This is a genomic window from Microcoleus sp. (genome assembly GCF_049646505.1).
GTDB lineage: Bacteria > Cyanobacteriota > Cyanobacteriia > Cyanobacteriales > Microcoleaceae > Microcoleus.
This window is the reverse complement of the sequence record NZ_JBARVX010000020.1, coordinates 1-57,671: the sequence shown is the minus strand read 5'-3', so window position 1 is coordinate 57,671 and position 57,671 is coordinate 1. Positions and strand designations below refer to the sequence as shown.

The 57,671-nt window shown below is 46.5% G+C and carries 48 protein-coding genes, 1 tRNA gene, 1 pseudogene and 1 CRISPR repeat array (1 of these 51 running past the window's edge); of the genes and pseudogenes, 25 read left to right on the top strand and 25 right to left on the bottom strand.

Features of this window, described 5'->3' with window-relative positions:
* The 3 genes from WBA89_RS01565 to WBA89_RS01555 form a co-directional block, all read left to right on the top strand.
* On the top strand, positions 1-229 hold the 3' end of the coding sequence (locus WBA89_RS01565; RefSeq protein WP_424403427.1) for a branched-chain amino acid ABC transporter permease. Its footprint begins 722 nt before the window's first position; the window shows 229 of its 951 coding nt (coding positions 723-951); the start codon falls outside the window, past its left edge; it ends in the stop codon at positions 227-229.
* Positions 230-411: 182 nt separating this feature from the next.
* Positions 412-1,347, top strand: a complete 936-nt coding sequence (locus WBA89_RS01560; protein WP_424403425.1) for a branched-chain amino acid ABC transporter permease — start codon at positions 412-414, stop codon at positions 1,345-1,347.
* A gap of 272 nt (positions 1,348-1,619) precedes the next feature.
* A complete protein-coding gene (locus WBA89_RS01555; RefSeq protein ID WP_424403423.1) occupies positions 1,620-1,823 on the top strand; it encodes a hypothetical protein in 204 nt (67 codons plus the stop codon).
* A 21-nt stretch (positions 1,824-1,844) separates the two neighbouring features.
* Here the strand turns inward: WBA89_RS01555 and WBA89_RS01550 are convergent, their stop codons facing one another.
* Positions 1,845-3,047 carry an argininosuccinate synthase gene (locus WBA89_RS01550; protein ID WP_424403421.1) on the bottom strand — a complete coding sequence of 401 codons (1,203 nt, stop codon included), beginning with the start codon at positions 3,045-3,047 and terminating at the stop codon, positions 1,845-1,847.
* A gap of 180 nt (positions 3,048-3,227) precedes the next feature.
* On the opposite strand from WBA89_RS01550, the gene WBA89_RS01545 reads away from it, so the two are divergent.
* From WBA89_RS01545 to WBA89_RS01535, 3 genes are all read left to right on the top strand, one after another.
* A complete protein-coding gene (locus WBA89_RS01545; RefSeq protein ID WP_424403419.1) occupies positions 3,228-4,166 on the top strand; it encodes a glycosyltransferase family 2 protein in 939 nt (312 codons plus the stop codon).
* A 780-nt stretch (positions 4,167-4,946) separates the two neighbouring features.
* Positions 4,947-8,159: a PAS domain-containing protein gene (locus WBA89_RS01540; RefSeq protein ID WP_424403417.1), complete on the top strand. Its 3,213-nt coding sequence runs from the start codon at positions 4,947-4,949 to the stop codon at positions 8,157-8,159.
* Positions 8,160-8,439: 280 nt separating this feature from the next.
* Positions 8,440-10,554 carry a TIGR00300 family protein gene (locus WBA89_RS01535; RefSeq protein ID WP_424403415.1) on the top strand — a complete coding sequence of 705 codons (2,115 nt, stop codon included), beginning with the start codon at positions 8,440-8,442 and terminating at the stop codon, positions 10,552-10,554.
* A gap of 517 nt (positions 10,555-11,071) precedes the next feature.
* Here the strand turns inward: WBA89_RS01535 and WBA89_RS01530 are convergent.
* A complete protein-coding gene (locus WBA89_RS01530) occupies positions 11,072-12,244 on the bottom strand; it encodes a citrate synthase (RefSeq protein ID WP_424403413.1) in 1,173 nt (390 codons plus the stop codon).
* Positions 12,245-12,352: 108 nt separating this feature from the next.
* The gene (gene sixA, locus WBA89_RS01525) at positions 12,353-12,847 is read right to left on the bottom strand and encodes a phosphohistidine phosphatase SixA (RefSeq protein WP_424403411.1); all 495 of its coding nucleotides are present in this window, start codon (positions 12,845-12,847) and stop codon (positions 12,353-12,355) included.
* On the opposite strand from sixA, the gene WBA89_RS01520 reads away from it, so the two are divergent.
* The 5 genes and pseudogenes from WBA89_RS01520 (at position 12,842) to WBA89_RS01500 (ending at position 17,763) form a co-directional block, all read left to right on the top strand.
* Complete coding sequence (locus WBA89_RS01520; protein WP_424403409.1) at positions 12,842-12,997, top strand: hypothetical protein; 156 nt, start codon at positions 12,842-12,844, stop codon at positions 12,995-12,997. The genes sixA and WBA89_RS01520 overlap by 6 nt on opposite strands.
* A gap of 767 nt (positions 12,998-13,764) precedes the next feature.
* The gene (locus WBA89_RS01515; RefSeq protein ID WP_424403407.1) at positions 13,765-13,950 is read left to right on the top strand and encodes a hypothetical protein; all 186 of its coding nucleotides are present in this window, start codon (positions 13,765-13,767) and stop codon (positions 13,948-13,950) included.
* Positions 13,913-14,671 (top strand): annotated as a pseudogene (locus WBA89_RS01510) (Uma2 family endonuclease). Before WBA89_RS01515 ends, WBA89_RS01510 begins: the two are co-directional and overlap by 38 nt.
* A gap of 389 nt (positions 14,672-15,060) precedes the next feature.
* Entirely contained in the window at positions 15,061-16,233 is a 1,173-nt protein-coding gene (locus WBA89_RS01505) for an AI-2E family transporter (RefSeq protein WP_424403405.1), read from the top strand.
* A gap of 354 nt (positions 16,234-16,587) precedes the next feature.
* Positions 16,588-17,763: a homocysteine biosynthesis protein gene (locus tag WBA89_RS01500; protein ID WP_424403403.1), complete on the top strand. Its 1,176-nt coding sequence runs from the start codon at positions 16,588-16,590 to the stop codon at positions 17,761-17,763.
* Positions 17,764-17,833: 70 nt separating this feature from the next.
* Here WBA89_RS01500 and WBA89_RS01495 read toward each other — a convergent pair whose 3' ends face one another.
* Together WBA89_RS01495 and WBA89_RS01490 are read right to left on the bottom strand one after the other, a co-directional pair.
* Positions 17,834-19,105 carry a hypothetical protein gene (locus tag WBA89_RS01495; RefSeq protein ID WP_424403401.1) on the bottom strand — a complete coding sequence of 424 codons (1,272 nt, stop codon included), beginning with the start codon at positions 19,103-19,105 and terminating at the stop codon, positions 17,834-17,836.
* A 144-nt stretch (positions 19,106-19,249) separates the two neighbouring features.
* Positions 19,250-19,450, bottom strand: a complete 201-nt coding sequence (locus WBA89_RS01490) for a hypothetical protein (protein ID WP_424403399.1) — start codon at positions 19,448-19,450, stop codon at positions 19,250-19,252.
* 384 nt (positions 19,451-19,834) lie between these two features.
* Here WBA89_RS01490 and WBA89_RS01485 point away from each other — a divergent pair, with 384 nt between their 5' ends.
* Together WBA89_RS01485 and WBA89_RS01480 are read left to right on the top strand one after the other, a co-directional pair.
* The gene (locus WBA89_RS01485) at positions 19,835-20,758 is read left to right on the top strand and encodes a tetratricopeptide repeat protein (RefSeq protein ID WP_424403397.1); all 924 of its coding nucleotides are present in this window, start codon (positions 19,835-19,837) and stop codon (positions 20,756-20,758) included.
* Positions 20,759-21,004: 246 nt separating this feature from the next.
* A complete protein-coding gene (locus WBA89_RS01480; RefSeq protein ID WP_424403395.1) occupies positions 21,005-21,895 on the top strand; it encodes a Uma2 family endonuclease in 891 nt (296 codons plus the stop codon).
* 151 nt (positions 21,896-22,046) lie between these two features.
* Here the strand turns inward: WBA89_RS01480 and WBA89_RS01475 are convergent, their stop codons facing one another.
* The 5 genes from WBA89_RS01475 to WBA89_RS01455 all read right to left on the bottom strand — a co-directional run bounded on the left by WBA89_RS01475 (position 22,047) and on the right by WBA89_RS01455 (position 25,769).
* Positions 22,047-22,214 (bottom strand): type II toxin-antitoxin system YafQ family toxin, encoded by a 168-nt coding sequence (locus tag WBA89_RS01475; protein ID WP_424403393.1) that lies wholly within the window; start codon positions 22,212-22,214, stop codon positions 22,047-22,049.
* Positions 22,214-22,777 carry a helix-turn-helix transcriptional regulator gene (locus tag WBA89_RS01470; protein WP_424403391.1) on the bottom strand — a complete coding sequence of 188 codons (564 nt, stop codon included), beginning with the start codon at positions 22,775-22,777 and terminating at the stop codon, positions 22,214-22,216. The genes WBA89_RS01475 and WBA89_RS01470 overlap by 1 nt, the downstream gene beginning before the upstream one ends.
* Positions 22,778-22,893: 116 nt before the next feature.
* Positions 22,894-23,250 (bottom strand): type II toxin-antitoxin system RelE/ParE family toxin, encoded by a 357-nt coding sequence (locus WBA89_RS01465; protein ID WP_424403389.1) that lies wholly within the window; start codon positions 23,248-23,250, stop codon positions 22,894-22,896.
* Between the two features lie 348 nt (positions 23,251-23,598).
* Entirely contained in the window at positions 23,599-25,326 is a 1,728-nt protein-coding gene (locus WBA89_RS01460) for a succinate dehydrogenase/fumarate reductase flavoprotein subunit (RefSeq protein WP_424403435.1), read from the bottom strand.
* 128 nt (positions 25,327-25,454) lie between these two features.
* Positions 25,455-25,769 (bottom strand): hypothetical protein, encoded by a 315-nt coding sequence (locus tag WBA89_RS01455; RefSeq protein WP_424403387.1) that lies wholly within the window; start codon positions 25,767-25,769, stop codon positions 25,455-25,457.
* A 516-nt stretch (positions 25,770-26,285) separates the two neighbouring features.
* Between WBA89_RS01455 and WBA89_RS01450 the strand changes: the two genes are divergently transcribed.
* Together WBA89_RS01450 and WBA89_RS01445 are read left to right on the top strand one after the other, a co-directional pair.
* Positions 26,286-27,011: a lysophospholipid acyltransferase family protein gene (locus WBA89_RS01450; protein WP_424403385.1), complete on the top strand. Its 726-nt coding sequence runs from the start codon at positions 26,286-26,288 to the stop codon at positions 27,009-27,011.
* 239 nt (positions 27,012-27,250) lie between these two features.
* Complete coding sequence (locus tag WBA89_RS01445; protein ID WP_424403383.1) at positions 27,251-28,084, top strand: alpha/beta fold hydrolase; 834 nt, start codon at positions 27,251-27,253, stop codon at positions 28,082-28,084.
* 465 nt (positions 28,085-28,549) lie between these two features.
* Here WBA89_RS01445 and WBA89_RS01440 read toward each other — a convergent pair whose 3' ends face one another.
* From WBA89_RS01440 to WBA89_RS01415, 6 genes are all read right to left on the bottom strand, one after another.
* A complete protein-coding gene (locus tag WBA89_RS01440; protein WP_424403381.1) occupies positions 28,550-29,209 on the bottom strand; it encodes a DUF2996 domain-containing protein in 660 nt (219 codons plus the stop codon).
* 97 nt (positions 29,210-29,306) lie between these two features.
* Positions 29,307-30,194 carry a hypothetical protein gene (locus WBA89_RS01435; protein ID WP_424403379.1) on the bottom strand — a complete coding sequence of 296 codons (888 nt, stop codon included), beginning with the start codon at positions 30,192-30,194 and terminating at the stop codon, positions 29,307-29,309.
* 138 nt (positions 30,195-30,332) lie between these two features.
* A complete protein-coding gene (locus WBA89_RS01430; protein ID WP_424403377.1) occupies positions 30,333-30,887 on the bottom strand; it encodes a hypothetical protein in 555 nt (184 codons plus the stop codon).
* Positions 30,888-31,227: 340 nt separating this feature from the next.
* The gene (locus WBA89_RS01425; protein ID WP_194012095.1) at positions 31,228-31,344 is read right to left on the bottom strand and encodes a photosystem I reaction center subunit VIII; all 117 of its coding nucleotides are present in this window, start codon (positions 31,342-31,344) and stop codon (positions 31,228-31,230) included.
* A gap of 57 nt (positions 31,345-31,401) precedes the next feature.
* Positions 31,402-31,911 carry a photosystem I reaction center protein subunit XI gene (locus WBA89_RS01420; RefSeq protein WP_424403375.1) on the bottom strand — a complete coding sequence of 170 codons (510 nt, stop codon included), beginning with the start codon at positions 31,909-31,911 and terminating at the stop codon, positions 31,402-31,404.
* Positions 31,912-32,025: 114 nt separating this feature from the next.
* Positions 32,026-32,742, bottom strand: a complete 717-nt coding sequence (locus tag WBA89_RS01415) for a TIGR04283 family arsenosugar biosynthesis glycosyltransferase (RefSeq protein ID WP_424403373.1) — start codon at positions 32,740-32,742, stop codon at positions 32,026-32,028.
* Positions 32,743-33,136: 394 nt separating this feature from the next.
* On the opposite strand from WBA89_RS01415, the gene WBA89_RS01410 reads away from it, so the two are divergent.
* Complete coding sequence (locus WBA89_RS01410; protein ID WP_424403371.1) at positions 33,137-34,333, top strand: RNA-guided endonuclease InsQ/TnpB family protein; 1,197 nt, start codon at positions 33,137-33,139, stop codon at positions 34,331-34,333.
* Between the two features lie 130 nt (positions 34,334-34,463).
* Here the strand turns inward: WBA89_RS01410 and WBA89_RS01405 are convergent, their stop codons facing one another.
* Together WBA89_RS01405 and nadA are read right to left on the bottom strand one after the other, a co-directional pair.
* Positions 34,464-35,081, bottom strand: a complete 618-nt coding sequence (locus WBA89_RS01405; RefSeq protein ID WP_424403369.1) for a TIGR04282 family arsenosugar biosynthesis glycosyltransferase — start codon at positions 35,079-35,081, stop codon at positions 34,464-34,466.
* Between the two features lie 234 nt (positions 35,082-35,315).
* Entirely contained in the window at positions 35,316-36,287 is a 972-nt protein-coding gene (nadA, locus tag WBA89_RS01400) for a quinolinate synthase NadA (RefSeq protein WP_424403433.1), read from the bottom strand.
* 346 nt (positions 36,288-36,633) lie between these two features.
* On the opposite strand from nadA, the gene WBA89_RS01395 reads away from it, so the two are divergent.
* The 9 genes from WBA89_RS01395 (at position 36,634) to WBA89_RS01355 (ending at position 49,961) form a co-directional block, all read left to right on the top strand.
* Positions 36,634-38,142 (top strand): hypothetical protein, encoded by a 1,509-nt coding sequence (locus WBA89_RS01395; RefSeq protein ID WP_424403367.1) that lies wholly within the window; start codon positions 36,634-36,636, stop codon positions 38,140-38,142.
* The gene (locus WBA89_RS01390) at positions 38,132-41,545 is read left to right on the top strand and encodes a hypothetical protein (protein ID WP_424403365.1); all 3,414 of its coding nucleotides are present in this window, start codon (positions 38,132-38,134) and stop codon (positions 41,543-41,545) included. The genes WBA89_RS01395 and WBA89_RS01390 overlap by 11 nt, the downstream gene beginning before the upstream one ends.
* 2 nt (positions 41,546-41,547) lie before the next feature.
* The gene (locus WBA89_RS01385; protein WP_424403363.1) at positions 41,548-44,805 is read left to right on the top strand and encodes an RNaseH domain-containing protein; all 3,258 of its coding nucleotides are present in this window, start codon (positions 41,548-41,550) and stop codon (positions 44,803-44,805) included.
* Between the two features lie 286 nt (positions 44,806-45,091).
* Positions 45,092-46,009 carry a TIGR04168 family protein gene (locus tag WBA89_RS01380; RefSeq protein ID WP_424403361.1) on the top strand — a complete coding sequence of 306 codons (918 nt, stop codon included), beginning with the start codon at positions 45,092-45,094 and terminating at the stop codon, positions 46,007-46,009.
* 34 nt (positions 46,010-46,043) lie between these two features.
* Positions 46,044-46,128 (top strand) — tRNA-Ser (locus WBA89_RS01375).
* Positions 46,087-46,446, top strand: a complete 360-nt coding sequence (locus WBA89_RS01370) for a hypothetical protein (RefSeq protein WP_424403359.1) — start codon at positions 46,087-46,089, stop codon at positions 46,444-46,446. Before WBA89_RS01375 ends, WBA89_RS01370 begins: the two co-directional genes overlap by 42 nt.
* A 133-nt stretch (positions 46,447-46,579) precedes the next feature.
* Positions 46,580-48,106, top strand: coding sequence for a site-2 protease family protein (locus WBA89_RS01365; protein ID WP_424403431.1), 1,527 nt, complete (start codon positions 46,580-46,582; stop codon positions 48,104-48,106).
* Between the two features lie 236 nt (positions 48,107-48,342).
* On the top strand, positions 48,343-49,293 hold the full coding sequence (locus WBA89_RS01360) for a PIN domain-containing protein (RefSeq protein WP_424403357.1): 951 nt from the start codon (positions 48,343-48,345) through the stop codon (positions 49,291-49,293).
* Positions 49,290-49,961 carry a hypothetical protein gene (locus WBA89_RS01355; protein ID WP_424403355.1) on the top strand — a complete coding sequence of 224 codons (672 nt, stop codon included), beginning with the start codon at positions 49,290-49,292 and terminating at the stop codon, positions 49,959-49,961. The genes WBA89_RS01360 and WBA89_RS01355 overlap by 4 nt, the downstream gene beginning before the upstream one ends.
* Before the next feature lie 318 nt (positions 49,962-50,279).
* On the opposite strand, the gene WBA89_RS01350 is transcribed toward WBA89_RS01355, so the two are convergent.
* The 7 genes from WBA89_RS01350 to WBA89_RS01320 form a co-directional block, all read right to left on the bottom strand.
* Entirely contained in the window at positions 50,280-51,260 is a 981-nt protein-coding gene (locus WBA89_RS01350) for a glycosyltransferase family 2 protein (protein WP_424403353.1), read from the bottom strand.
* 479 nt (positions 51,261-51,739) lie between these two features.
* Positions 51,740-52,954, bottom strand: a complete 1,215-nt coding sequence (locus tag WBA89_RS01345) for a response regulator (RefSeq protein ID WP_424403351.1) — start codon at positions 52,952-52,954, stop codon at positions 51,740-51,742.
* Positions 52,955-53,372: 418 nt separating this feature from the next.
* A complete protein-coding gene (gene yidD, locus WBA89_RS01340) occupies positions 53,373-53,603 on the bottom strand; it encodes a membrane protein insertion efficiency factor YidD (RefSeq protein ID WP_424403349.1) in 231 nt (76 codons plus the stop codon).
* Between the two features lie 177 nt (positions 53,604-53,780).
* Positions 53,781-53,918, bottom strand: coding sequence for an NAD(P)-binding domain-containing protein (locus WBA89_RS01335; protein WP_424403347.1), 138 nt, complete (start codon positions 53,916-53,918; stop codon positions 53,781-53,783).
* Positions 53,919-53,935: 17 nt separating this feature from the next.
* Positions 53,936-54,877 carry a tRNA pseudouridine(55) synthase TruB gene (gene truB, locus WBA89_RS01330; protein ID WP_424403345.1) on the bottom strand — a complete coding sequence of 314 codons (942 nt, stop codon included), beginning with the start codon at positions 54,875-54,877 and terminating at the stop codon, positions 53,936-53,938.
* Between the two features lie 219 nt (positions 54,878-55,096).
* Positions 55,097-55,303, bottom strand: a complete 207-nt coding sequence (locus tag WBA89_RS01325) for a hypothetical protein (protein ID WP_424403343.1) — start codon at positions 55,301-55,303, stop codon at positions 55,097-55,099.
* Entirely contained in the window at positions 55,304-56,032 is a 729-nt protein-coding gene (locus tag WBA89_RS01320) for a calcium-binding protein (RefSeq protein ID WP_424403341.1), read from the bottom strand.
* Between the two features lie 1,084 nt (positions 56,033-57,116).
* A CRISPR array of direct repeats spans positions 57,117-57,664; the repeat unit is 37 nt; unit sequence GCCGCAATAAACTCCACTCCCTTCTAGGGATTGAAAC.
* Positions 57,665-57,671: the final 7 nt, after the last annotated feature.

Sequence of the window (57,671 nt, the reverse complement as noted above, 5' to 3'; positions counted from 1 at the left end):
GTATTTTGGAATTGCTTTTGGTTTGAAGGGTTTGGCTGTGATTGTGCTTGGTGGCTTGGGGAGTATTCCTGGGGCTGTTTTTGGTGGGTTTATTATTGGTTTGGTGGAGGCTTTTGTTCCTGGTGATTTTTCTGCTTATAAGGATGCTGTGGCTTTTGCGATATTGTTTATTATGCTATTGGTTAGGCCGCAGGGTTTGTTTGGACGGCGTTTGATTCAGAAAGTGTAGGATGATTGAAATTGGGGCAACCACGGGGGATTGCCCCTACAGAAACTAATTAGATCGGAATGATTTAACCGCAGAGGACGCAGAGGACGCAGAGAAAGAGAAGAGAGAAATGAATGATTGTGATGGGACTGCATTGGAGATAAAGTTGGTATTTAAGTATGTTTATTATTTAAAATAAAATCATGGCTGCATTTTTTACTACTTACGGGTTTCTGATTGTCTCGATGTTGCTGGGTGCAATGTTGGGAATGTCGTTATATTTGCCTTTGATGACTGGGCAATTGTCTCTGGCTAGCCCCGGTTTTTATGCGTTGGGTGGGTATATTGCGGCGATTTTGTCTGCGACGGTGTTTAAGCAGACAGGGGGTTTGTTTCCTCTGCCATTGCTGTTGGTGGAGATGATAATTGCAGGGGTTGTTTCTGGGTTGTTGGGGATTTTGGTGGGAATTCCGGCGCTGCGGTTGAGCGGGATTTATTTGGCGATCGCCACTATTGCTTTTGTGGAAATTCTGCGGGTTTTATCGCTGAATCTCGATATCACTGGCGGGGCTGTGGGTATTTTTGGAATTCCGCAACCGTTTGCGACGCCGATCGAGTATTTGTGGATTGTACTGCCTTTGCTGCTGGTAAGCATGGCGATTGTCTATCGGCTGGAACGGATTCGGGTGGGGCGGGCTTTTGCGGCGATTCGGGCTGATGAGTTGGCTGCCGATGCGATCGGCATTAACCCGACTTTTTATAAGGTTCTGGCTTTCGCGTTAGGTGCTATTTTAGCAGGGGTTGTCGGTGCTGTTAGCGCTCATTTTCTGAATACTTGGAACGCGCGTCAAGGGACTTTTGATGCTAGTATTATTTACTTGACTTCTGTGTTGATTGGTGGTAGCAGAACGTTTCTGGGAGCAGTTTTGGGTGGGATGGTGTTTACAGCTTTACCGGAGGTGTTGAGGGGAATGGCGACTATTCAGGGATTGCCGGTTTGGTTGGCGCAATTTCTGCGGGATGGGCGGTTAATTGTGTTTGGGGTGCTGATTGTTCTGGGGACGATATTTTTTCCGCAAGGTTTGGTAACGCCGGAGTTGTTGAAGAAGTTTAGAAAGGGCGATCGCACTTCTGTTTAGGCGATTATATTATTCGCAGCTAAGTTTATTCACTGCGGCTGAGAAGAAAGTTTAATCGAGAAAAAGTAAGGTGTATCTCCTCCGATTTTTGACAAGAGAACGATATAATCTCGACTGCCTAGATTTCTTTCAATCTTTCCTGGCTTAGAACGAGTAGCAGTTGCTTCAGTTATTGTCAATTAACTGCACAATCCGCCGAGTTTAAACCCCGGCTTATGGCTAAAGCCGTCTCAAGACGACTGAAAAATTCGATCGGGTTAATGAGATGTTTAATGAATTCTATCAACTCGGCTCGCTCGACCATAATCAATAAGGTTCGTAGTGAGGATAGAAGTCCTCACTACGAACTGTTGCTGACTAAAGTCCTCAGTGCGGGGAACCGTTTTGATAACTGGCAATCGAACGAAGACGATATTATTCAGTTTTCTGTGACAGGACTTTCGCCCGATGCCAGGGGTTTAAAACCCTGGCGGTAAGCCAGTACACCCTACTAATTTCTAACCCCGATTCTTTTCCGACCAAATGCGCGTTGGCAGTCCCCAAATGTAGACAAATCCTTCCGCTGCTTTGTGATCGAATTCATCCTCTGCGCCGTAGGTTGCTAAGTCGAAACTGTACAGCGATTTTTCGGATTTGCGGCCGACAATTGTGGCATTTCCTTTGAACAGTTTGATTCGCACGCTTCCAGTTACTCGCTTTTGCGTGTCCTGAATAAATGCGTCTAAAGCGGTTTTCAAAGGGTTGTACCAAAGACCGTTGTAAATCATTTGGCTGTATGTTTCTTCGATGCCTCGCTTGTACCGGGTGACATCTGCTGTCAGGGTTAAGCTTTCTAAGTCTCGGTGCGCGTGCATCAAAACTAAAATCGCCGGCGTTTCGTAAATTTCCCGCGATTTAATTCCGACTAGGCGGTTTTCAATCATGTCGATGCGCCCGACTCCGTGATTTCCAACTATTTCGTTGAGTTGGGTAATTAAGGCGACTGGGGCTAAATCTTTGCCGTTCAAACTAACAGGATTTCCGCCGTCGAAACCGATTTCAATGTATTCGGGCGTGTCGGGAGTTTGTTCGATCGCCTTTGTCATCAAAAATACCTCTTCCGGCGGTTCCGCCCACGGATCTTCGAGGATTCCAGCTTCGATCGCCATTCCTAACAAATTGCGGTCGATACTGTAAGGTGAAGACTTTTTCACCGGCGACGGAATGCCGCATTTTTCACCGTAAGCAATAGTTTCCTCCCGGCTCATTTTCCACTCCCGCGCCGGTGCTAAAATTTTAATTTTCGGATTTAGCGCGCCGATCGACACATCAAACCGCACTTGATCGTTTCCTTTGCCCGTACAACCGTGGGCGATGGCATCTGCACCGTATTTTTCGGCAGCTTCTACTAACAATTTAGCAATCAGCGGGCGAGCCAGCGCCGTAGAAAGCGGATACCGATTTTCGTAAAGCGCGTTAGCTTGAATGGCTGGAAACGCATAATCTTTGACAAATTCCTCGGTAGCATCGATTACCAGCGATTCCGAAGCACCGGATGCTAAAGCTTTTTTGCGGATCGGTTCTAACTCGTCTCCCTGTCCCAAATCCGCCGCCAGAGTAATTACCTCTTCGACACCCCACTCGTTTTTGAGGTAAGGAATGCAGACGGAGGTATCGACTCCGCCGGAATATGCTAGCACAACTTTTGTAGCGCGACTCATTGCTATTTACATCCTGAATTTAACCGACTTTTTATTATGCACCTAATTGAGATCGATTCTTGTCAGAAATAGTACAGATTTAGATATTCTTTTTTTGCTAAACTTTGCTATTTTCCGACCCAACTGCTGCGAAAAATCTGCTACCGTGGGATACGGTAACTGTGGTGATGGGGAAAAGCCGTGTTTTTTAGTGTTGTGATTCCGACGTACAATCGTAAACCCATTTTGGAAAAATGTCTACTGGCTCTGGAAAATCAGCAGTTTGGTAACAGTGTCACAGATTATGAGGTGATTGTAGTCGATGATGGCTCGACGGATTCGACGATCGAGTGGTTGGCGGCAAATGCCGACTTGTTACCGCACGTGCGATCGATCTGTCAATCTCACCAAGGCCCCGCCGCCGCCCGAAATTTGGGCGTTGAACAGGCAAAGGGCGATACGATTATTTTTATTGACAGCGATTTGGTCGTTACGGAGCATTTTTTGCAAGCACACGCAGATGCTTTACTGCAGGGCTACAAGGATACTGATGCGGTTTTCACTTACGGCAGCGTGATTAATACTTGCAATTTTGAAAATCCCACGTCGGAACCTTACAAAATAACGGATTTTTCGGCGGCTTATTTTGCTACCGGAAATGTGGCGATCGCCCGCCATTGGCTGTTGGAAGCTGGACTGTTTGACAATCGCTTTCAACTTTACGGATGGGAAGATTTAGAATTGGGTGTCAGGTTAAAAAAATTAGGTTTAAAATTGATTAAATGTCCGGAGGCTGTCGGCTACCACTGGCACGCAGCTTTTGACTTAGAGCAAATACCCGGCATGATTGACCGAGAAATTCAGCGCGGGAGAATGGGAGTTTTGTTTTATCAAAAACACCCAAGTTGGGACGTGAGGCTGATGATTCAAATGACTGTTCTGCATCAAATACTGTGGGGAGTTTTATCTTTGGGCGGGATGCTGAACGAGCGCACGATGAAACCTTTTTTGCAGTGGCTAATTGACCGAGGTAAACCGCAGTTAGCTTTAGAAATAGCTCGGGTTTTTCTGAATTGGTATAACGTGAAAGCCGTGTATGCTGCTTACGGTGAGTTGCAGGCTGATACCGAGATGCCATAAATTAGTTGAGATCCCCAAACAAAATATAAGATATTGTCAGAGCTTGTCTGAGCTTGTGTAGTTGCTGTTTAGAGTAAGTAAATCTACCGAAAAAACAAGTCCGAACAACCGGATAAATAAAGGCAACACAAAGCTTGAAACGCTAGACATCTCGAATAATTCTCGTTTCGCAGCCCTCCTGCTGTTTACAGACTTTTTAAGATTCGTCTGCGGTAAAAGTTTTACGTTTAATGTAAAGTTGCGTGCTGCGTCAGTGATTTGAGGATTATCGGCTGTGAAAGTCGATCGCCTCAGATAACTTTGTCCGCAAAAGGTTTAAAAATTTAAACATTTTTGATACAATTACTACAAATATAGGGGGTGTGCTACTTTGGCGATCGGACAGTTCCACCGCCTCAACCGCAAAAAAAGGCTGAGAGTCTGATTTGTGCTGATATAAGCTAATAAAAGCATAGTATACAGTCGCTGATTGACCCTGCCCAAAAACGGATGCAAGCTCCCGACGCCTGTCGCCAGCCGCCCAAATTTTTAGACTCCTGTTAAATCTCCCAGATTCATCTGCCACAAGTAAATCTAAAATCTAAAATCCCAAATCGAATAACTGCCAGCGCTCCCAAAACAAGAGGGGGAGCAGATAGAAACTTGCATCGATCAAATCCGCGCCATAGAGCAACATCTACCAGATAGTCTTTCTCCGGGAAGCTAACGGTTTTATTTTTTCAAAATCAGGAAATCTTCCAACTTTTAATCTCGGTTTTTCAAAAATGTGATGGATATGTTATGAAAGAATCTGACAAAAAATACGCAAAAGCACAAACACTGGCATCTGAAACTCCTAGCTTAGAACAAAACATTTTAATCGTTGACGACCATCCAGAAAGCTTGCGCCTTTTATCCCAGTTTTTGTCTAAGCGGGGATACAAAGCGCGACCGACACGGGATGGCAAATTGGCTCTCAAATTCGCTCGTTCGACTCCACCGGATTTGATTTTGCTGGACATCAGAATGCCCGGTATGGATGGCTATGAAGTTTGCGAACAGCTAAAAGCTTGTCCCGAAACCAAAGATATTCCCGTAATTTTTATCAGCTCTTTAAATGAAGTATTTGATAAAGTCAAAGGTTTCGCGCTGGGGGCGGTAGACTACATTACTAAACCGTTTGAAATAGAAGAAGTAGTAGCTCGCGTCGAAAATCAACTGCTGCTGAGCCGACTTTCCCAGCAAATTCTAGCACAAAATGCGCGGCTTCAAACAGAAATAGAAGAACGCCAGCGGCTGGAAACACAACTGCGAGAAAGCCAGCAGTGGCTGTCGGCAATAATTAAAATGAATCCTAATGTTTTGTATGTTTACGATATGCTAGAACAGCGGATTTTATATCTCAATCGCGAACTGTATACCGATCTTGGCTACTCGCTGACAGAAATACAGCAAATGCCAGCAGCATTTCTTCCTAACTTGATCCACCCTGACGATTTGCCGGCATTCTCAGAACACATGAGCCAGATTGAAACATCAAAAGACGGCGAAAGTTTTGAATTGGAGTACCGAATTCAGCACAAAAACGGTGAATATCGCTGGTTTCTCAGCCTGGATACCGTGTTTGTCAGAACAGCGGAGGGCAAACCTTGGAAGTTTCTGGGAACTGCTACTGAAATTAGCGATCGCAAACAAGCAGAACTAGAACTGAAAACAGCTTTAGCTGCTTTGGAACGGCAAATCAAGCAAAGATTTTTGCTAGAAACAATTACTCTGGAAATTCGCTACAGCTTAAAGCAGGATCGAGTGTTTCAAACAGCATCAGCCCAAATATGTCGAGTTTTTAATGCCGATAGTTGCTTGATTCACACCTACACCGAAGATCCAATTCCCCGCCTTCTTTGTGTGGCTCAATACACAAAAATTGAATCACAATCGCTTTCAGATTTAGAAATTCCTGTGGAGGGCAACGACCACGTTCAGCTTGTGTTGTCCCAAGATAAAGTTGTAGTTTCTGACGATGTTTTTGCCGATCCGCTACTAGCAAATGTTAGAGATTTGTGCAGTCAAATAGGTTTGAAGTCGATGATAGCCGTGCGGACTTCCTACCAGGGAAAAGCCAACGGAATGATGTGCTTGCACCAGTACGATCGCCGCAAGTGGACGCAAGACGAGATCGGATTATTGAAAACTGTGGCGGCACAAATGGGAATTGCGATCGCCCAAGCCAATCTTCTCGAACAAGACAAACAGCAGCGGCTGAAATTGCAACAAAGCGAAGCGAGTCTAGCTGCAGCCCAGAAAATTGCCCGTATCGGCAGTTGGGAATTTGATATTATAGCAAATAAGATTACTTGGTCAGAAGAAGTATTCCGCATTTTTGGTTTGGACTCAACCGCATCTGAACCGACATACATCCAACTTTTACGGATGTATCATCCCGACGACAGAGACTCCTTCAAAGAAACTGTCGGCCTCGCTATTTCGCAAGGAATTTCCTACAAAAAAGAATTGCGGATTTTGCATTCTAGCGGTCAAATCAGATACGTGGAAGCAAGGGGAACATCTGTTTTTACCGAAACCGGAGAAGTAATCAAACTGTTGGGAACAGTCATGGATATCACCGATCGCAAACAAGCACAAGCAGCTTTGCAAATTAGCGAAGAACGTTTTTATCTGGCATTTGAAGGCAGTGCGATGGGATTGTGGGACTGGAATATTGCCGCGGGAGAAGTCTATTTTAATCCGCGCTGGAAAACGATGCTGGGATATGAAATTGAGGAGATAGAAAATAGTTTCGCATCCTGGCAGCAACTGGTACATCCAGAGGATTTGCCATCGGCTACAGCAGCGATAAATGCTCACTGGCAAGGCAAAGAAGCGACTTACGAAGTGGAATTTAGGATGTTGGCAAAATCCGGCGAGTGGAAGTGGATTTTGGCTCAAGGGAAGGTGATGGAACGGGATGCTTGGGGAAATTCTTTGCGGATGACGGGCACGCACATTGATATTAGCGATCGCAAACAAGCAGAAGTAGATTTGCAATTTAGCGAACAGCGAGAACGAGAAAAAGCCCAACAGTTAGCACAAACTCTGGAACACTTAAAAAATGCTCAATCCCATCTTATTCAAGCCGAAAAAATGTCAAGTATCGGGCAAATGGTAGCGGGAGTTGCCCACGAAATTAATAACCCGATCAGCTTCATTTACGGCAATATTGTTCCGGCCGCACAGTACGCTGGCGATTTAATAAAATTGCTCCAGATATACCAGCAACACTATCCCGAACCAGTTCCCGAAATGGCCGAAAAATTAGCCGAAGTGGATGTAGATTTTATCGCTGAAGATTTTCCAAAAATTATGGCTTCAATGAAAGGAGGTGCTAACCGAATCAAGCAAATTGTGTTGTCTTTGAGAAACTTTTCGAGACTGGATGAAAAAGATTTAAAATTAACAGATATTCATGAAGGTGTCGAGAGCAGTTTGGTGATTTTACAGCACCGATTGCAGTCACAGCCAAAACGTGGGGAAATTCAAATTATTAAAAATTACGGCGAACTGCCAAAAATCGAGTGTTATCCGGCGCAATTAAACCAGGTATTTATGAATTTGCTGTTAAATGCGATCGATGCTGTGGAAGAGTCATTAGTCATCAGTCATTCGTCATTAGCAAACAATATTTCAACAGTTGCAAATGATGCTGGACAAATGTTTGAGCAAAATCCTCAGATTCGCATTAGCACTGAAATAAATAGGGACAATCAAGTTGTTGTGCGGATTGCTGACAGCGGGCCCGGTATCGCTGCAGAGGTGCAGTCAAGGATGTTTGACCCGTTTTTTACTACAAAGCCGATCGGCAGCGGTACTGGTTTGGGGTTGTCGATCAGTTACCAAATTGTCAAAGACACGCACGGCGGTAAGTTGGAGTGTCATTCAGAGGTTGGGCGGGGAACAGAATTTGCGATCGAACTGCCGATTTCGCAAAAAGTGAAAACTAAAACAGGTTTGCAGTGAGGACTTTAGTCGCATAAATCAGCGGACTAAAGTCCGAACGATCAAACCTTTTGTTAAGGCTAATTGACGGCAAATAACATCAAACCCTGACATTTGATTCGATTTTTCATGGAAACCATCTGTGGTCTAATTTGATCTTATCTTAATCGTGATAGAATTAAAAGCTACTTTTTTCGCTGCTAGACGTTGCACTCTTTCTCTTGGGAATGAATTTAACAGTTGATTTCATACATATTATCTCAACTCGCGTCTGTAGCATCTACTACATTTTAACTGAATTATGACTGACTCAATTCGCTTCCTGATGTGCGCTCCCGACCACTACGATGTCGATTACGTGATTAACCCTTGGATGGAGGGTAACGTCCACAAATCATCGCGCGATCGCGCCGCCGAACAGTGGGAAAAACTTTACCACATCCTCAAAGACAAGGCGGTAGTAGACTTGGTACCACCGGAAAAAGGCTGGCCGGATATGGTTTTCACAGCCAATGCAGGCTTGCTTTTAGGCAAAACTTTTGTCCTCAGCCGTTTCTATCACAAAGAGCGGCAAGGCGAAGAACCCTATTTCAAAGCATGGTTTGAAAGCAAAGGTTTTACCGTGCACGAACTCCCAAAAGACTTGCCGTTTGAGGGTGCTGGCGATGCTTTGCTCGATCGCGAAGGACGCTGGTTGTGGGCAGGGTACGGCTTCCGTTCCGAACTAGACTCGCACCCGCTGCTAGCAAAATGGCTCAACATAGAAGTGCTTTCGCTGCGTTTAGTAGACGAACGTTTCTATCATTTAGATACCTGTTTTTGTCCCCTGACAGGTGGCTATTTGCTCTACTATCCAGCAGCATTTGACTCTTACTCGAACCGCTTAATTGAAATGCGAGTTGCGCCGGAAAAACGCATTGCCATTGAAGAAGCCGATGCCGCCAATTTTGCCTGCAATGCCGTCAATATTGACAAAATTGTGGTAATGAACAAGGTCAGTGAAGCCTTGAAAACGCGCATCACTAAAGCCGGCTTCCAAGTAATTGAAACGCCGCTGAGCGAATTCCTCAAAGCCGGGGGCGCTGCTAAGTGTTTGACGCTCAGGGTAACTGAACCCGTGCAAGAAGATCGATCGGCAAACGTGATGGTCGAAAGCCGCACAATTCACATGGAAGGCCACCTGCTGGATGCTGGTTTGATCAGTCGCGCTTTAGACTTAATTGTCGATCTCGGCGGCAGTTTCCAAGTGCTGAATTTCAATCTGGGAGAGCAGCGGCAAAGCACATCTTCAGCAGACGTTAAAGTTTCGGCTCCTTCCCACGATGTGATGGAAGAAATGATGGGAATGCTGATTGACTTGGGTGCAGTGCCGCCACCGCAAGAGATGTGCGATGCTATTTTAGAACCTGTAGTGCAAGATGGTGTCGGGCCGGATGACTTTTATGTTACTACGATTTATCCCACGGAAGTGCGGGTAAACGGTCAGTGGGTGAAAGCGCAAAATCAGCGGATGGACGGTGCAGTTGCTATTACTGAAACGGCTGATGGTCTAGTGGCTAAATGCAAATTATTGCGCGATCTAAAAGTAGGTGAAAAAGTCGTTGTCGATGTGGTCGGCATCCGCACCATCCGCAAAACAGAATCGCGGGAACAGCGCAATTCTCAAGAATTTAGCTTTATGTCTGGTAGCGTTTCTAGCGAGCGCCGGGTAGAGTTGGTGGTGGAACAAGTAGCGTGGGAATTGCGCCAAATTCGCGATCGCGGCGGTAAAGTTGTAGTGACGGCGGGGCCTGTTGTCATCCACACCGGCGGCGGCGAACATTTAGCGCATTTGATTCGCGAAGGTTACGTGCAAGCATTGTTGGGCGGTAATGCGATCGCAGTTCACGACATGGAACAATCGAACATGGGAACCTCTTTGGGGGTTGACATGAAACGCGGCGTTGCTGTGCGCGGCGGACACCGACACCACTTGAAAATAATTAACTTTGTGCGGCGTTACGGGAGTATTGCGAAAGCTGTTGAAGCAGGGCTGGTTACTAACGGCGTGATGTACGAGTGCGTGAAGAACAATATACCGTTTTCTCTGGCCGGTTCGATCCGCGATGACGGGCCGCTTCCCGACACGCAAATGGATTTAGTTAAGGCTCAAGAAGAATATACTGAGCTGTTACGGGGTGCGGATATGGTGTTAATGCTGTCGTCTATGCTGCACTCGATTGGTGTGGGAAATATGACTCCGGCGGGTGTGAAGATGGTTTGTGTGGACATTAATCCGGCGGTGGTGACGAAATTGAGCGATCGGGGGTCGATCGAATCTACGGGAGTTGTTACCGATGTGGGATTGTTCCTGAGTTTGCTGGTGAATCAATTGGATAAATTGACCAGCCGTCATCATGTAGCTCAATCTGTGTAGATTTAGCTAGTAGGGTGCGTCAGATTTGAGACTTGCTAGCAGGAAAAACATAGTTCTGACGCACCGTTTGGCGAGGTGCGTCAGCTTTGAAATTGTTGATTTGCATCGAAAATAATCTTAGCTGACGCACCCTACTTGACTAGCGAGGTGCGTCAGATTTGAGATTGTTGATTTGTACCGAAAATAATCTTAGCTGACGCACCCTACGTAAATTAGACCGTGGCTGGGGCGGGTTTACTGGCTCTTTGGCGCTTTTTTACAGATTTTGGTGCAACCGCCCCTACATCGGCGGCAACGCCGGATTTTCCAATAAAAAGCCTCAGACCCGCAAGTCTGAGGACCGGAGTTCCTGAAAATCGTCACTGAGCAACATTGTCGCTAACGAACAGCACAAAATACAAGGGGGGTGAAACCCAGCACGGCCGTTATTGGCTGGCCCAAATTGCTTCCTGAGTCGCAATGCGAAATCAATTTTTGATTCAACATTTCACTGTGCAAAACAATTTCTATCGCCATTTTACCGATCGCGGTCGATCGCGATGCTTACGTCGGGCAACCTTTCCCCGATCGCAATATAAGGAGCGCCGTGAGTACCCGTATATATTTGAGTCGGGCGGTAAATGCGGTTTGCTTCTAGCTGTTCCTTCCAGTGGGCCAGCCAACCGGCAACCCGGGCGATCGCAAAAACAGGAGTAAATAAGTCGATCGGAATTCCCATTTTCCGATACACCAGACCCGAATAGAAATCTACATTTGCATAAATTCCTTTATGACCCATTTTTTCCTCAACCACTTCTTCCAACAAGATAGCAATGTCGTAATAATCGTCGTGGCCGAAATTTTCAAACAACTGTTCTGCCAACCCTTGAAGAATAGTTGCTCTCGGATCTTTCACCTTGTAAACTCGGTGGCCGAAGCCCATGATTTTTTCCTTATTTTGAATGCACTTCTCAACATAAGGTCGCACGTTTTCTACCGAACCAATTTGGTGCAACATATCAATCACTTCTTCATTTGCTCCCCCGTGCAGCGGCCCAGCCAAAGTGCCAACAGCAGAAGCAATCACCCCGTAAGGGTCTGTTAGTGTCGAAGCTGTTACCATTGCCGAAAATGTAGAAGCATTGATTGTATGTTCGGCGTGGAGAGTCAGACAAGCATCAAAAATCTTAGCCAACAGCGGATCTGGTTCTCGCTCGTTGAGCATATAAAGAAAATTAGCCGAGTAGTTTAAATCGTCCCTCGGCAACAGCGCGTCATTACCCCGCCGCATTTGCTGGAACGCCGCCACCATTGTCGGAATTTTCGCTAGCAGCCGCACGACAGCTTCTCGAATGTATGCTGGGTTAGCCAGAGCTCTGCGCGAGTAGAATAAGCCCAAGGCCGCTGCTGAAGCTTGCAGCGCGTCCATTGGATGTCCTCTTTCAGGAAAGCATTTCATCATATCCCGGATGCGATATTTGATCCGGCGGTGATAGCGAATTTCGTGCTCGAAAGCTTCTAGTTCTTCCTTTGTCGGAAGTACGCCCCAGATTAATAAATATGCAGTTTCCACAAAGGAACTTTTGAGTGCTAGTTCCTCAATGCTAATCCCGCGATATTCTAGCACCCCTTTTTGTCCATCTACATAACTAATGCTGGACAAGGTGGCGGGAACACCTTCTAAACCTGGTTTGAATTCGCCGACGACCATTGCGATACCGTATTGTGTGAGTTGAATCTAATCAAATTACATTAGCAGAAAGCAAGATAGTGTCGCCGCGTTAACAAACAATAATCAATGAATGTGACTATTTGCTGTCTACCCCAGCAAGAACTTGGGCCCAGTCAGCCAGAACATTTGGCTGCGGCCTACTGGGGAACCCGTTTCGGGGAGGATTAAGCCGATGATACCTGCTTTTTTGAGGATGAGGGCATCTTGCGATCGCCCCCAAACCAAAGTTTCCGCCCAATTGCCCAAATCTGGTTGGTGGCCCACCAGGACTAAGCTGCGGCTGCCTGTTTCCTGCCACTGCTTGTACCACTTCAGCCAGTCCCCGATGTCTCCTGACGGTGCCAGGGCTGCAGATTCTGTGATTTTGGAACTCAAGCCGACAGAAAGCAGGATTTGAGCGGTTTGCTGTGCCCGCAGCAGGGGACTGGCGAGAATCAGATCGAACTGAATTTCGAGATCGTAAAGCCGCTGGGCAATTTTTCGAGTTTTACGATCGCCCTGTTTAGTCAGCGGCCGTTCTGAGTCTGTGTCATATTCTTCGGGTTCGGCTGCGATGCCGTGACGGAACAGATATAGATGCACTTTAGCTGTCCTTTTGATTGGTGTGCGATCGCGCTTAGGGGTGAAGTTTGGCGCGATCGACAATTTCGCCTATTCTACAACTGCATTGACCTCGCCCAAAAACCAGTAATTGCTTTCCGACACCAGCGTCTGGGCCAGCCGAAAACTTGAGACTTATTTTCGAGTTCCGAGATTTAATTTTGCAAGTCATATCAAATCCCGTAGCATCCCAATCGTAAAACCCAGTCAACCGTCAACAACCGCGTACACTGCAACCATAATCGCTCTAATTAATCTGCGTTAATCTGCGTTAATCTGCCCTCATCTGCGGTAAAAGAAAGATCGTGTATCACCGCAGATGACAATTGATTGACGCAAATTCACGCAGATGCAGAGAAATCATTAGTCATATCAAATCCCGTAGCATCCCAATCGTAAAACCCAGTCAACCGTCAAAAATCGCGGGCGCGGCCACCTATATCAGGGTAAAACGCATCTAAATTAAATTAAAAAGTGTAAATTTCTGTATTATCAAATAACTCAAAAACCCTTTTTAACATTCTCAATCCTTACCCCGATTGAGCTGCTTGAATCAAAACCTTAAAGTTTGATGAAATTCTAAAAGCTAGATAACTTTTATTTTTAAAGTTGTGTTATATTTCGAGCATTAACTGGCAGACTTTAAACTTTCAACTAAATAACTATTGTCAATTGCCGCTCGATACCGTTTCATTTTTAGACTTTGTTGAGAAGTTTTTTCCGTAGAAGTGCACGAGTAATGTTTTTTTCCTGGTTAATCCTTATGTAGAAAGGGTTCCATCGAATTATATTATTGTTTTTGCAGGATTACCTTGTTACCTTCCAACCTCACGCCCACTTACAGCACAGATTTGTCAAAATAATCTCAATCCCTAATTATACAACCAAAGACCACCTCCATGAACACCAACATCAGCCCGATCCTCAAAGTATTCACCCTCTCCGCCGCCCTTTCCCTAGCCATCAAGTACGCAGGGCCTAGCTTATCCATACCTTCAACCGACTTCAACGCCCTCATCGCCGTCTTTAGCCCCAGTATCATTGTAGCTGCAATCCTCGGCTGGCGATCGCGCCAACAGCAGTAGAAGTGCGATCTTCACAAGGTTTAAAAATTATGTTTTTGCCAAGTTCTTAATTTACCGTACAGCTATCGCAACCAAACTAAAGGCACTCAACACGATTCAAAGAATCACAGAATTAGTAACATTTGATGAATTCATTGACTGGTATCCTGAAAATTCAGCACACCACAACGAGTTACAGAATGGAGAAATTGTTGAGATGCCAAAAGCAACAGGCAAACATTCTAAATTAACAGGTTTTATACTAGCATACATCTACTTTGAAATCCGAAGGCAACAACGGCCCTATTTTATCCCCAAAGAATGCGCGACCAAACCCAGGCGCGCGGCATCGGGAGATGAACCAGATATTATTGTACTTAACGAACAAACCATTGGCAACGAGCCGCGATGGGAGAAATCATTAATTATCGCAATCGGTTCATCAGTCCCCCCTAATCGTCGAGGTAACTAGCACTGATTGGGGGGATGATTATGCCATGATTATGCCCTAAAACTTGAGGCTTATGAGTCAATGGACATCCAAGAATATTGGGTTGTAGACTATCTAGGATTGGGCGGCAGACGGTTCATCGGCAACTCCAAACAACCTACTTTTTCGATTTACCAACTAATTGATAGCGAATATCAAGTCAAACAATTTAGAAGGGAAGAACGGATTGAGTCCCCAACTTTCCCAGAATTGAACCTGACAGCCCAGCAGGTGTTCGCAAAAGGGAATTGAGGAAACAGCTTCTTGTGGTGTCCGAGTAGAGTATCTTAGTTAAGATAGGAGTCAAGTATCTGACGATTATGCCAAGATCCAGTTACTCCCCCTTCTGAAGAGGGAAAACAAAAAATTGCTCGAAGCCCCCCTTCTTAAGCAGGGCTGTTTTATTCTATTGTAGGGGCTGCCCCCAATCCCTGAAACACCTACAAAATCGTGGATGAGGAGGGTATGCACGGGGCACTACCCCTACAAAATCATTGTTTTCTTGAGAATGAAACAGTCCTCCTTCTTAAGGGAGATTTAAGGGGAGCGAAACTTAGCTAGAAACGAGAGATACAAAGAGTTATAGTCTTATAATTCCCAATACTCTACTCCTCAATCTAAAATCTAAAATCTAAAATCGAATGAAGCTAGGACAGTGGATGGGCTTATTAGCCCTCATCGCATCTTGTTACATCCTGTGGCAAATCCGGCAGGCCTTACTGCTGCTGTTTGCCGCCGTCGTCTTAGCCACAGCCTTAAACAGACTAGCACGCTATTTGCAAAAATTCCGACTCCAAAGGTCGATCGCCGTACTTTTATCAATTAGCTTTCTAGTCCTGGTTTTGGTAAGCTTGTTCCTGATAATTGTACCTCCCTTTGCCCAGCAATTTCAACAACTCAACCAAAAAGCACCTGAAGGAATCGCCAAACTCAACGATTGGGTAGATCAAATCGAAGCTCGCTTTTCGGGACAATTCGATCAAAGGCTGCCGAATCTCGATGTCAACGATATTATGCGACAACTGCAACCCTTGTTCAACCAACTTGTGGGAGGTGCAGGAGCCTTTGTCGGCAATACATTAGGCGTTATCCTCAGCTTTTTGTTAGTGTTAGTTTTGACATTGATGACCTTAGCAGATCCCATCTCTTACCGCCAAGCATTTCTACAACTATTTCCCTCTTTTTACCGCAGGCGAATCGATGGTATTTTAGATGAATGCGAAATAGCTCTCGGTAGGTGGGTCATCGGCGCTCTGATTAGCATGAGTGTGATTGCTTTGTTGAGCTTAATTGGTTTGTCAGTTTTGCAAGTTCCCCTACCGCTAGCTCACGCGGTAGTAGCAGGATTTCTTAACTTAATTCCAAATATAGGCCCGACAATCAGCGTCATCCCGCCGATGACGATCGCACTTTTAGACTCTCCCTTACAATCCGGTTTAGTCCTGATTCTTTACTTCCTAATTCAACAGTTTGAAAGCAACATTCTCACTCCCTACGTCATGGCACAGCAAGTATCATTGCTGCCAGCAGTAACATTAATAGCTCAAGTATTTTTCGCCACATTTTTTGGATTTTTAGGACTATTACTTGCCCTGCCTCTCACCGTTGTAGCTCAAGTTTGGATTAGGGAAGTATTAATTAAAGACATCCTCAACCAGTGGGACGCCCATCCTAAAACCTTGGCAGCAATCGATTCTGCGATCGACGAAGAGTACGAATCTTTGGGAGTAAAAAATCACAAGTCAGAAAGCCTTCCAGAACCAAAAACAGACATCCCAGGTTCCGCAGAAAATGACGATACTGTCAATCAATAATTCAGGTTCGATCGTTCGGACTTCAGTCCTTCTTAATTCTCCGAGTGAGAACTGAAGTCCTAGGAGCATCTCCTGCATCGCAAAAAGTTTTTTACAGTGCGAGCATCCCCGCTCGCGTGCTGTGTAAAACACGCGAGCTCGCGACAGCTCGCACTACAAATGCAAAACCCAGATACACCATAATTCCTGATTATCAACCAATAGGGTTTACTTAAGTTATAAGTTGTAGGGTGCGTCGCTCGTTTAATCTGGCGTTTCAGGGCGAGAGTTGTTCTTGGCGACGCACCCTAGGTTCACTAAAAATTTAAGAAATCGCCATCAAAAAAACTAAAAATTAAAACTAAAACTAAAATTATGAGATCGATCGAGGAAATCAACGATAAAATCAGCCAAGGCAAAGCCACAGTCTGGACGATCGAAGAACTCAAAAACCGAGTCAAAGAAACCAGCATTACCCAAGCCGCCAAAGAAGTCGATGTCATCACCACAGGCACCTTCGAGCCAATGGAATCCTCCGGCGCGATCGTCAACCTCGGCCATACCGACCCCCCGATCAAAATCCGCCAGTGCTGGCTGGACGGCGTTTTAGCCTACTCCGGCTTTGGGGCAGTAGACCTGTACTTGGGAGCCACCCAAGTAGCCGAAGACGGCGAAGAATCCCGCGAACGGGGCGGCGGACACGTGATCGAAGACTTAATAGCCGGCAAACCCGTGCAGTTGCGAGCTTTGGGGCAAGTCACAGACTGCTACCCCCGCGCCTCCTTTGAAACCACGATTACCCGCGATACTATCAACCAGTTTTATTTATTCAATCCCCGGAACGCCTATCAAAACTTTATTGTGGGAGTCAACGGGGGCGATCGCCCGCTGTTCACCTACCTCGGCCCCCTGCAACCAAACCTCGGCAACGCCGTGTATTCGAGCCTGGGAGCCATGTCTCCCCTGCTCAACGACCCCCACCTCCAACTCATCGGCATCGGCACCCGCATCTGGCTGGGAGGCGCTCAGGGCTACATCACCTGGGAAGGAACCCAGCACTTCCCGCTGCAAAAACGCCAGCCCAACGGCACCCCCATCGGCCCGGCCGCCACCCTCGCACTCATCGGCGACGCCAAACAAATGAACTCCAAATGGGTGCGCGGCTGCTACTTCAAAAACTACGGCCCGTCGCTGATGCTGGGAGTCGGCATCCCCTTTCCAGTCTTAAACGAAACAGTCGTCGCCAACTGTGCAGTCTCCGACAAAAAAATAGTAGCGCCGGTGGTAGATTTCTCTATCCCCCGGCGCGTTCGTCCCACATTTGGTTTAGTCAGCTACGCTCAATTAAAGACTGGCCGCATCCTCATAGAGGGCAAACCGGTGCGGGCCGCCCCCCTGGCGAGTATGTTTCTCTCGCGGCAAGTAGCATTGGAATTGAAGCAGCAAATTGAAGCAGGTCAATTTACCCTCACGGCCCCAGTTGCTCCCCTACCCACCGACAGAGTATTTCTCCCGCAAGATTTGTGGGGCGCCCAAGTCAGGCTGGAATAAACGATTTTAGATGGGCGATTTTAGATTAACCAGACGTACTAACCGAAAATCTCAAATCTCAAATCTTGCCCTATTCCTCGGGCTTAGGCTTCTTAACCGGCTTAGGAAGAGGTTCCTTGGGTACAGCAGGTGCTGCTGCTGCGGACTTGATGGTAGGACGCCCTACAGGAGCACCGTCACCGCTGGGCCTAGGAGTAAACGGACGCTTGTTTCCTCCTCCTTTGTAGCCACCGGGCGGCTTGCTGCCGGGGGGGAATTTCCGCTTTTTAATCGGCAGGGCGCCAATATTGTTCGCCTGCTCGATAGTCAGACTGTCAGCTTTCAATTTGACGTGGAAATCCCAAAAAAATCCGATCGCCTTTGTTCCTACATCCCCCTTGAGTTTCAGCTTAAAAAACTTCATCTTGTCGTCATTCTTGCGGGGAGCTTGCTTGATTTTGACGATGACATACTTTTCTTCCTCTTGCGATTGTTGATAAATCACCTCGCCTCGAATCGAAAAATAGCCATCTTCAACATCAGGTTCCGAGGGCGACACAGATGCCGTCGATGCTTCGCTGCTAGCCTCAATCTCGCCTGCTTCCAGATTTTCCTCATCCGAAGACGGTTCGGGAGATTTCTTGAGGGTTTCCGGCTCCCAAACTCCCATAATCTGGGCGTGCAAGTTGCCGTCTTCTTGTCTGGTGCGGGGATAGACCACCCACAGGTGTTCTTGTTCCAGATCCAGGTGATTTTTGACTAAACTCATGACTCTACCAAGCAAAACTGCGTCGATGGCAGTTCCGTCGGCAGCAATCAGCATACCTCTGGTGAATTGCTCTTCAGATTGGGTGTAGCGGCCCCGCACCAAACCAACAGCTCGGTACTGTCTGGGTTCGCTGGGGGGGGGAATCGGATGTTGGCGCATGACGGACGGTAGGTCATCGTCGGCCTGACTTTCGTTAGCTGCTGGCTCGCCTGTTGCGGGCACGGAGACTGCGATTGATGGAGTATTGCTGGCAGATTCCGACGGCGCTGCTGGCGCGGAGGGTGCAGGAGCATTGCTCGGCGGGTCTTTTGGCTTTGTTTTGTCCTTGTCGGGGGCAGAACTGTAGCGGGGGCGCTGCAGCGTATCCTTTGACGCTGGTGCGTCTGTTGTCGCTGGTGCGTCTGTTGTCGCTGGCGATCGATTTTCGTCAACAGGTGCAGCCGGCGATGGCGGGGGAGACACGGGACTTTCGTCTGGTGTCTCGGCCGCGGAGGCTGTAACTGCGGGCTGATTCACGGCGGGCTCGCTTGGCTGAGCCTTGCGAGCAGAAGTAGATTTGGACGATTTGGAAGACGGGTTGGGAGAGGGGTTCATAAAAAACTCCTTGCAGCGGAGACACATCCCTTAAGGGAAATTAGGAATAAACTGAAGAAACTGATTTCACAACTACTAGCACCAAACTTAGGGCTTGCGCCGGAAAGTTTGGTTTTGACTCATCAACGCCAGTTTTAAACTTCGCTACGATCGATCGCTCGCTCCGGGATGGGCGGGCTGCTCTAATCCTTGTTGGCAAAGAGTTTGAGAGTTGCTAACTCCAAGAGCGGGTCGATCGGGCGAAAACTGGCACTGGTGGCTAATAGCATTTAGGATATTCAGATACTTCGAGCCCGGACAATCTAGGATATATCCCGATCGAGCGCGTGCTGAATACCTGAGCATCAAACCAGGCAATATTTCGCAATGCTTTGAGGAAAAGCCTCAAGGCGCCGTTCCAATCTCTTTGGAGCAGCTTGCTTATTTTACTTACTCCAATTACCTAGCGGGTCGATCCGCCATCTTTTCGGTAATTTTTAGCTCGACCAAACTAAATTGGACGAAAGTCGCAGTTTTTGGGGCTGCGGGTCTTTGTGTCCCAAATTGTTTGACGAGCGTGGAGTTGCGGGTCTGTTACCATATTAGCTGCAACCAAAAGACTGGTTTGTGAATTGGCACTTTGAAGTTAAGAACTTTTATGGTTACACGGATTGGGTTAAATCGCATACGCCCCTAAGCGATGAGTTAATTCTTAGAAAATAGTAGATTTTAAGTTGGGATAGTTGAATTATGGAAAAAGCAAACAAGCGTCGCGGGTTGATTAGTGTGGTGGTGGTGCTTTCGCTCATCGCTTTTTTGGGATTTTCTCTGGTTCCAATTTTGGACAGTATTCTCAAGGCCAATCAAACAACCGCTACATCGACTCCAACGCCTACTCAGACGGCGCCCTCTGGTGAGAAGCAAGCGCAGTTGCTGCAAGATCAGGTGAGGGGGTACGAATTGGTTTTGCAGCGCGAACCTGACAATGTAACGGCGCTGCGGGGGTTGTTGCAGGTGCGGCTGGAGTTGATCGGACAGGGAGTGGGGGAAATTAAGGATGCGATCCCGCCTTTGGAAAAGTTGGCTAAACTGAATCCCGAGACTACTGAATACGGGATTTTGCTGGCTCAGGCGAAGGAACGCACGGGCGATCGCGAAGGGGCCGCTCAGGCTTACAGGTCAATTTTAGCGTCTGAGCCCGGGGAAATTAAGGCTTTGCAGGGGTTGGTGAATTTGCTGTTGGTGCAGCAAAGGCCCGAAGCTGCGATCGGACTGCTGCAAGATACGCTCAAGGCCGCTCCGGCGCAAAATCAGGCTAAACCGGGAAGTATTGATGTAACTTCGGTGCAGTTGATTTTGGGACAGGTTTATGCTGTGCAGAAGCGCTACGATGAGGCGATCGCGATTTATGACGAATCGGCTAAGGCGAATCCGAAAGATTTTCGCCCGACTTTAGCCAAGGCGATCGTGTTTAAGGAACAGGGCAAAACTGACGAAGCAAAAACGCTGTTCGATCAAGCTAGTGAGTTAGCTCCTCCTAACTACAAAGACCAAATTAATCAGTTAGCTAGCGGCACTCCTTCGCCTTCTCCGGCGGCAGATGCGAGTCCCGAAGCGGCATCTCCAGAACCAGCGGCTTCCCCAAGTCCTGAAGGTGCGCTACCTCAGCCTTAAGGAGAGTTTTGCATGAAAGAATTTTGAGTTTTAAGTGAAAAAATCAATACTTAAAACTCAAAATGTATTGTTTTATTCCAGTCTTAAATTAGATCGTATTCGGTCAAACAATGGTTGTAAAGTTTGTAAAAAAAACTAAAGTCCTCAGATTTTTGTAAGGACTTCATTCTTTACTACAAACCTATTTAATTGCCATCGTGACCGCAGACATGATATTATGAATTAAGCAAGACTTCGGAGGGAATTATGACCCAAAGCGTTGACCGCGTTGTTCTACCTCCTGCTTTTCCAGATCACACTCAATTACCAGAGTCGGATGGTACTTTTGTGAAAAATTTTCAGGAGCATCCGCAAAGTTTAATTTTAACTGATTCGATCGGGCAAATTTTGCAGGAGCGGCATCCTGACGGACAATATGCGATCGGTCAAGACTGCGGCATTTACTGGCGAGAAACCGAGCCGCCGGAAAAAGGTGCAGAAGCTCCTGATTGGTTTTATGTTCCAAATGTACCTCCGAATTTAGACGGTCAAATTCGCCGTTCCTACGTGCTGTGGCGGGAACACATAGCACCGTTAATTGCGTTGGAATTTGCGAGCGGAAATGGCGATGAAGAGCGCAACCGTACTCCTTTATCGCGTACTGATGAAGGGGTGTTAACGAAACCGGGAAAGTTTTGGGTTTACGAACAGGTGATGCGAATTCCCTATTATGGCATCTACGAAATTAACAGCGGCAGATTAGAAGTTTATCGGTTGATTGACGGGTATTATCGGCTGTTAGAACTTAACGAGCGGGGTCATTTTCCTGTTGCACCTTTAGGCGTAGAATTGGGACTTTGGCAAGGCAATTATCAAAATCAAACGATGCTGTGGCTGCGCTGGTGGGATGAGGAAGGTAATTTGCTGTTAATTGGCGATGAAAGAGCCGAATTGGAGAGATTGTGGGGGGAACAACAGCGGGAAATAGCCGAGAGTGCAGAACAAGCAAGACAGCAAGCAGAACAGGCGCGACAAGCTGAATTTCAAGCAAGAAGGGCTGCAATTCCCCGGTTGTTGGGAATGGGTTTGAGTGCCGAACAAGTGGCGGATGCGTTAAGTTTATCTGTGGAGGAAGTCAGGGAGGATGGTGGAGAGTGAGATAGGGGCAGAGAATTGGGGAAAAGGGCGATCGGGCTTAATAGACTTCATCATGAGAACCCATTTTGAGTAATAAAATAGCTTCCTCCTCATCTTCTGGATCGATCGCAAACTCAACTAAAATCCGATAATCATAATCTATTGAACACGATCAGATACCCGATAAATCTCCTGTCAGTTTGTGAGTTCGCAAGCTGGGGTTAAAGCAGTCTTCAGACAAAAGTTCAAGCGTAGCTTCAATTAAAAGGCGAAGCTGAGGATTTTTACGAACTAACTTTTTGAAAGTACGAATAGATTTGGGAGTCCAACCAATTTTCATCAATCATCCAACTCCGCCATAAAATCGGCTACCGACCCAAATTTAACATTGCCCTCAGCATATTCTTGACGAACTTCTGCCACTTCCTTGAGTAATTCATTTCGTCGCTGTTGTCGCAGACGATTCTGAAGAATATCTAGAAGCATGGCTCGATCTTCTAATGATAAAACTTCTACAGCTTCAAGAGCTTGCTGGAATTGAGATGTCTGTGTCGTTTTACTCATGTTTTTTTTGCTACTTATAATCACGTTGGAAGAAGTAATAGCCAGTGCCACATCCTCGCGAGTTGCTCCCAGCGCTAGCATTGTCCTTACCATCAAATCAAGAGAAACCGACGGATCGCCTGCTTCAATTTTAGCTACCCGTGACTGACTAGACTTGATTTTCTTAGCTAAACTTTCTTGAGAAAGGTTTTGAGTGATGCGAAGCTGCTTCAAGCGTTTAATTAGAGACAGCTTCATCTCAATAAAAGCAATTTCTTCGGCTGAAAGTTCTAGAAAGTCTGCGGCATCTCCCACCCGCCAACCTGCTGATTCTAAACGTTGACGTTTAATGGCATCCATTGTAAATATTACCTCTTTTAATTATAGGAATTGCACAGACCAACGATTGTGAATGATGAATTGTCTCTCAAGTTGTAAGGTGGGCAATGCCCACCCTAATGAAAATCCCGAAATAACTAGGTTTCTCCTGAGCTTTGATCGTACAATCTCAGTCGTCTTTGACAGTTTTCAATCACGCGCTTAGGCGTTTTCTGGGTATTTTTTTGAAACACATCTGCAATGACAATAGCATCTGAGTCAATCCGGTAAATAATTCGCCACTGTTTATCCGCTTCACTATCATCGATCCGCAATTCGTGGCAGTGAGGGCTAATGGTTGGCATAGGTCGAGAGACAGGCATCCCTAAAATTTCTCCATTTTGTAAAATCCTTAATAACATCCCTGCCTCGATTCGCGCTGAGGCGGAAAAAGGAGGAGTTTTTACTTCACCTCTGAGCCAAACAACATCCTTGTTCTCGCCTTGGGATTCCATAAATTAAGTACAGTCCAGTCATAAAGTTTACAATAATATGTCGGATCTGACATAATTGTAGCCCAAGATGACTGAAAGTGGTACAAGAGACTAAAGATTGTCTAATTTCGTGTCAGGCAGAGCGATCGACCGATTGGTTTTTTTGTGTACGAACGTACACAATTCCTCACTCGAATAAAATCTTTTTAGGTCTTGTCACTGACCTAGGAAGGTTGCGAATAGGTCTAGGAACTATATCAGAGAAGGGTTGCAGCCCGTATACTCTGTTGATAAAATGGTACGGTCGCAATTCCGAAGGTTTTCCTGGTTCCCAAATTCAGCAGGGGAACAAGGATTTCACACTAGCTTCTAGTATTTACGTTCCTGCGGCTCAAACATCGTAATCGCCACCGGCATATAAGCCAAATCAATCCCCGCAGGCGAATAATAGGCCAGCGTATGCTTCAAAAACTTCTCATCATCCCGCTGAGTAAAATCTTCCCGCGAATGAGCTCCCCGACTTTCCTGCCGGTTCAAAGCAGAAGTTAAAATCATTTTGCCGACAACGATTAAACTCCGCAATTCCAAAGCTTCCACAATTTCCGTATTCCACAACTTGCCTTTATCGTCTAAGTAAACCTCCTCATATTGTCGCTCTAAATCCTCCAATTTTTCTAAACCTTCCTGCATCAATTCGGCGCTGCGAAATACTCCACAATACTCACTCATAGTATCTTGATACTGCTGCCGGATTTGATTGATTCGATATTTTCCGGGACGGTCTAAAAGTGCTTGAATTTGTTCTTGAGCTTCGTTAATATAACGCTGTTCGTCTACTGTCGGCAACTTGCGATTTTGGACAAATTGTGCTATGGTTGCGCCAGTAACTTTGCCGTAAACGACGCATTCCAACAGCGAATTGCTGCCCAAACGGTTAGCGCCGTGAACAGAGACACAAGCTGCTTCACCGGCTGCAAAGAAACCATCTACCAAACTGTCAGCACTGCTGCGAACTTGCCCGTCAATATTAGTTGGAATTCCGCCCATTGAATAGTGAGCTGTCGGGCGGACGGGCATCGGTTGGTTGACAGAATCAATTCCTAATAAGCGGTGGGCTTCTTCCCAAGCAAAAGGAATTTTGCTCATGATTTTTTCGCGTCCCATGTGCCGCAAATCGAGGTAAATAAAGGGGCCGCCTGCACTTCCATCGAGATTAATTCCTCGGCCGGCGCGAATTTCTAGGGAAATCGATCGCGATGTAATGTCCCTGGGCGCTAATTCCATCCGCGACGGGGCGTAATTGGCCATAAATCGATCGCCCTCGGAATTAATCAGATAAGCACCTTCGCCCCGCACGGCCTCGGAAATCAACACTCCCACCGGATACAAACCCGTCGGGTGAAACTGCACAAATTCCATATCTTCCAGCGGCAATCCAGCCATCGCAGCCATCGCCAAACCGTCACCAGTCGAGGCGTAATCGTTCGAGGTGGTGTTGTAAACCCGACCGTAACCCCCCGTAGCAAACATCACCGCCTTAGCGCGCACGACGGCAATTTCGCCGTCTATCAGGTTGAACATAACCACGCCCTTGGCTTGGCCTGCTTCCAAAATCAGGCGCGTGACGTACCACTCTTGATAGATGTGAACTCCGCAGCGGCGCAGATTGTTGACCAATTCGTGGAGGATGGCGTGACCGGTTTTGTCGGCGGCGTAGCAGGTGCGGCGGTGGGAATGTCCGCCGAAAGCGCGCTGGGCAATTCTGCCGTCTTCTAGGCGGGAAAAGAGGACTCCCATGTGTTCTAAATCGATGACTACACCGGGGGCTTCGCGGGTGAGGATTTCTACTGCGTCTTGGTCGGCTAAATAGTCGGAACCTTTTACTGTGTCGAAGGCGTGGGCTTTCCAACTGTCTTCGGGATCGACATTTTGCAGGCTGGATGCCATGCCGCCTTGGGCTGCGACGGAGTGCGATCGAATCGGGTGAGTTTTGGCAACAACTGCTACCTTGAGACTGGGCTGAGTCCGGGCAATTTCTACAGCGGCGCGGCAACCTGCTAAACCGCCGCCTACAATGATTACGTCGTGTTCCAGCATTGTTTGAGTAATTTTGAGTGTTCTCCTCAACTTATGGTGACGCAAAAAAAAACTTCCTATCAAAAGATCGGGAAGTTTTTTAACTTTTGATTTGAGTTGAACATCAAAAGTTAAAATTTCCAATTCGACTAGCCGATGGTTTCGACAGGCTGCTGATTGGATTGATTTCCCGTTGCAGAAGGTTGATCTTCGGTGGCGGGGTCTACCGAAAGCACTTGAATGTTATTTAGCAGAGTTGTAACGAAAGCAAACAGCAAGAAGGGCAGAGACAGCACTAAAATCAAGCCTACTGTAGCCAAGGCGTAGATTTGACGGGCGCTGCTCCAGAGGGCGAGTGCGGACGCTAGACTCAGGAAGATGACTATCAGCCAAACAATGATTTGACCGTAAATGTCGCCAAAGGTGAGGGTACATTTAAGGCGATAGTTTTGGATGTTACTCATTTGATGCCTCGGAAGATTGCTATTACGACTTGTCTAAAAATACTTTGACAGTCTGTCAATACTGACTGTAAATTTCTAATTTTAGAGCGCACAAGTCGGTTTTGCGGGAGTTTTAAACATTTTTATAGAAGTTTGCAACAAGACTTTATGAATTTTTGTTTCTGAGTGTGAAATTTTACCGAAACAAGACTTAGGCATTTCTCAGAAAGATGGGGCATGGGGCATGGGGCATGGGGCATGGGGCATGGGGCATGGGGCATGGGGCGGAGCGAAGCGGAGGGATGGGGCATGGGGCATTGGGCATGGGGCATGGGCCAAACAGGGCATACCTCACAACGCGATCGAACCGCTATCTGTAGATCCGCAGATCCGCGCTGGGCCTGAAATGCGGGTAGATTGGCACAGGTTTTGTCCAGGGGAAGTATACTTTTTGGCTGAGTCCCGATTTCGTAAAGTAATGTTAAGCTGCATGGGGATGCAATCAAACTTTATAGCGTCGTACTTGTCTTTTCGCCCATGTCTTCCGATCGCACATTGCTGATTTCGCGCTGTTTCCTGGCCGGTTTGGGAACGCAGATGTTTTTGCACCACGAGCACCGGATGCCCCGAGATAGTCCGGTGTTGGTGGTGAGCAATCACCGCAGTTTCTTAGATCCGGTACTGCTGACGGCGGCTTTGGGTCGATCGATCCGCTTTGCTTGTCATCACTACATGGGTAAAGTTCCGGTGATTCGGGAAGTTGTCACGACTTTCGGCGCTTTCCCCTTGGAAGCACCGGAGCAACGACAGCAGCATTTTTTCTCTCAAGCGACGGCGCTGCTGCAAAGTGGGGAAATGGTGGGGGTATTTCCAGAGGGTGCAGAACCGATGGTGAAGTGTACTCAACCGAATTCTGTGGGGAAGTTTCAGCGGGGATTTGCTCATTTGGCTTTGCGGGCTCCGCTGCGCGATTTGGCGGTGTTACCGGTGGCGATTGGTTCAATGGAGGAAGAGTCGGTGCGCTCTGGTGTACCGCTCAAGTTGTTGAGTTTGTTCGATCCTTCCGAACCGCTGTTCGATCGCGCTGGGTGGCATCCTGTGATAGTTTATCAGCGAGTTAATGTTTTAATCGGTCGCCCTTACTGGATTACTGTCGAAAGACAGCAGCAATATCGAGGCAAAAAAGCCAAAGCAGCGGTTGCTGAACTCACAGAGCACTGTCAGGGGGAAATCGTACAACTACTCGAACGAGGGTGTTTTTAACGAAGAAGTCATTAGTCATTAGTCATTAGTCATCAGTCATTAGGAATAAATTTGTGATTTTTGCTCGCATTTTCCTTGTGTCGCCGTCCTCGGCTGATTCTTAGTCGCTTCCTGGTTTAAGATTCTTGATTCGTCTGATGTCTTAATTGATGATTGTTCTTGCTCTCTGATTATCCCCGTATTTTTGACAGCAATCCCCGACTGATAGAGTTCATATAATTTAATTTCTGATTTTAATCATGCCAAATGCTAGTAACAAGGTTCGTTTTCTAAGCCCCAAACCGCCGGTCGCCGTGAAGCGTAGCTATCCCGTAGGGAATCGCCCTTTATTTATATTTCTACCCGGTATGGATGGTAGCGGTTTGCTGCTGCGGCCGCAAATTTCTAAATTAGCCAATAATTTCGACATTCGCTGTTTAACTTTACCTGCTGACGATATGCCTAGCTGGGAGGTACTTGTCAGCGAAACTACTGCCTTAATTGAAGCAGAAAAGCAAGCTGGAAAGCAGCAGCGGCAGGTTTATCTGTGCGGGGAGTCATTTGGGGGCTGTTTAGCGATGAAAATTGTTTTAGAAGCTCCCCAATTGTGCGATCGACTAATTTTAGTGAATCCTGCTTCTTCATTCCGACAGCAGCCTTGGGTGCAGTGGGGTTCGCATCTAACTCAGTGGTTGCCGGCGAATCTTTATCCGCTGTCGGTAATCGGTTTGTTGCCGATGTTAGCATCATTAGGAAAGATTGGGCGCGACGACAGGCGCGCTTTGCTAGAAGCGATGCAAGCGGTACCGCAACACACGTCTGTGTGGAGATTGGCGTTAGTGCGATCGTTTGATGTGGATCAAAATCAGTTGCGCGGCATCAAACAGCAGACGTTAGTAATTGCTAGCGGTGCCGATCGGCTGCTACCTTCTTTAGCAGAAGGGAAGCTTTTAGTTAAGGTAATTCCCAAGGCTGAAATGGTGCTGCTGGCTAACAGCGGTCATGCTTGTTTGTTAGAAACAGATGTTGACCTTTTCGCGATTATGCAAGAGCGCAATTTTTTGACAGATAAGTCATTAGTCAGCAGTCATTAGTCAATAGTCATTAGTCAGTAGTCATTAGTCAGTAGTCATTTGTCAATAGTCAATAGTCAGTAGGGGCGGTGCCAAGAGTGCCCGCCCTCTTAGTTGTCAGCAGTCATTAGTCAATAGTCCTCAGTCATTAGTTGCTTGTCTCCAGGCACTTTTTAGTGACGGTCTCGTTAATTTGGATACGAACTTTATCGATCGCTCAATCTGTAATTTTGCTTCTAGTGACCCATAAATGACAAGTCATAGCTAATGACTAATGACTGTTGACTGTTGACTGTTGACTGTTAGCTGTTAGTTGTTATTTGTTAGTTGTTATTGGGAATTGAGAATGGGAAATTGTAGCAAGTAACCAATAACCAATAACAACTAACCAATCCCCAACAACTACTGACTAATGACTAATGACTAATGACTACTGACTAATGACTAATGACTACTGACTAATGACTACTGACTACTAACAACTGACTAATTAAGATCCAGCCATTTTTGAGCGTTAAGCCGCTGGACGACGCCAAACACCATGAGGTCGAGAGTAATCTTGCGCTCGTCAATCAAAAAAGGCTCTAAAGTGCTGGTGTTAGTATTATTGTCAGCACAGGAAAACGCCCTTTGACTTTTAATATCTTCTTGAGGAAAATACAGGTTAAATTGGCGCTGACCTTCTTGGAATTTACCAATTACCTGCCAGCAATCTCCAGCGGTACTCATGCCGGCAATGGGGAGTTTTTGCTTGGCAAAACGCACCTCTAAGTCCTTAACGCCCTGCTTAGTCAAAGCAGTTTGCAAGGCGGGCAAATAATCTTGTTGAATAAATTCCGCAAAGGGCTTGTCTTCAACAGCAGGTGCTTTTTCTTTTTTAGCTTTGGCTGGGGGCTTGTCGCCGTCAGCTTTGGCTGCGGGCTTGTCGCCGTCAGCTTTGGCTGCGGGCTTTTTTGTTTTAGCAGGGGGCTTGTCGCTTGTTTCGGGTGCGTCGGAACTCGGGGCGTTCTCGATCGCAGCACTGGGAATTTCTGATTCGCCAGCGGCAGGGTTTTGGGATTCTTCTGGCATTAACGGTTCCTCGTAAAAGCGATCGGTAGGAGTTGTAAGTTGAGTTTCGGGCGATCGATCGAGTCGATCGCACACACATTTTATCGAAAACCAACCTTAAAGAATTGCGAGTCAAAAAATTTTCAACTCAAAACACTTGCAGGTGCGCCAAATCACAACTCCCGTGCTGATTCTAAATCTCAGCGACAGCTCGTTCAATCAAGCGGCGGGCGAGAGTTTGAACGCCGGTGTGTTCGTAGTAGTTGGTAGTGATGTCGAGGAATGCGCCCACGTAGTCCACCTTGTCAGCAGAAATTTCCACAAAATTCTGCAAGTGGCCGAGTACGTTTTGAGGTGTCAAACCCCGATCGCTCACAAAAGAGCTCATCCAGCCGGAAACCGAGTTAAAGCTTTCGCCGATAAAGCCGAGCTGGCCTGCGGGAGAGCCGCCGGGAATCATGCCGCCGATCGACTTAAACGCCACATTATCTTGCAAATCTTGCGGGGAGAGGCGTTGAATCCAAGACTGAGTGGCGATGATAAAGTCTGGGCCCAGAGGAATCAAACCGTCGAAACAAACCAAAGCAGCCATCCGCATCAGGGATTCGCCGCCGTAGTCGCCCAGAGCTCCGGCAAAATCGCCGATGCTGTCGCCTGGAATCCCGTTAATTTGGCAAAAAGCGAGCAACTCAACGACTAATTTCAAAGAAAGGTCGATCGTCTGAGCTTTTTCTGGCTTCGGGGTGAGCTTGCCGAGGAAGCCCAAAAACGGGACATTTTGGGATACTTTGTTCGCCATTGCAGCGGTGCCTAGGGCACCGGAGGCACTGTCGATGGTTTGGTAAAGCCAAAGAGCGCGCTGGTAGCCCTCAGACTTATCGTTGTAGAGGTAGATGGCGCGATCGCCAATTTGCTGGATCAAATCTTCATCAGTTTCGCCAGTAACAGTGCGAATGGTATTTTCAAAGCCCACTAAATTGTTCCACTCGCCGGGAACCACAAAGTCAAGCGCTCGCAGGGCTTTGACAGTCATGTTGTCTTTTGGCAGTTGATCGACTAATTCAAAGACTGTTTTGCTCACAAAAAACTCCTTATAGTTGAACAGGAATCAAAGGTATTACTTTTGGCAGATGGCAAAAACTTGACAATTACATCGCGACAGAATTAATTCTGATAGCGCCAGACAGGGGTCGGGTGCGGAGTTTAACCGGAGAGATTGCTATTTGACACTAGCGAGGCCGGCGAGGTTAAATTTTGACAGCCAAGCTTCGCGATCGCTAGCAGTAAAAGATGGATCGCGGGATTGAACTTTCACCTGATAGCGATTTGCCACCAAAACAGCAGTGATATTAGCGCCCTGATTGACAGCAGGATAGCCGCCAATTTTCTTGGTACTTTGCTGGAATTTTGTACCAGCCGAGGTGTTGCCGGCGATGTCGTTAATTGAGAGCATCGCGACATTTTTACCGCCTTTGTTGAGCTTAGCTTCAGCAAAACCGGATTTTTCTTGAGCGAAGACGCGATCGAATCCGCCACCTGAAGAGGGGAAGTATTTATTTAACTTGCCGCCTGCGACTGCCTTCTCGGGAAGGTTTTGACTTTGAGCTATGGATTTGTCAGTAGCCTGCTTGGCATTAGCCGGAGGTGCTTGGGTACTTTCGTTCTGGGCTTTGTCCCAGCGGGAAGGGGCTTGGGTTTGACCGCAGGCGGTCACTAACAGGAGTACCGAGATCAGGAATGGAGCTAAGATTTTGCGCGCGGAGGGAAATGGCATCGCTGTCTCCTTATGAGATACTTTCCGATTACAATTGTGACTCACGACTTCGCAATTTGTCTTCTGCGATCGGGTGATTTGTGCTTGCGGGAAAAAAATATTTGTAAAAAAATCCTCTGCCCGCATGACAGAGGATTTTTGGCAATGGCGAATTCAAATGGAAGAAGACAGAAAGATTGCTCCACACAGTCGAGTCTGGGGGTTGGGGTAAAGAAAGCAAATTTCCTAATTACCAGCAATCTCAAAACAATTTTTTCGGATTTTCCCTAGATTTATGAGAGAGGTTTCAGAGCAGTTGTCTGTCAGTCTTCCAACTGAGGTGTTGCTTTGTGGGAAAAGCTCAGGCGTCGCTTTCAATGTAGATAAACAACAAACCCATTACCACAACTGGCATCAGCCAGGTAATTACCGGAATCAAAATCCAAGGTAAGAAAGAGGCAGCGTAGGTACCTGTCATGTCAAATTCTCCAAACTAAAGTTAGCGTGTTCCAACAGGGATATTGAGGAGTAGAGTCTAATTGTTGACTAAACCCCGGAAAATGGCATCAACGCCGTTAAAGTTTTCCAGCAAGAAGTATGCAGCAAAGACGCCGCTCATGCCGCCAATAAAGAAACCAGCGGTCAACTGACTCCATCCTTCAGCAGTTTTGAGGGAATCGGGAGTCATGGGATTAGCACTGGGGTAGCTGGTGTTGTCTTGCTTGAAAGAGACCAAACCGTAAGCAGACATACCTAGTGTGCCGAGTAGAACTATGACTAGGGCTGTAATTAGTCCGCCAAGATTAGCTGCTTCAGGATAATCCCGCAGAGGCCCGAAGACGATTTCTGGGCCGACGAGGAAATAGCCGTGTGCCAAACCGATTTCTAGACCTCGAACTAGGGGCGATAGTCCTTTGCGGTAGGCTGGCAAGTTTCCGATGAATGCTTTGGTGAAATCAGAAGCACTGATGGGAGTTGCTAGATGACCCGTGAAGGGGTCGCCGTTAAAGGGTTTAATAAGCTCTGCATCTCTGGGATCGGCCATATTCTCTTTTTCCTCGCTGTGCGTAAATTTTGAGGCGTTCCAGTCATATTTTACGCAGGGACGGGCTTCCTATTTGCATAATTGGCACGGAGCTTTAGAAAAGTTCACTATTCTTTAGTTTTCGGAAGAATTTTTCTTTTGTCCTCTATACCAGAAAGCGAGTCGATTTGGCGACACTCCTAAAGAATAAGCAATAATTACTATTTGATTGATGGCAGTGGTTTTGAATACTCCAAGCTGCTGCCAGCGGCGGTCGGAGGTCAGCACTGGCTGGGGCAATATGGCGATGCGGCCTTGTTTTTTCAATCGGCGCACGAATTCAAAGTCTTCCATCAGGGGTAAGTCGGGAAAACCGCCGATTTTGTCAAAAGTAGCTGAATAGAGGAAAATGGCTTGATCGCCGTAGGGCATTTGCAGAAAGTTCGATCGACAGTTTACCCCTGTTTCTAGCAGCCGCAGACAGAGACTGCGGGCGTCAATCTTGAGTTCAAAGGCCCCCGCTACTGTTTGGGGTTTAGCTAGTGCTCGGCGCGCGCCAGAGTCGTAGCCGCGAGGCAAAAGAGTGTCGGCGTGGAGAAACAGCAGGATATCTCCAGTAGCCGAGGCCGCACCTGCATTCATTTGGGTAGCGCGGCCAGGGGCAGTAGAGATAACTCGCACGCCCAAAGATTGCGCTAGAGATGCGGTGCCATCGCTGCTGCCGCCGTCGGCGACAATGATTTCCACATTTTTAGCATTTCGGGCGGTGGAGATGACTGGGGCGATCGTAGGTGCTTCGTTTAAGGCTGGAATAATAATGGAAATTTTGAGATTCGGATTTTCTGATAGCATACAGAATCAAGCAGCCCGCGAGAGAGATGGCGGGTTTTGTACAAAACTTATCTGTTATTCCACAGATTACGACAGTTTGAGGTTTTACGCATGGGGCCCAGAAACCGGGTTTCTACGAGTTTTGGGTTGAGCTGCAATAAATATAGCAAGAAACCCGGTTTCTACTCAGGGCGACGAATTGCGATCGATGCTAAACTTTGGCTTTTTGTCGCGCTTGCGACAATAGTCGCAAGCGCTGTCTAACCGCTGCATTCGGTCAGACAAATACACTTACCAAAAAATTGGGTATAAAGCCCCGTCCTTATAGGACGGCTTTAATTACAAGAAGTGTGAAGACTTGTTAAATATACAGACTTATAACTAAAAATTTTAGCAAAAGTGATAAACTCTTCCAATGAAAGTTTTAGAGTTTAAATTGAAGGGCAAAGCAGAGCAATATCGAATCATCGACGACATGATTCGGACGGCTCAATTTGTCAGAAACAAAACTCTTAGACATTGGGTAGACAACCAAGGAATTAAGTTAGTAGACCTGTACAAAGAATGCGCCGTTATGGCGAAAGAATTTGAATGGGCGGGCAAGCTTAACTCAACGGCACGACAAGCTTCTGCGGAACGTGCTATTTTTGCTATCCAACGTTTTTTTGCTAATTGCAAAGCTAAGAAACCCGGAAAAAAGGGCTACCCGCAATTTAAGAAGTACACTCGTTCCGTCGAATACAAACAATCCGGCTGGGCGCTTTCTAGCGACAAAAGATGCCTAACATTTAAGGATGGTTTTGCTGCTGGAAAATTCAAGTTAATTGGTAGTCGGGACTTGCATTTCTATGCGCCCGATGAGATTAAGCGAATTAGGATAGTGCGTCGTGCCGACGGCTATTATGCCCAATTCTGCATCAACATCGAACGAAAAGAGGAACCCGTTTCTACTGGTAAAATGATTGGCATAGATGTTGGATTAAACCACTTCTATACTGACAGCGACGGTGAAACAGTTCCCAATCCTCGGTATCTCCGCAAAAGCGAAAAAGCTTTGAAGAGATTGCAAAAGCGAGTTTCTCGGAAAAAGAAAGGCTCCAAAAGCCGGAAAAAGGCGATCGACAAGTTAGGAAGAAAGCACCTAAAGGTTAGTCGGCAGCGTAAAGACTTCGCCATTAAGACGGCGTTGTACGTAGTGAAATCTAACGATTTTGTAGCCTGCGAAGACCTTCAAGTGCGTAATATGGTTAAAAACCATAAACTCGCTAAATCGATTAGTGATGCTGCGTGGTCACAGTTCGCTCAATGGTTGGAGTATTTTGGAAAAGTGTACAGCAAAACAGTTATTGCTGTTCCACCACAATACACATCTCAGAAATGTTCAAACTGTGGCGACATTGTTAAGAAAACTTTATCAACCCGAACGCATATTTGCGGGTGCGGAACGATATTAGATCGCGATCATAATGCCGCGTTAAACATTCTAGCTAAAGGCTTAAAAGCTCATACAGGAGTCGATTTAAATACGGTGGGGCACACCGGAATTCACGCTAGGGGACAGACCGATCTCTACTCGCTGGTGGCGACATCAATGAGCAAATCGACTGGTTGATCCAAGAATCCCCTCGCCTGATAGCTGGGGAGTGTCAATATATTATGACCTTATGGTTTCACAATCAAGTGTTTTTAATTAATTAAATATGACAATTACTAATGTTTTACATCGCCTCAATACAGTTTAGTTATTTCAAAATATTCATATCTAAATCGAGCAAATCCTCCGGTCGATCGATATCTGCAAGAGTGGGAAGATAAGCAATTTTCAGATCGAGGTTTTGGGCGATCGCCCGCGTAGCAGCAAATACCTCATTGGTTCCCCAGTTAATGCCGCCAAACAATTCCGGTACCGATCGCCCCAGCCCGATCAGATAATAACCTCCGTCTTTTGCCGGCCCCAAAACTAAATCGTGCTGGCTCAGTTCGTCAAAAGCTTTTGCCATGATTTCTGGTTTCAGTGCGGGACAATCAGTGCCGATAATTACAGTTTTGTCAACCCCTGAATCAAAAGAGTTTTGAAACGCTGCAGCCATTCTGGTGCCTAAATCGCCGTCTGTTTGATTTTGATAAATAACATCTGTTCCCAACCAGTCTTGCATCTGTTGTGGGCTGCCGCCTGTGTAATGAATTTCTACTGATAATCGGCGGGAGTTTTGGAGAGTGAGCGCGCGGGCGATCGCCTTTTGGGCCATCAAGCGGTGAAGATTGGCAGCACCTTCTTTTCCCAACACCGGAATCAGTCGAGTTTTAGTTTTTCCGGGTTCGGGATAGCGGGTGAAAATAATCAATTTTTCTGAAATCATACCATTTTAATTTTAGATTATAGTCTTGCATAAATCTTCGATATAGCCTGTTAACCGCAGATGTTAAGCAGATAAACGCAGATAAACGCAGATAATTTATAGATTGTCTGCGAGTGAGTGCAATGCAAGTCTAATATTGGTGGGTTGGGCGCAGTTTAATATTTGTTTGTTGGTGACTTAACTTAATTGCAGCGCCCAATCCACCCTACAATACATTAACTAAAAAATAGCCTGCTAGCTCATTTCTAACATTCGCTGGATGGGTTGCAGTGCGGCTAGCTGCTGCTCTTGAGACATGGTAATTTCTGGGGTTTTATTTTTCATAGCTAGGTACAATTTTTCCAAGGTGTTTAATCTCATGTGCGGGCATTCGTTGCAAGCACAAGTATTATTATTGTTACCAGGAGCGGGGATAAATTGTTTGTGTGGTGTTTGCTTTTGCATTTGGTGAATGATTCCCGGTTCAGTCGCCACAATAAATGCTTGGCTGGAACTCGATTGAGTATATTTGAGCAAAGCGGCGGTGGAACCGATATAATTGGCGTGGCGAAGTACGGGAGGTTCGCATTCTGGGTGGGCGATGATTTCGGCTTCGGGATTTTCGATTTTGAGTTGAACTATCTTTTTTTCTGAGAAGTTTTCGTGGACGATGCAGGCTCCTTGCCAGAGTTCCATCTGTCTACCGCTTTGTTCGATGACGTAGCGGCCGAGATTGCGATCGGGCCCAAAGATTATTGGCTGATTTGCGGGAATTTGGTTGACTATTTTGACGGCGTTGGAGCTGGTGCAAATTATGTCGCTCATTGCCTTGATTTGGGCGGTACAGTTAATGTAGGAAATAACTAAGTGTTTTGGTCGATCGGCTTTGAAAGCTGCAAAGGCTTCGGGCGGGCAACTGTCGGCGAGGGAACAACCTGCATTTAAGTCTGGCAGCAATACTAATTTGTCGGGATTTAGAATTTTTGCGGTTTCTGCCATGAAATGAACTCCGGCAAAAACTATGACATCGGCGCTGGTGTTGGCGGCTTTGCGGGCAAGTTCTAGGGAGTCGCCAATGAAGTCTGCGATGTCTTGAATGTCGGAGTCTTGGTAGTAGTGGGCGAGAATGACGGCGTTTAACTCTTGTTTGAGGGCGTTGATTGCGGCAAACAAGTCGTCGGGCAGTCTGGTTTGGGTAAAGTTGGGAGCAGGTGCGGTGGTAAACACAGTTAGAATCTTGGGTGAATGGTGGCGGCTGGACTCAAGTGTATTTTGAATTATAGTTGAATTCACCAAAAACGGTTGCAAGTGGCTGGTTGGGCCAAAGGTAGAAAATTGGCTGTAAGTTAACCGACTGACTGGCAGCGGCAGCGAGATTTTTCCATCCACGAGTTGACTTAGCTAAATTTTTACCCGATCGGTCAATTAGACTGAAAGCTCTGTCCAGCAAGACATTCACAGGGCAATAACTACCTTGAGCGACAAGTATTTTGAGTGGCCTCTATTGACAGTGCTAGGTTACATTATCTAATGTAAACAGAGAACGATGTAAATCAGTTGGTTTGATACATCTATGTACTTTGAGGACGATCGCCAGTGGCAGGGAACTGCTGAGTTTCTGACAAAAGAACTAAAACGACGGATTGAGCAGCTCGGGCTATCTGTGGAACCCCCAGCGGTGCGAACGGTGCGATCGTGGAGAGCCAAGCAACTGCTTTCGCAGCCGAAAGGGCAAGAATTTCGGTTTCGACAAATTTTAGAAGGACTGGCAACAGCACTTTTGCTCAAGAAAGGCTGGACGCTGGCGGCGATCGTCCAAGTTTTACCCTCATTCCCCGACGCAACTTTGGAACAACAAATCATTGCCGAGGCAAATTGTCAAGACCCCTCGTGGTTGCCGCCAATGCAAACAGGGACATTGCCATTACCCACAGGACACGCCAGCAACCTCGATCTGGCAGAAGATGCTGTTGTCTTGCTAGCGCAGGGAATTCTGCGGCAATACATCAGAACTCTCAATCGAGAAATTGTCCGCCAAGAGGACAGTATGCCATCAGAACTTTATCGGGCAATGTGCAAATTGGGCCGGCTGTACATCGAAGCCGGAAAAAGCGATCGCGCGGCTTGCGTGCATACCGTTTTGGAACGTGCTAGATACTCCCTCGATCGGTGGGACTTAAATATTTTTAGTCAACCAGATTTTCGCTTTCGTCAAGCAATTCTCATCGATCCAGACTTGCGAGTACCGACCCCAGATTGTGCGGAAATTGCTAACTCCAGAGGTACTTTTGGCGAAGATAATGCGATCGAACGCCGACTGTACGAACGGTTGATCGAGGCAACTGAACGATTGGGAAGTCGCCAAAAGCACAAAGCTTATACGGCTTTGCGATCGCTATTTGGCAGCCGATCGCTCATCGGAGAACACCAACTCTTAGACTACTTGCGCGACAACGATTTAACCCCTTTACAGGGAATGATTGTTGACACCTTTTTCGATCGCGTGCCGGACATCTGGTTAATTAACGGACAGGCTCATCGCTGCGCGTATTGCGGTACGCTGATGCGCCCCTCTCCCGATCTAAAACTTTTTTCCGACGGGCGGTGTCCGATTCGCCAATGCCTCGGTCACGAGTCCTCAACAGCAAAAGTTTCGGAGAAATTAGACCCAAATCGAGACCGATTGCTGATTGCCAAACCGCAAATTTTAACCTATTGGACAGGGCCGGGAATTGACGAATTAGCAATTTTTGATGCAGCCATAAAAAACGGACTCGATGCCGAACTTTACCCAGAATCCGACTTGTGCGATATCGGAATTAACCGTCGCAATATTGGCATTGATGCTAAGTCTTACACCAGTCCGGTCTCCCTTGCCTTGCGCCTCAACCGCAGCATTGGAGGACTGATTCACTACCGCCGCCGCATCATTGCCGTCAGCGATCGATTAATTGAGGAGCGACCGGATTACCTCTCTACTTTCCGGTCAGCGATCGATAAAAAAGGCGATACTGCTACTCTCGAAATTCTATCTGTTTCACAAGTCATTGAGTTGTTAAAGGCAATCAAATATGAGAATTAAAGCTGATTTATGGACCGGAACCGATCGCATTTGCTGGTTGTGCGTTTTAATGGCAGAATTTTTAGATACTAATTCCCTAGAATATGCTCCTTTAACAATATCGGGAATGGCGAGTATCGTCAATGCACCCGCGCTGGCAAAAGCCCGCCAAGCCATTTTCAATATGCGCCTGATGTCCCTGGCTTACGTGACAGAACAGTCAGTTAAACACGCAGTTGCTATTTATAACGATCGCCACTACCGCAACAAAACTCAAGGAACCTATAAAATCAACTTAGAAACACTTCGTTTTGAACGCACAGACCCCCTAGAAGACCCTTTAATTGCCAAAGCCCGTCAAATTCTCAGTCAGCCTTTGGCACACCAATTTTACAGCACCAGCTTTGCAGAACCCCGCCAGCCAATGGCCGTGGCTTTAGGTAAAGAAACAACAGCCGCGAGAGTGCCAATTGGCCCGATCGCCATCCCGCTTGCACCGCGCCGCAACCATTCCCTCGAACGGTTGCCGAAAGCAAAAATCCGCATTCCCCTTGCAGAACTGTACCAATTAGCAGTTGAGATGGATGAACGCGAAGCAAATCACCCTGAAAAAAGACAGGGTAGCTGGGTAAAACGGTTTGAACATTTTGCGCTTAAGGTACCAGAAATTGGTAAAGGTTTGCGAGAAGAAACATTCCTCGAATTAGCAGGCATCAAGCACTTAATTGGACTGCCAGGATCGGGCAAAACAACTTTGCTGGTATTGATAGCTGTGTGGTTGGGAAAACGCGGTTATAAAGCAATGTTTGTGTTTCCCTCCATTGAAGTTGCCAGACAGTACATGGCCGAACTGGCATTTCATGAAATTAAAGTGGGAATGCTAGTCGGTCAAAGCGATGGCACCCGCCGCCGACACGCTAACAACATTGCCGAGGCGATCGCAGCATCAGGAGGAAATGGCGGCTTTGGCTGTAGTTTGGAACAGGCAGAAACTTTTGGCTTAAATTGCGTCTTACCTGCGTTTTCAAGTGCCGATACTTCGATGTGGGGATTTGGTTACGCACCGTGCAACGAAATATTACAAAGCGGCGGTAAAAATGGCAAAATGAAAAAGTATCTCTGTCCGGTTTGGACGATGTGCGGCCGCAACAAAGCACCCCGCGATTTGCTAGATGCTAATATTTGGGTAGGTCACGTTCTTTCAATGGATACTGAAGTTCCCCCCCAGGCGATTCGCGAACGCATTCGTTATTTTGAATTGATTGCCCGGACATTTGATGTGGTAGTTTTTGACGAAGCAGATATGGTGCAATCAAATTTGGATGCTTACGGTGCAGCAACCTTAAAACTTTCTGGGGCGAAAGAATCTATCCATTTAGCCATTCAACAGCAAATTCACAATCCTTTTGCAGGCGGCGAAAATTATCGCTTGTTCGATCGCAATGTTGAACTTTACAGCCGCGATTTATCGGAATTTGGCGACCTCAACACATCGTTAATTACTGCGGTTCAAAATATGCCTTCATCGCCAGTCGGCAAACGCTATGAAAATCAGTTGTTAACTGTTTTGAGAATAGTCAGCGATTTGTTGGATGGCTTTGAGAAATTTTCTAAACGCGATCGCCTTGACGAAGAGGAAGTCAAACAGGGATTTAGCAAAAGTCGAGCCTTGAAAGAATTCTGGGAAACGGCAGCTTACCATGCTTTTTACGATCGCACTGGCATTGAACCGCACGATCGGCTGAACTTAGATATGTGCGCTCAAAGGCTGGGAATCAACCCCGATACCCTCAAACAGCAGTGGGAAACTCAGATTCGTTATTTTCGGCGTTATTTAGCAGAAAATCTGATCGAACGGCGCGACAAGATTGTCAAAGAAATTGCCGAATTGTTTTTACCTTTGTGTTTTAAGGATGCGACTGCATCAGCCGAAGCTCAGGATACAATTACCTTACTTGTTTGTGTCACTTTTGTGATTTTAGGCTATCAGCGGATTGTCCCGGAAACGAGAACAATGGTAGCAGAAGGACTGATTCGGGAACCGATTGTCGAATCAACGGCAACGCCGGAACTGCGACAACTGATTCCTGAAAATATTTTGGGGTCTTTTTCGGGCGTGAAATACAGTTACCAATCAGCACAAACTACTCGAACTCAAGCCCGAAATGTGGAACTGTCTTATATCATTTTTGTGGGTGCGCCTCGGATGTTAATGCACCGCTTTCACAAGTTATTTGAGGCAGATGGCGAACTTACAGCGCCGGCAGTTTTAATGACTTCCGCTACCTCATTTCTCGAAGCAAGTCCTGCTTATCACATTAATTCGGGGCCGGATTATCTGCTGCAACCGCGCCAAACAGAACGCGATCCCAAAAAGAGCAAATACCGCTTCAAATGGCTGCCCGATCGCGAATTTCGCGATGAACCTCTCCGATATAGCGGTGCAGGCGAACAACGCCATCGCAATTTAGAAAAAATGGTAGACGCGCTGGTGCGGGGAGGAAATCAGAAATCGGAAATTTACAAATCCATCCGCAACTTTGACGTGCAAAATGGTATTTACCGCAAAGCTGCCTTAATTGTTAACAGCTACGAACAAGCTCGCACGATTAAGAACTTTATCAACAATTACCATCCAGAAATCGGCAAAAAAACCAAAGCAGTGGTTAAGTTTCTCAAAAATGGAGAGCAAGCAACTGATTTCGTCACAACGGCTCAGTGCGAGGCTTTAGGAGATGATGAAACTTGCGATATTATCATTTTTCCCCTGTTGGCGATCGGTAGAGGCGTGAATATTGTTTTCACCAAAGGAGATAGGAAACTCGATGCAGCAATTGGTACAATTTATTTTCTCACCCGTCCCCATCCCACCACTGACGATACGCAGCTTTTGTACAGCCTCGCCGGAAAAGCTACCCAAGAATTTGACAGTCGAGTTTTTAGTGAAACAGAAGATTTGTCAGCAATTTCTAATGCTTGGAAACAGTCGAGAAGACAACTGTGGAAAACGGCGAATCACCTGTTGCGCGAACCTCTAATGGCTAGCCGCTTGGGTGAAGATTTATTCAAACCGTTTACGGCAAATCAGATGGTTGGGATTTTGCAAACTATCGGGCGCGGGATGCGAAATGGGTGTCCGGTACAAGTTTACTTTGTCGATGCAGCTTGGGCAATTAAATCTACTAAAAATGAACCTGACTCCGGGCGGGACAGTATGCTAGTTCAGATGCGAATTATTTTAGAAGAATGCGTCAAGCATCCTGATTCAGTGATTCGAGAAATATATCAAGAACTTTACGGGGCATTTCTCGACCCCATGCGACGCATTGAGGGCGTAGTTTACCCGCCAAGTTTACGCGATTCAGGAGGTTTGACAGAAGAAGAAGACGATTTTGATGATTTTTCAGCTTTCTTGGAGATGTAAGGATGAATGACGAAATTTTTGATGAAATTGCATTCGATGATGACGGTGAATTAAAGGAAACTAATATTACTGGAGATGCAACCATGAACGACGAAATTTTTGACGAAATAGAATCCGATGATGACGAAGAAACTGAAGCAACTGTGTTTTCAGACACTCTTTACATTCCTCTTGCAAATAAGAGTATCAAAAAAAATCCCCTAGCTTTTACCGTGCCAGACAATATCGAGCCAGTAACAGTTAAAGGCTTGACGCTAGCTTGGACAAAATCTGCTTTACACGAGCTTTCGACCATCCAAAAAGCTATTTCTAATGCTGATAAGACCATAATAAATCTCCCTTACCAGTCGTTGCGAGGCTTGTTAGAAGTAGGACTTGACAATGCAGAACGGATTCAGTCTAATTTAGGTTTGAGTAACTATTCGTTGAATCCTAAAAATGTAAATGAGCCTGAACCATTTGCTTACTTAAATTCCGAAAGTACGGAAGATATCCAAAAAGCATTACGCCCAATTATCAACGAGTGGATGATAAATTATCTCAAACCTTTTGCTGAGAAAGAAGATGGGCTATTAGAAGTAATTGATCGTTTGGAAGATTTGCACGATCGAAAAGAGTTGCTGAAAATTAGTGTGTTAAAGTCTCAAGTTTTACCGTGGAAATGGTCAGCAGAAACAGGAACAACTCAGGCTAGAAAGACTTATGATTATCGGGTGTTAGTCGATTATGCAGCTCGCGCGATCGCCGGAAAAGAGATTTTTCAGGGGCTAGGAACAATGAAGCGGGTTATCTCTAGCGGCGGGCGTCTCACAACTGGAACGGCAGAATTGATTACCGATCCCATTACTCTACCCAAACACACAGGAAAATTCAGTCTGGTGGTACGCTTAGAAGTCGTAACCTATCCTTCTTTGCACCAGCCTTTATTGAAGATAGATGTTTCCAAACGCCGCTGGGTGGGTCAGTTAAAACCTGCGGGCTATAACTCAGCAAATATTAGCGGCTTTGTCTTTTCTGATGACTGGGGCGATCGCACTTTTAGCTACACAGTGCTTTCCCAGTCGGAAAAACAGGAGAAAAGTCAACAGGACAAAAAGAAAAATTGGGTTTGGGCGATCGATAAAGATTTTGAAGCATTGCGCGGCAAGCTCAAACTCCCGATTAAAACGCCTGATAATCAAAACATTGATGGTTCTCAAATTGCATTGGGTAAAGCTTCAACAGCAAGCTGTAAAGTAGTATTAACTTACCGCAACGGATTGCAAGAAGGGAAACATGGGATTAAGGTAGGCGTACCGGAGATTGATAAGTTAGAAGCTTTTGAAAAGATTGCCGAAATTCTCCAGCCTATCGGCTTCAAACCTTTCGATAATTACTCGGAAGTAAAAATCAAAGGCACAAGTCACAAAAAAGACGATACACCCTCGCGCATGATTAACTTGCCTACTCTGTTAGGTGCTGCTTTAGAAGTTCTCGAAAAAGACGACTGTTCTGATTTGACTCCCAAATATCTAGAAAGCTTTGATGACAATGAGTTAAACAGCTTGCTAACCAAACACCTTGATACCAATCTAGAAAACATTTCAAAAGGCAGAAAAGCCCTTCAAGTGGTTTGTCAATTAAAAGAACTTAAGGCGATGATTCAGGCAAACCAGGAAGCTATGCGTCGGCTATACCCTGACGAAAAACTGTTGCTTGTTATCTTTTACCAAGAACATTTGCAAACCGAATTGAACCTGCTGCAAGCAATGATTCGCGTTCTATGGGGTGGTGCGATCGAAGTTATTGCTAATAGTTTACCAGCAAAGACTCACGGGCCGAAAGAGTCATTGCCAGGTGCAAATTTGACAGCAAAAGAGCGATCGCGCCACCGCATAGAAGCCTGGGACTCGATCGTCAAACAACTGGCTTTACGCAAACAGCGAACTTTTTGCCTGGTAATGGCGCGGGAATGGTATCCAGACAACAAACATGACGATCGCGTGAATAAGCCCTCATCCCGTCAAGCATTGGCTACAATCGCCGGTTCTTGCGTGCAGTTTCTGCTACCGATTGAGAAAACTAAGGAGAAAAATATTCTCAATCTCGATAATTTTTCCCATAGAGTGCAAGCGGCTCTAAAAGACTTACTTTGGGCTCATTCTGGCCGCATTGATGATGTCAAAGCAAAGGTTGACAAATGGTTAAAAGACATTCCTCAAGAAGCCAGACCAAAAGAAATTATTGGGATTACGATCGTCCGCAAACAGAAAGGTCGCACTCGCGGTTCTATTGAGAAGACATTTTTACCAGTTGCTATGCGTCTCAACGTGGAGACAGGCGAGTGCGAACTGTGCTGTGCTTATGAGAATGGGAATAGTTTACAAATCAGTCCTTGGAGCAAGTTTTCTGAGGCGATCGCCTTCATTTCCCGAATTTCCCCCGTAAAACTGGCTAATGATAAAAGTCGGCGTGAAATTCGTTTCATGAAATTTGTCGAGCAGATTATTTCCAATTCTGTAGAGGAGGGAAATCAACCATTAGTTACGATCGATTCTTCCAACTGCGTGCAACTTTGGCCTTGGCTTGCCGATTCTAAAATGAATGCAAATCAAATTAACCTCGGTCAGCAGTACGAGCGGATGCAAGATGTCTGGAAAGGCGCGCGGATAATTCGGATTCGCCAAGACCTCGCCCCTGGAATTATCGATAAAAAAATTCGATATTTTGCAGAAACTTTTCTGGAAGATCGGCGAACAAAAGAAGAACTAACTTCAACCTTTGAAATTCCTTCTGCTTCCAGTGCCATGAAGTTATTTCGGTTGAATTCAAGAAATAAAAACAGCGAAATAAATCAAACGGGTTGTGTTGCTTACCTTTCTGTAGGACGTAAAACACTCCATCATGAATCGCGCGGTCAAAGTTGCTATGGCGAAACCCAAATCAGCGCAATTTTCAAAGTCAAAAAAGAGGATGGTTCGCTAGAAAAAGTTTTAAACGAAGCCGGATTAGAGGTTTACAAAATCGGAACCCGTTCGCCTTATATCGGACACTTACCAACTCCTAATCCCCTTGAAATTGTTGTGACTTTGCGACAAGAAAATGACGATCCCGATCGCCTTGCTGCGCTGGTAGAATCTCTGCGCTATGGTTTTGGTCACTACAGCGACTGGTCGAGTTTACCTGCTCCCCTGTTCTTCGAGCGTGTCGTGCGGGATTACATCAGCGAATTTGTAATTGAAGATGAGGAAGTGGAGGCGGAACCAGATTTGGAGGAATGATGCAGTCTAGGGGCGCTGTCGTGACGTTTGAGTATGATGGCGTTGCTGTGGATGATTGATGGGCTTGAATTCAGGGCGATCGCTTTTAATGTCAAACGGGGAGAGAGTTTTGGCGGTGGGGAGTAAAATTTGCAGATGTTGAGAAAATCTAGAATCTAGAATTTAAAATCTACAATCCTCTGAGGGAGGCTGCGCTGTATAATTAGTCAAGGCTGGATTTGCCAAAATTGGTGAGTGTAGTAGAGATTTTTTATCGGTAAAGGCTCGATCGAACGTAGCAAATCAAATGAATGAGACTAAGGCGATCAAAATTGCGGTTGTGGGGGACGTTCACGATCGGTGGGAACCTGAAGACGGCGAGGCTTTGAAGCGCCTAGGCGTTGATTTGGTGCTGTTTGTGGGGGATTTTGGGAACGAGTCGGTGGATGTGGTGCGGGCGATCGCCCAATTGGACATTCCCAAAGCTGCGGTGTTTGGAAACCACGACGCTTGGTACACGGCGACGGAGTGGGGCCGAAGCCAGTGCCCCTACGATCGCCAGAAAGAAAATTGGGTAAAACAGCAGTTAGATTTAATGGGAGAAGCCCACGTCGGTTACGGAAAACGAGATTTTCCAGAATTGGGCGTAACTGTGGTGGGAAGCCGCCCGTTTACTTGGGGGGGCTCGGAGTGGAGGTACAACGATTTTTACTCGGAATGGTTTGGGGTAGAAAGTTTTGAGGAGTCGGCCAGACGCATTGCAGGAGCTGCGGCGGATGCGGACTGCGAAAATGTGATTTTTTTGGGTCACACGGGCCCGACGGGGCTGGGAGAGGCTCCTGAAGACCCCTGCGGGCGAGATTGGAAGCCGCTGGGAGGGGATTGGGGAGACCCGGATTTTGCTGAGGCGATCGATCGAACTCGCAGTTCGGGGAAGCACGTACCTCTGGTAACTTTTGGTCATATGCACCACAAACTGCGGCACACCAAGCACGAGTTGCGGAAGTCGGTGAAGGTGAGTGGGGAGGGTACAGTTTATTTGAATGCCGCCAGCGTACCGCGAATTGTGGAGACAGAGCGATCGAAACTGCGGAATTTCTCGATCGTGCTGCTGGAAAATGGCACAGTATCGGAAGCGTCTCTGGTTTGGCTGGGGGAAGATTTCGCAGTAGCTTTAGAAGAAATTCTTTATCGGCGCGCTGAATCTGCAGCTATTTGTAGTTAGAGACAACTGCTGGTATGATAAAATTTATGCACCCGGAGAGGTGGCAGAGTGGTCGAATGCGCCTGACTTGAAATCAGGTGAACCGAAAGGTTCCGTGGGTTCAAATCCCACCCTCTCCGTTTGACAATTCTCTTGTCTATCAAGGGTTTCGATCTATTTTACCTGTTTATCTTGCACTTTATTCACGCGGAGCGCGATCGAATAACCTTTCGCCACGTCAAGTGCGATCGATATATTCAGCAAGCCCTAGTTACACAAATTTTTACCGGAATAAAGCTCGCGAGGCAATTGAAGGCGTAGCATACCTCGACTTGCTATTACTCCTACAGTCCCTTTTCTCCGACGCTGAGATTGGTTTATTTGGACGATCGCCTGCAATATTCAAACAGCAGCAGCCGCCGGTTGTGGGCCGAGTAGCCATCAGGGGTTATCCTTAGTAATCAGGCTAGTTTCCGACAGGTTTGGATAATGTTCCCAGCAACTATATTTCATATTTCCCAAAATTTAATGCTATTACTCGACTGCAGCGCGATCGGCAGGTTAAAGCCGGTATTGGCGCAAGCAACCGAAATGCCGATAACCACCTCGGAAAATACGGCAACAATTGCACTCTTATTGGTTGCTGCGGGAATTCTGGGTTGGGGATTTTATCGTGCCAGACCCTTTGGCAAACTGGGAATTTTGGCTTGGTTGCAGTCAGTGGCGCTGATGAGTCCTTGGCTGCTGTTCTTTAGTTTGTTCGCCGCCGGGATTTACCTAAATCTAGTAGCAGTATTGTTGCTGCTGGTGGCATCCACAGGGTTGTACATTTATCTGGGCCGACAACTGCGTCAAGCTGCGTCGGAGGCAGCGCCAAAGTCGCGCGATGCTGCTGAAGCAAAGTCCCAAAGCGATAGTTTCTTTCCCCCTGACTCGCAGCCGGACTCAGCCAAAGAAACCGCTAACACAGTGACACCGCCACCTGCAACTAATGAATTAGAAATAATTCCGGTCCCAGCAGAAGACCTCAAGGCAATTAAAAGCATCTTTGGCATCGATACTTTCTTTGCCACAGAAACAATTCCCTATCAAGATGGGGTGATCTTGAAAGGCAATCTCCGGGGAGACCCCGAACAAGTACACTCGCGTTTGACCGCAAGTTTGGAAGAAAGATTAAACGATCGCTACCGCCTATTTTTAGTAGACAATCAGGACGAAAAGCCGGTAGTTATTATCTTGCCGAGCACAAACGACCCGCAGCCAACTACCGTATCTCAAAAAATCCTAGCAGTCGTGCTGCTGCTGGCAACAATTGCTACCAGCTTGGAAACAGGGGGTTTGCTGCTAGGTTTCGATTTCTTTAACTCGCCGGATCGATATCTAGAAGTTCTGCCGATAGCGGCGGGAATTTGGGCGGTTTTAGGCTCTGGCGAAATTGCTCGCCGAGTGGTGGCAAATCAATACAAAATTGGCTTGAGCTGGCCGTTTTTTATACCAACTTTGCAGATTGGTTCTTTTGGGGCGATCGACCGTTTTGAGTCGCTGCTTCCCAACCGTAAAGTTTTGTTTGATATCGCTTTTTCCGGAGCAGCCGCTGGAGGAATAGTATCTATCCTAATGTTGGTAACGGGTTTGCTGCGATCGAGCCCCGGCAGTTTGTTTCAAGTTCCCTCAGAATATTTCAAGGTTTCGGTTTTGGTGGGAGCTTTGGCAAAAGTGGTTTTGGGTTCGGCTTTGCAGCAGCCGATTGTTGACGTTCACCCGCTGGTAGTTATCGGTTGGTTGGGCTTGGTAATCGTGGCGCTTAATTTGATGCCTGCAGGACAGTTGGATGGGGGTAGAATTATACAAGCAATCTACGGCCGCAAAATTGCCAGCCGCGCGACTTTGGCGACGTTTGTAGTGCTGGCGATCGCTTCTTTAGTCAATCCCTTGGCTCTATATTGGGCGATCGTGATTCTGATTTTACAGCGGAATCTGGAGCGGCCGAGCCTCAACGAACTGACTGAGCCTGACGACGCTCGCGCGGCTTTGGGTTTGTTAGCTTTGTTTTTGATGATTGTTGCGCTGTTACCGCTGACTCCGGTTTTGGCAGGCCGTCTGGGAATCGGGAACTAACAGCAGCCGCCGGTCTTTGGTAACAGACTCTGGCGTTGCAGTAAATTAGTCAAATCTAGGAATTGGGCGATCGAACTGGGGAACTGAAGGCGACGGTATTCCTAACTACTAATCTCCAATTAAGGGCGCGGCTCCTAGCAATTTATTTTTTAGCGAAAGTAGATTTTTGAACAACCCAAAATTTGTTTAAACTCGATCGAGTTTAAATAACTTATCTGAACATCTAGGATAAAGTCATGGCTAATCAACTTCCTCCTGTATTGGTAACTTTTGATGCAGATGTTTTGATGGCTGGCAGAACCCAAGTGTGGCAAGAATATGCCAAAGTGGGAACTTGCTATATCCCGGAAGTAGTGTACGACGAAATAGATCGTCTTACCGACGAAGCGGTGGAACCGGCCATCGAACAAATCGCTAGGGAATTTATGCGCTTTTTTGCCGAAAGCGGCTGGATTGCAACTGACGCTCAAGAGACGCACCGCGCTCTGGAACCTTCGATCAAAAATCAAAGCAAGCAAGCAATGCTCGTGGTGGCGACGGCTCAGTGCGTTTACGGTTTGGCTCAGGAACACCCGGAGGCTTTGGTGATTTTTGTGTCAAACAGCCAGCCTCTGCTGAAGCGGCTGGCTTCTGTGGGGGCTGCGAATCTCTGCGGGATTACCGGGGCGATGCTGTTAAATTGGGCGAGGAAAGCGGAACGCCCTCCGGCGGCAACTCAGCAATTGCAAAGTTTGATGCGTACCCTCGCCGACCACCAATCGACTCAGCGCTCTAACAGCAGAATTCAGGACGCTGCTGTTGGCAAAACCGGGACTTCTGCTAGCAGGTTAACGGGGATGCGCGGCGCTTCTGAATTGAATTCGCCGATCGCTTCTACTAAAACTAATCACACGGGTTTCACTGGGAACCGCAGTGCGACTCCGCGCGCCAAAAAGCCGCCGCGCATTCGCGAGGAGTCTAGAGATTACGAGCCTGCTGTATATCGGATGAAACATATTACGGCTCCGAAAAAAAGAAACGGCGGTTTTTTGTCTGCTGCGTTCAATTTTTTGGGAGCGTTATTTTTCTTGATGGTAGCGGTGGGTATTTTGTGGCGAGTATTGGATGTTAGGGGTTTTAGAAAGACTTTTGTGCCGGCTCTACCGCAGCCCGTGCAACAATTTGTTAAGTCGATCGACCCTAAATGATCGACAGTGCCACTCTTTTAACAATGTTGAACAGCAACGAAATAATTAGTGGATTGGCTTTAGCTTTGGCGGGTTTTGCTTATGCTACATTCTTTTATGTAGTTCTTCCTGTCAGATATTACGATTCTGGGGTATCGGTTTGGGCCATAGGAATTGCGATCGCCCTTACGCTAGCAATGAATTGGCTCCTGTCTTCATCGTTGCTAACTGCGTGGACTTGGGTGGCTGCATTATTTGCTTGTCAGATCGTACTTATATTGTTTGGTAGCGTGTTTCTGGGAGATGGGCTGTTACTGCCAACTTTTTTGTTTTGCGGAACTATGGTAGTAGGAGTTGCGAGTATTTATACCAATTTCTCGCAACAAAAAACACTGTTAATTGTGGCTTTGTGTACGGTATTTTTCCTAGCTTCAATGTACTTATCTTTGATTGGTGGCTATGTGCTCAGAGGCAAAAATCCGTTTCAGGGTTCTTCAAAGCAGATGCAGCCGCTGTTGAATCAAAAAGTTGAAATTATCACCGACAATCCCAAACAATTGTATTTGAATGGCAAAACTGGGGAACTCACGGATATTAACCGTTATGAAGTGACAGTGAAGCTAGATGATGAGACATTAATGTGGCCTTATGTCTATGTTTGGTGGCAGGATATCAAGGCTGCTAACTAACAGAAATCTTCCACAGTTGACTGTTGAAACAAATATTGGCTTTTATATCGTTTCCGGTTGCATCGGAATGATTTAACCACAGAGGGCGCAGAGAACGCAGAGGGAGAGAATACAGAGATGAATAATTCCGATGCTACCGGATTTGATATTAGTCTTTAACAACGGTGAAAAACTTGGTTTCACCCGCCCTGGTGTGTCATATCAATTCCGGCAACACTCATACATGATGTTAACTGTTAACTGTTAACTGTTAACTGTTAACTGTTAACAGTCAATTTACTATTCCGATTGTTTGTTGACATAAAATTTAAATCCCAATTAGAGCGCGAGCATTGTCCACTGCATTAACTGCTGCCACTCAGGAGATTGAGCTAATAAATCCGCATCCAATTCATTCCCCGCATCCTGCGAAAATTCGGCGAAACACTCTGCCCAATTAATTACTGTTTCCACAGGCAAATAAGGCGTATAATTCCACGAACGCTGCAAAAACTCTACCATCTCAACAGCATGACCGGTACGGTGCAAATACCAAGCAATCCAAACGAAGGTACTGTACTTGATTTGCTTTTCCAACAAACGTATTTTATCGGGCAATTCGGGACGGGCAAAAAAATTGTCCGTGACGGCGGCGAGGGATTTAGCCTGGGGTAAACCTTTGTACATGGCGCTTTGTTCGTGCTGGCGGTAGCAAACAGTTATTTGCTGCAGCCAATCTGCTTCGCATCCCATTAAGGCTAAACGCAGCACTAAATCTGTATCTTCTGCTGGGGGAAATCGAGGGTCAAATCCGCCGGCGCGCTCTAACCAATGGCGGCGAAATACCATCGCGCTAGGTAATACTGGTTTCCACCGCAGCCACATTTCTAAGTTTAGTTTAGGGACTTTTTGCCAGGGTTTGACATCTTTTATCGGTTCGCCTGTACTGTTGACTTGACGCCAGCCGCTGTGGACTATTCCTAGATTTGGTTGGGCTGCAAATACAGCGATTTGTGCTGCTATTTTGTGGGGTAAAAAGTAGTCATCTGCATCGAGAAAGGCGATGAATTCTCCTCGCGCTAGCTCGATGCCGCGATTTCTGGCGATGGAAACTCCTTGATTTTGTTGGTGAATGTAGCGAATTCGATCGCCGTATTGCTCCAAAATTAATCTGGTGTCGTCTCGGGAACCGTCGTCTACTACAATAATTTCCCAGTCTGTATAGGTTTGGTGCAGCACGCTATCTACGGCTTGGCAGATGTAAGCGGCGCAGTTGTAGGCCGGAATTACCACGCTTACCTGTGGGGTTCGATCGCTCATAGTTAAAATATTAAGTTTGATGGATTATAGCAATTCGAGCGAAAAATAAGGTATTGATTCCTCAATCCCTCAATCCCTCAATCTCTGATGATGTTATATCAATTTCATAAAGTAGCGCTAGATATTACCCCCCCAACCCCCCCTTATTAAGGGGGGGCTAAGACTTCATCTATAGCATATCTTTAGAAAAATGATGTTATATCAATTCCGGTTGCACTCATACATGACTGTTGACTGTTGAGTGTTGACTCGATTTTATTATTCCGATGCAACCGGAAACGATGTTAACCGCAGATTTCAAGCGTACAAACACTGATGGACGCAGATACATTCAATCTTGTTTGCGATTGAGTGCAACTCAAGTCTCATGACTGATGACTGTCACGGTTGAGAGTTTGCTTGCGGCCTAAATGCTTGTAGAGTGCATCCGAGGCTGATCCGCGCGATCGGCAGCGATACTTTTTAAGCAGAATTTTGGTTCAAGAATTTGCTAAGGTAAGTTGGTGCGAATTGAGTAAATCGTGGTGGCGCGTGGCTAAAGGGCTGCGATCGCCTTTTGCCTTCAAGTATTTATCAGCTATTTGCAAAACCTGTTCTGGATTGGCCGGCTTGCTCAAAAAATCGGAAGCACCTGTGAGTTTGGCTCGCGTGCGGTCAATTATACTGTCTTTACCTGTCAAAAATACGATCGGAGTTTCCCGAAAAGCAGGTGTTTTTCGCAAAAAATTGCACAAAGCAAAGCCGGTTGTATTCGGCATCACCAAGTCCATAAAAATCAAACCAGGCTTGTGTTTGGCGAGGATGCCCACTCCCTGCATCGGATCTTGAATTTTTAGGACTCGATAGCCTGCGGGCAATAAAATTTGTTCTAAAAATTCGCATACTGCGCGACTGTCATCGATACAAGCAATCAAAGGGCGACCCGGACGGGCGATCGCCGCGGCAAGGCGCCACTGTTCTATCGGCGAAGGCAAGTCTGGTACTGTGCGGAAATTTACTAAACCCTGCTTGATGTAATTAACTAAAGCGCGAGTTGCCACTGTCACGCACTGCTTTTTCTTAAATGCAATATCCCAAAGAGTATTCTCGCCGTTGAATACGTTAGCCAAAGCTATCAAAGAATTAGAACTAAATCGATCTTTATACAACTGAGCCGAATTTTTTAACAGCGGTGCTTGTTCTGGATCTACCAGCCACAAACCCATTGCTTTCCATTTTTGCCAAATCTGTTCTGCAGAACACAGAATTTGCTCTACTTCGGTAGAAGAGAGCATCAAAGAAGAGATAACTTTAGAAAAATATTTTGAGGATGGGCGCCACTCCCGGCGCAAACCCGATTGACCGATCAGGGCAAAGAAGACTTCGGAAACGCTGCTGTGGACGATCGCCTTAGCTTGTTCCAAACTCATTTCGCTGTCTGCTATCCCTCGTTGAAGCAGTTGATATTCCCAAAGTTCGCCAGCATCTAAGTCTCTAAGATCGACTTGAAAGTTGCGACAGTGTTGCCCGATCGCCCTGTACCAGCGTCTCGCCCTGTGCGCTCCTCCTGTGGCATAAACCAAACTACCCCGAAAAAAGTAAAGTTGCCACTGTTGTTCCCCTTGCTCTAATAGCAGCTTTCCCGTTGCTTGTTTCTGGCCGAGCACTGCCAGAGTATGAGACAACATTTTGTACCCGATTGCGGTCGCAGACATATTCACTCGCATCCCCTGTACTCTGTTTCTATTATTATATAGCTGCTCAGTTGTGGAAAAGAACAGTAATATTACTGAATTTTGCTTAAAAAAAACACTTAATGCTGCGACTTTAACCGGATCGGGTAGTGATATTAATTGCCGTTGCACTGTCAGGTGATGGTTAAGTGTTGGCTGTTAACTGTTGGCTGTTGACTGTTTGAACAATAGCGATGCCACCGGAAACGATATGATATTAGTTCCTCAAAATAATGCAATTGCCGAATCCCGCGATCGAAACCCTTAATTCATCAAGCATTCCCAATGCTCAAATTTCAAATTTCAAATGGTATGATTCCCCTCGGGAGTGTTAGCCATGAGGGTGCAAAGCCATTTTGCAGCATCAATTAATAATTAAAATCATGCTGATAACTAAAAACTAATTTTCCTCGTTATCTTTGGGAGGTACTGGATCGTAACCTCCTGGCTGAAAAGGATGACAGCGCAAAATCCGCTTAACGGCCATTGAGCCGCCGCGGGCAGCCCCAAATCTTTCTATTGCTTCGATCGCGTATTGCGAACAAGTGGGCTGAAATCTGCAGGCGTTAGGCAAGTAAGGAGAAATCCCCATTTTGTAGCCTCGGATTAATCCGATTAGCAATAACTTCACAATTTTTACCTCAGCGCTGAATTAAATTAATCGCAAAATCTTGTGCCCTAGCTGGTAAAAGCTAGGTCTATCCACAGCATCCCCAGCGGTTCCAGCAATCGAGCAATCTCGATTTTTTGCGGCACCTGCAACTTCAAATCCGATGTCTGGCGCGAGATTAGTGACATTTTTTTCGCATCAAGTAGAAGCTACCGCAGACTGCATTTTTGCACTCTGCGGATCTGTCACACCAAATACAATCGAGTGACCTTTTTGAGTTAAGATGCGTCCCAGAGTTCGGCCAACATTTCCTGCGCCAATTATACCTATTTTCATTTTTACCTCTTTGATACCTAAAGCACAATTTGAGGAGACAATATGGTACTTGTTTCTGAGGAAGCTACTTGACCGATACCTAAAAATTTACCATTTGTATCGTAAACTTGCAAGGGATAGGGAGGTTGGGCTATTAAGTTTTCGGGAAGATTGCTGCTACTTTTCTGGTTCCCCTCTACCGGCGTTTCGGGAATGGGGAGGCGCTGTCCTTGAAACCAGCGTTTGGTATATTCAGGAGAAAGGACGATCGCGCCTAGGTGTCCCAAAACCGCCGATGGCAAAATCGGGCTGAATGTATTCTCCTGTATTTGCTGTTCCAATTCTGCAAAAGTGAGACTTTGGTCGATCGAGAAACCGCTGCTTTGGGTACGAGTCAAACAAGCCAAAGTACCGCCTGCATTCAACAGTGCGCCCAAGTCCCGCGCGATCGCCCGAATGTAAGTACCGGGCCCGCAGGCGATCGACAAATCCAACTCAGGAAAATCCCCCGGCCGCCAATCCAAGATTTCCAGCCGAAGAACCTCAACATTTCTAGCAGCAACTTCCACATTTTCGCCTTTTCTAGCTAACTCGTAAAGGCGTTTTCCTCCCACCTGAACCGCACTAAAACTCGGCGGAAACTGTTCAATTTTTCCCAGAAAATTCGGCAGTGCGGCTTGGACTTTTTCTAAAGTCAAATCCGGCACCGGTTGAGAACGGATGATTTCTCCTTCTAAATCGTCGGTAGCGGTTGTTAAACCAAACCGAATCGTACCTCGGTAAGCTTTCTGGTGTTGGAGAAATTGCAGCAATCTGGTTGCTTTACCCAGGGCGATCGGCAAAACGCCCGTCACGGCCGGATCGAGGGTTCCTCCGTGTCCGACTCGCTTTAATTGCAATATTCGGCGCACTCGCCCCACGCAGTCGTGAGATGTGATGCCCGCAGGTTTGTGGAGATTGAGAAAACCGTCAGTAGTCATTTGTTGTTTGTTATTTGTTATTTGTTATTTGTTGTTTGTTATTTGTTATTTGTTATTTGTTATTTGTTATTTGTTATTTGTTATTTGTTATTTGTTATTTGTTATTTGTTATTTGTTATTTGTTATTTGTTATTTGTTATTTGTTATTAGCTAATTCCAACTGCCAACTATCAACTGCCAACTGTCAACTGCCAACTATCAACTGCCAACTGCCAACTGTCAACAACCAACTGCCAACTGCCAACTGCCAACTGCCAACTGCCAACTGTCAACTGTCAACTGCCAACTGTCAACAACCAACTGCCAACTGCCAACTGCCAACTGCCAACTGCCAACTGTCAACAACCAACTGCCAACTGCCAACAACCAACTGCCAACTGTCAACAACCAACTGCCAACTGCCAACTGCCAACTGCCAACAACCAATTAAAAAATAAAGTCCGTGCGAGAGATAGTAACTCCCAATACAGTAGCGAGAATTTCTTTGCTGGTTGTAAGCTGAATAATTGTACTGGGCGAAGTTCCTGTCCCGGCGAAAATGTTGAGTTGGCCAAAGGTGAGGCCGGCACTCAAGCGAATTTTATCGGTACCAACAGTAAAATCGGTAATGAGATCGTTATCTGCCGATCGCCCGATCGCAAAAGTATCATTTCCAGCGCCGCCAGTCAAAGTATCTCTGCCGCGATCGCCCGACAAACAATCATCGCCGAGGCCGCCAAACAGCGAGTCGTCCCCCGCACCGCCAAACAGCGTATCATCCCCCGCGCCGCCCAACAAACTATCGCTGTCTTGGTTGCCAAAAAGCAAATCATTGCCGTCGTCGCCGCTTACCGAGTCAGAACCTTTGCCGCCGTAGACAGTATCGTCGCCGGTGCCGCCCAAAACGCTGTCGCGGGCTGCACCGCCGAACAGCAAATCATTGCCGGCATCCCCCACAATTGAGTCGTCGCTGTCGCCGCCGTAGAGGGAATCGTTTCCCCCCAAGCCGAAAATGCTGTCGGGCCCGCCCAAACCGAAGATCAAATCTGCGCCTGCAGTACCCGTGAGGGAGTCGGGGCCGCTGGTGCCGTTGCGGGCGTTAGCAGCCCCTCCGGGACTCGTACCGGTGGGGGTTGGGGTTGTGATTACGATCCTAACTGGTACTGCTGATGGCATGATTTTGCACGGTGGTAGAAATTTGCCATTCTAACTTAGCTTAAAAGCCGGATTTTTTGGCTCGATCCGAGGTAAGTTGAAAAATTGTCGGACTACTTTGTCTCAAACACAGCGCAATCATTCTAAACTCAAGCTGGAACCAGCAATAACTCAAATTGCCCGCAGGATGCCCAACTAAACAAAGCTGAGAATATCAACTCTCTGCGAGGATAGGAATCTGCTGGAAGTGCGGCTTGTTTCGGAGTTTTCAAACAGCTTATTCGGGCTGAAGGATTTGTTTTTCAACCGAGACATCGATTCGCGATCCTGTGAATTTTTTGATGAATTTTGGTTGCACTCTGCTGCGTCGGGATGTCCAAAGTGCGATCGATATATAGCATTTCGAGCTCTGGTATGAGGTGCCGCTGGGCATAGGCAAAACCGGGCACAGGGTGTAGGGCATACCTCCTCACAACGCGATCGAATCGCTATATGTAGCGGTTTTCAGTAAGATGAGGTGCGCTCTCAGAGCGGTAATAGGTAATAGGTAATGGCGGGATTGGTAATTTTAGTTCTGGTTAGCTACCAGCTATGATTTCTGACTCGTTACCGATTACCTTTTTCCCGATTGCCGATGGCGGGAGTCTACCTTACCTAACGGAGAAATGCTATAGTTGGTTTTGACTCTTATTTAGGCTACCTGCACGTTCAGGGCTGCGATCGGGCTTGGCTAAATTCATCAAGCCCCCAGAGGACAGTATCCTGTTTTTTCCGTTGTGCGCTTGCTGTCAGGGTAAAATTGAGCGCATTGGTGGGGTAGTTCCGATCGATCGAACTATTTTCTTTGCGTAAAAATTCGCCAACCTGTAGGTGTAAAAATTGGGGGGTCAAATTTTTAGGCTCTAATCTATATAGAGTAAGGGTTTGATGCTCCCTCTCCGAAAATGAGGTTGGCGAAATCGCTAGAACTGTTGCTGGATAAGGATTTTAAGTTGAGGTGCGATCTATGGTATTGACAAAGCGAAAGCTGAAATGGTATTCTCTGAGGAGGTTGGCGAAACTGAACCTTGAAAACCAAATAGAGCAATGGTTTCACACACCGGCGGCCGCAATAAACTCCACTCCCTTCTAGGGATTGAAACGCGGCCATCGTTTCCAAAATCAAGATATGGCTCTTCACCAGGCCGCAATAAACTCCACTCCCTTCTAGGGATTGAAACAGATAGAAACCTTGGAGTAACTACTTTTTTCATATAGCCGCAATAAACTCCACTCCCTTCTAGGGATTGAAACAGATAGAAACCTTGGAGTAACTACTTTTTTCAGCCGCAATAAACTCCACTCCCTTCTAGGGATTGAAACGCTGTTGATAAAAGCTAATCATCAAGCCAAGACTGGCCGCAATAAACTCCACTCCCTTCTAGGGATTGAAACACAAACACCCAAGTTTAGACCCATAGTAACTAAGCCGCAATAAACTCCACTCCCTTCTAGGGATTGAAACATCAGTCGAGCAAGCGGTTCAATCTGCACTCAGTCAAGCCGCAATAAACTCCACTCCCTTCTAGGGATTGAAACTTTTTCCTTGCGGGCGATTTCATTTTCTTCGCGCTCTCGCCGCAATAAACTCCACTCCCTTCTAGGGATTGAAACGCTGACT

Excerpts from the sequence above, each read along its gene's own strand:
- WBA89_RS01560 (WP_424403425.1), top strand. The coding sequence starts at position 412 with ATGGCTGCATTTTTTACTACTTACGGGTTTCTGATTGTCTCGATGTTG.
- WBA89_RS01555 (WP_424403423.1), top strand. The coding sequence starts at position 1,620 with ATGAATTCTATCAACTCGGCTCGCTCGACCATAATCAATAAGGTTCGT.
- WBA89_RS01550 (WP_424403421.1), bottom strand. The coding sequence starts at position 3,047 with ATGAGTCGCGCTACAAAAGTTGTGCTAGCATATTCCGGCGGAGTCGAT.
- WBA89_RS01540 (WP_424403417.1), top strand. The coding sequence starts at position 4,947 with ATGAAAGAATCTGACAAAAAATACGCAAAAGCACAAACACTGGCATCT.
- WBA89_RS01535 (WP_424403415.1), top strand. The coding sequence starts at position 8,440 with ATGACTGACTCAATTCGCTTCCTGATGTGCGCTCCCGACCACTACGAT.
- WBA89_RS01530 (WP_424403413.1), bottom strand. The coding sequence starts at position 12,244 with ATGGTCGTCGGCGAATTCAAACCAGGTTTAGAAGGTGTTCCCGCCACC.
- WBA89_RS01520 (WP_424403409.1), top strand. The coding sequence starts at position 12,842 with ATGCACTTTAGCTGTCCTTTTGATTGGTGTGCGATCGCGCTTAGGGGT.
- WBA89_RS01515 (WP_424403407.1), top strand. The coding sequence starts at position 13,765 with ATGAACACCAACATCAGCCCGATCCTCAAAGTATTCACCCTCTCCGCC.
- WBA89_RS01505 (WP_424403405.1), top strand. The coding sequence starts at position 15,061 with ATGAAGCTAGGACAGTGGATGGGCTTATTAGCCCTCATCGCATCTTGT.
- WBA89_RS01500 (WP_424403403.1), top strand. The coding sequence starts at position 16,588 with ATGAGATCGATCGAGGAAATCAACGATAAAATCAGCCAAGGCAAAGCC.
- WBA89_RS01495 (WP_424403401.1), bottom strand. The coding sequence starts at position 19,105 with ATGAACCCCTCTCCCAACCCGTCTTCCAAATCGTCCAAATCTACTTCT.
- WBA89_RS01490 (WP_424403399.1), bottom strand. The coding sequence starts at position 19,450 with ATGCTCAGGTATTCAGCACGCGCTCGATCGGGATATATCCTAGATTGT.
- WBA89_RS01485 (WP_424403397.1), top strand. The coding sequence starts at position 19,835 with ATGGAAAAAGCAAACAAGCGTCGCGGGTTGATTAGTGTGGTGGTGGTG.
- WBA89_RS01480 (WP_424403395.1), top strand. The coding sequence starts at position 21,005 with ATGACCCAAAGCGTTGACCGCGTTGTTCTACCTCCTGCTTTTCCAGAT.
- WBA89_RS01475 (WP_424403393.1), bottom strand. The coding sequence starts at position 22,214 with ATGAAAATTGGTTGGACTCCCAAATCTATTCGTACTTTCAAAAAGTTA.
- WBA89_RS01470 (WP_424403391.1), bottom strand. The coding sequence starts at position 22,777 with ATGGATGCCATTAAACGTCAACGTTTAGAATCAGCAGGTTGGCGGGTG.
- WBA89_RS01465 (WP_424403389.1), bottom strand. The coding sequence starts at position 23,250 with ATGGAATCCCAAGGCGAGAACAAGGATGTTGTTTGGCTCAGAGGTGAA.
- WBA89_RS01460 (WP_424403435.1), bottom strand. The coding sequence starts at position 25,326 with ATGCTGGAACACGACGTAATCATTGTAGGCGGCGGTTTAGCAGGTTGC.
- WBA89_RS01455 (WP_424403387.1), bottom strand. The coding sequence starts at position 25,769 with ATGAGTAACATCCAAAACTATCGCCTTAAATGTACCCTCACCTTTGGC.
- WBA89_RS01450 (WP_424403385.1), top strand. The coding sequence starts at position 26,286 with ATGTCTTCCGATCGCACATTGCTGATTTCGCGCTGTTTCCTGGCCGGT.
- WBA89_RS01445 (WP_424403383.1), top strand. The coding sequence starts at position 27,251 with ATGCCAAATGCTAGTAACAAGGTTCGTTTTCTAAGCCCCAAACCGCCG.
- WBA89_RS01430 (WP_424403377.1), bottom strand. The coding sequence starts at position 30,887 with ATGCCATTTCCCTCCGCGCGCAAAATCTTAGCTCCATTCCTGATCTCG.
- WBA89_RS01425 (WP_194012095.1), bottom strand. The coding sequence starts at position 31,344 with ATGACAGGTACCTACGCTGCCTCTTTCTTACCTTGGATTTTGATTCCG.
- WBA89_RS01420 (WP_424403375.1), bottom strand. The coding sequence starts at position 31,911 with ATGGCCGATCCCAGAGATGCAGAGCTTATTAAACCCTTTAACGGCGAC.
- WBA89_RS01415 (WP_424403373.1), bottom strand. The coding sequence starts at position 32,742 with ATGCTATCAGAAAATCCGAATCTCAAAATTTCCATTATTATTCCAGCC.
- WBA89_RS01410 (WP_424403371.1), top strand. The coding sequence starts at position 33,137 with ATGAAAGTTTTAGAGTTTAAATTGAAGGGCAAAGCAGAGCAATATCGA.
- WBA89_RS01405 (WP_424403369.1), bottom strand. The coding sequence starts at position 35,081 with ATGATTTCAGAAAAATTGATTATTTTCACCCGCTATCCCGAACCCGGA.
- WBA89_RS01395 (WP_424403367.1), top strand. The coding sequence starts at position 36,634 with ATGTACTTTGAGGACGATCGCCAGTGGCAGGGAACTGCTGAGTTTCTG.
- WBA89_RS01390 (WP_424403365.1), top strand. The coding sequence starts at position 38,132 with ATGAGAATTAAAGCTGATTTATGGACCGGAACCGATCGCATTTGCTGG.
- WBA89_RS01385 (WP_424403363.1), top strand. The coding sequence starts at position 41,548 with ATGAATGACGAAATTTTTGATGAAATTGCATTCGATGATGACGGTGAA.
- WBA89_RS01380 (WP_424403361.1), top strand. The coding sequence starts at position 45,092 with ATGAATGAGACTAAGGCGATCAAAATTGCGGTTGTGGGGGACGTTCAC.
- WBA89_RS01365 (WP_424403431.1), top strand. The coding sequence starts at position 46,580 with ATGCCGATAACCACCTCGGAAAATACGGCAACAATTGCACTCTTATTG.
- WBA89_RS01360 (WP_424403357.1), top strand. The coding sequence starts at position 48,343 with ATGGCTAATCAACTTCCTCCTGTATTGGTAACTTTTGATGCAGATGTT.
- WBA89_RS01355 (WP_424403355.1), top strand. The coding sequence starts at position 49,290 with ATGATCGACAGTGCCACTCTTTTAACAATGTTGAACAGCAACGAAATA.
- WBA89_RS01350 (WP_424403353.1), bottom strand. The coding sequence starts at position 51,260 with ATGAGCGATCGAACCCCACAGGTAAGCGTGGTAATTCCGGCCTACAAC.
- WBA89_RS01345 (WP_424403351.1), bottom strand. The coding sequence starts at position 52,954 with ATGTCTGCGACCGCAATCGGGTACAAAATGTTGTCTCATACTCTGGCA.
- WBA89_RS01335 (WP_424403347.1), bottom strand. The coding sequence starts at position 53,918 with ATGAAAATAGGTATAATTGGCGCAGGAAATGTTGGCCGAACTCTGGGA.
- truB (WP_424403345.1), bottom strand. The coding sequence starts at position 54,877 with ATGACTACTGACGGTTTTCTCAATCTCCACAAACCTGCGGGCATCACA.
- WBA89_RS01320 (WP_424403341.1), bottom strand. The coding sequence starts at position 56,032 with ATGCCATCAGCAGTACCAGTTAGGATCGTAATCACAACCCCAACCCCC.